Origin of the sequence: Roseicella sp. DB1501 (genome assembly GCF_013112485.1) — a bacterium.
Classification (GTDB): domain Bacteria; phylum Pseudomonadota; class Alphaproteobacteria; order Acetobacterales; family Acetobacteraceae; genus Paracraurococcus.
In genome coordinates this window covers 1-52,351 of sequence record NZ_JABFHG010000023.1, presented here as the reverse complement: position 1 = coordinate 52,351, position 52,351 = coordinate 1, and the positions used below count along the sequence as shown (strand labels likewise).

Genomic DNA, 52,351 nt, shown 5'->3' with positions numbered 1-52,351 from the left:
CGTGCCCTTCCGACCGTCATAAGAACCCGCTCCGAGCGGTTCCGCCACGTCAGCTTCGTCCGTCATGCCCGCTATCTCGGCAGGCAAGCCCGGGCATCTCAAGGCCACTGATGGCTGACGCTTACGGTGCGCCGGCAATGCTCGCACTGGCCGCAGCCCAGGATCGAGACCACGATCACCCGGTCGCCCTTCCGCACCTTGCCGACCTCGCCTCCGACATCCACCACCTCGCCCATGAACTCGTGGCCGATGATGTCGCCGGGTTTCATGGCGGGAATGTAGCCGCCGAGCAGGTGCAGGTCGGAGCCGCAGACCGACGACATCGTCACCCGCACGATGGCGTCATGTGGGCTGATGATCTCCGGGTCCGGCGCGGTCTCCACCCGCAGGTCGTTGACGCCGTTCCAGACAATGGCTCGCATGGTTCCCCTCCTCAGGCGGCGTCGGGCATGGCGGCATCAGCATCCATGCGGCGCATGGCGGGGGTGGGGACCTCACCGGTTTCCAGCACCTGCTTCAGGCGGCGCAGGTCGTCATGCGCCTGCTTGCTCGGCTCCTCACCCCAGAGTTGCGCCACCAGACGGCCCAGCTGTCCGGCGGGCGGCTCATAGGCGATGGTGGCGCGCACCTCCGTGCCGCGGCTGCCAGGGGCCGGACGGAACTCGATCCAGCCGGTGTTGCGCACCGCGGCATCCGGATCGGAGCTCCAGCCGATGCGCTCAGTCGGCCGGTCCTCGGTGATGGTTGCGTCCCATTCGACGGTGCGGCCCAGCGGTGCCCGCACGACCCAGTGGGAACGCGTTTCGTCGATCACCGTCACGCGCTCCACGTGGCGCATGAAGCGGGGCAGGTTCGAGAAGGCGCGGAAGAAGCGGTGTTTCAGCACCTCGCACCCTGCCGTGGCGATGTCGCTGGCTACACGTCCGCTCCCTCGATCACGCGGCCAAAGCGCACCCAGGTGCGCCCGTCCCAGCGCTGGAGTTGCATGTGGCGGACCGGCTTGTAGTTAGTGGGCGACGTACTCACGTGGATGCCCGGCAGCAGTGTCGGAACTTCGAGTGGTGCCAGGTTCGTTGCCTGCCGCATGACGTTCTCGCGTGACAGGTCGTTGCCACACTGCCGCAGCACCTGGATCATGGTGACGCCGAAGCCGTAGGCTAAAGTGTAGTTGTTGTCCGTCAGGTCGGCATCCGGCAGGTACTGGCGCATGAAGCCGCGCCACTCGTTCATGCCCGGATCATCCGCCCAGGCCGGATCGGTCTGGTCCTTGCGGAAGTCGGAAGTGATGACCCCGATGCCTTTCTCGGCTCCGGCCGGCTGCATGACCGCCGCGGCCGAAGAGGCGATATTCGCCATGAAGGTCAGCGGCCGCCATCCGACATCGTGGACCTTGCGGATGGCCATGGCAGCGAACTTGGGTGAGGTGGCGCAGACCAGCACATCGGCGCCGGTGGTCTGGAGGCTGACGACTTGACTGTCGATGGTTGGGTCGGTTGCCTCGTAGCTGGCGCTGCGCACCATTCCGTCGTAGCGGGCGCCGAGAACGTCTCGTAGCCCATTGACGAAGTCCTTGCCGAAGTCGTCGTTCTGATAGAGCAGGGCCACCTTGGCGTCCGGCTTCTGTTCGAGAAGGTACTTCGCGTAGATCTGCGTCTCGACGCGATAGCTGGGCTGCCATCCGATGGTCCAGGGGTACTCCTTCGGGTTGGCCCATTTGTCGGCACCAGTCGCCAGGAACAGGTGTGGCACCTTCCGCTGGTTCACATACCGTTGGATGGCGCTGTTGGTCGGTGTACCGAGCGTGTTGAACAGGAAGGCGACCCGGTCCTGCTCAATCAGCCGCCTTGCCTGCTCCAAAGTTTTAGGTGGCTGGAAGCCGTCATCATAGGTGATGAAAGTGATTTTGCGTCCGTTGATGCCGCCCTGATCGTTCACTCGCTTGAACATAGCCGCATTGCTGCGGGAGATAACAGAGTAGGCCGAGAGCGGACCGCTGAGCGAGTTGATGCTGCCGATGCGGATCTCGGTTGTCGTGACGCCGGGTGTTTCCTGTGCGCGACTGATGCTCGGTGCGGCGAGGATCGCGGTTGAGGCGGCGGCAAGTTGTCGCCGAGTGAGCATGGCTTTTCCTCCCATTAGTCCGGCCAATCATACCTCGCCCCCAGCGGATTGCCGAGCACGGCCCCAGAAGCCCAGCCCGGCGAGGCCGAAGCCGCGGGCAGTCTGCACCAGATCCTCTGGATGCGAGGCGTAGTCGAGCAGGCCGCAGTTGGAGCGAGTAGCGAGCTCGGCCGAGGCGGCCGTGGCTTAGGTGCTATGTCGGCATCCTCGTCCGGTGTTGCCGGGCGCTTGCGTCAGCCGCGCCGTGACCAGCGGCATGTAGCGGCGCGACCCAGTCGGAGCTCGAGGCCGGGAGGCGGAGTGACGAACGCCTCGCCATCCTGCTCGGCCAGTCCAGCGGCACTGTCGGCGGCACGGCAGAGCGCACGCGATAGACCGACCTTGCAGGTGGACTGGTCCTGGTTGTTCAGGATGATAAGCCAGATGAGCGGCAGCGCCCAATGTTGTCCACCGGCAGGTGCAGCGCGAGGCCGGTCCGGGACATCCCGGCCCTGTCCTGCTGGTCCGGGGGGCCTGGCGGCGGACCGACGCGAGGCCGTGGTCGTGCGCCAGGGCCTCAGCCTCGCCGGGTGAGACCACATGCAGGCCGCTGGGTCCGAGTTGGCGCAGCGTGGCAATTGGGTGAGGATAGTCGAAGCAGTGCGGGTGCCTCGCCTTGTTGCCGCGAGAGCCGACGTCATGCTCCGAAAACGCGAAAAGCCCCGTGACCTCGGGATGAGGTCACGGGGCTCTTGTGTGCCCGCCACGCGGGCGGGCTGGTGGCTACGTCGCGTCGCCGCCGGGGCACTGGCGTGCCTGGCGGCGTGCCTCGAGCACCCGGGCCTGGAAGGCCCGGAACTCGGGCGTCCGCGCGAAGCGGGCGAGGTGGCCACCATGGGTCAGCTCGCCATGGCAGGGGGCGCAGACCGGCCAGCCGTACTCGGGCCGGTTCAGGCCACGATGGTAGAAGTGGTCGAACTCGGCGCCGGGCCGTAGCCGGCTGCCCTCGGCGAGCACGCGCTCGCGGCCGCAGCAGGGGCACTGGCCACCGTAGGGCGCGGCCGCCACCACCCGGGCCATGAGGGCCCGGCTCCGCTCCGAGAACTCGCGCCGGCCGCCGAACAGCAGCTCCTGGCCCGAGAGGGCGAGGAACATGAGGTCGGCGGCGTGCCGCTCGAGCGTGTCGAGGCGGCGGTGCAGTTCGCGGAACCGCACGGCGAGGTAGGGGATCCGCGGGTCGGGATCCTCCCTGGCCAGGTCGTCCGGCCGCTCCATGGCGGCGCGGAGGACGGTGCTGGCCCAGAGGTGGAGGGCCGGCGAGAGGGTGCGGGCGTAGAGCAGCGCGAGCTGCCAGTGCGCCCAGGTCCCTCCCGCCTGGCCGCGGTCGGCGAGGAGGCCGTCGGTGTCGAGCGTGGTCCCTGCGAGGACGAGCCAGTCGGCGGGCCGGTGGTTTTCCGGCCGGCCGGCGGCGCGCCACAGGTCGGCGAGGTTCAGCAGGCTGCCGCGCAGGCGGATGCGCCTGCCCTGGTAGCTGAGGGTGCTGATGGGGGTCATGCGATCTCCAGCAGTGTGTTTCGGCCTTGCTCAAGGGTCCGCTGCGGTCGGCTCGGAGCTGCCGAGACCGGCTGGAGGGCGGGATGGGCCGGCGTTCGGCCCGGCGGCCGCGGGTGCGGCTGCCGGGTCGGTGCGGCCCCGGATGGGGCACGCAGCCGGGCGATCCGTAGGAGGAGCCGCCCGGCACGCCGCGGTGCCGGCCCGCACGGGACCGGCGCCGCGCCTGGCGGGCCCGTCAGGGTGATGGGCGCGGTCGTGGCCGCGCCGCTGCCGCGCGCACGCGGCAGGCCGGGCACCATGCCTGACATGATGGGCCAGGGGGTGCCGGCATCCCCGGTCCGTCGCACCTCCGTGCCACCGCTGGCAAGGCAGGGGTTCGCAGAGGGCGGCCGGGCTCAATGCCGGATGCGCGGTGCCGGGCGGCCGCTTGCGCCAGGAGGCGTGGCGGCGGCCCGCCGGGTGCGATGACGGGGAGGGACGAGAGGCTGTGGCCCAGCGCCCTGGGCCCGATCAGGGGCGGCGCGGGCGGGCACCGGGCATCACGGGTGATGCCGGGGGTGCATGCCCATGCCGGCCGGCTCTGGCTCGACCCTGGCGTCGTATGGACTGCGTTGCTGATCAGGGGAGCGAGGGCGCCGGCGGGGCCTTGCCTCTCGTCCAGCATAAATGGGGACGCAGGCCCGACGTTTCAATGCTCATTCAATATAAATAGCTTGCCAGGCAGGCAAACGAATCTCTTGGCATATCGCTGCGGTTGATAGCATTCATCCGGTGACGGAGCGCGGCCGAACGGCCTCGCCGCCGTCGCCCGATGCCGGTCCGCACCGGCATCCCCGCTCGTAGAGCGGCGTCCAGGGACGCCGCACGCTGGACCTGAGCAAGCCAGCCTCCCGGCCGCCCCGGCGGCCGGGCCACCCCGTCTGTCGCCGCTGGGGTGCGGCGCGGCCCGACGCCGTCGGGCGATGCGGAAGCTTGTTCCCATGCCTGAAAGTCTGACCACGCAGCCAGCGGCTGCGCCGTCCTCATCGCTGACCCATTCCAATAGCCCGCCACCCGATCCCACGCCCGACATCGTGCCCAAGCAGATACCGGCGGCGACCTTCGCCAGGCTGGTCGGGCGCGGCCTGCGCACGCTGCGCAACTGGGATGAGGCCGGCCTGACCCGGCCGGAGATGCGCCGCTCGCGTCGTTACTACGGCGTCGATGATCTGGCGGCGGTGCTGGCCTGCGCTGCCGGCCGCCCGGGCCCGCGCGAGGGCAGCCCGATCAAGTACATAGCGGCCGGTTGGGATAGTGGTACCCAAGTAATAACCGGATTTACTCTACTATCTCCTTCCCAAATTGCCGGCTCCGACCCTACCCCCGAGGTATCGCCATGAAAAGCCCCCATCATAGCTTTCCAACAGCCGCCGAGGCCCAGCGCGAGATCATGACCTGGGACGATCTGCCGCTCATGCGGCGGCGCACGCTGGTCTCGTCCCTGAACCTCCTCTGCAGGACCGACGGCAAGAGGTCGCCGGCCACCGTGCTGCTCGACCCGGCCGTCTGCCTGCCCGCCATCGACACCGCCAGCGCGGTCGACCTCGGCATCGCGCCCAAGACCCTGCAGAACCACCGCGCCAACCTGCGCTACGTGATGCGCCGCCGCGGCCTCCTCGCCCCCGTCCGGCGGTACGGGCCGACCAGCGACCCGGCCTGGGCGGTGCTGGAGAAGGCCCTGCCCAAGCGCTTCCACCCGCATCGCCTGCACGCCTTCATGCGAGACTGCGACAAGAACGGCCTGCAGCCAGGGGAGGTCACCAGTGCCACCCTCGACGACTACGCGCGGCGCCTCGCCGCCAGCCAGGGCAGCAAGAACGTCCGGGCGAACGTCCGCGAGGCGGCGCGGCAGTGGAACAAGATGCGCGGGCTGATCCCCGGCTGGCCGGACACCGAGCTCGTCCTGGGCCCGCCGGAGGGCCGGATCCAGACGCCGCCGCTCTCGGCCTATCCCCTGCACCGGGAGGCGGAGGACTACTCCGCCTGGCTCGTCCGGAGCCCGGAGGATGCCGACGAGGACGACGAGGCCCCCGACCCGGCCAGCCCCGAGACCGTCGCCACGCGCCGGAAGGGCCTGCGGCTGCTGCTCTGGGCCATGCTGCAGACCGGCAGCACCCCGGACGAGCTCACGGACCTCGGCGTCCTGCTGCAGTTCGACACTGCCAAGCGGATCATGCGCCTGCATCGGGACCGGCTCGGCACGCCGCATCCGAACAAGGCCAACGAGAGGCTGCCGACGCACGGCACGGCCATGCTCGCCGCCACGCTGCAGTCGCTGGCGATCTTCCGCAAGCTCCCCGGCGAGGCCAATGCCAGGCTGCGCCGCATGCTCAAGGTCTACCGGCCCAAGCGGCAATGCGAGATCGGCGACGACCTGTCCGCCCTGCTCGACCGCCTGGAGGACCCCGAGACCGAGGCCAGGCTGCTGCACCTGCCGGCGCTGCTGCTGCACAAGGCCCGCCGCCTGCGCGACGGCTGGACCAGCAAGGCCGGCGTCAACCATCCGCCCAAGCCGCAGGAGGCCTGCTGGATGGCCGCCCTGGCGGCGGCGCTCGAGATCCTGCTGCACCTGCCGCTGCGCGTCCACGACCTGACGCGGCTGCGCCTCGGGGAGGAGCTGTCGATGCGGCAGGCAGGCGAGCGCGGGCCGGTGGAGGCGCGTCTGAGTGTCACCGCCAACAAGAACGGCCGACTGGTCGAGACCTGGCTGCGCGGCGAGCCGGCCGCGGTCCTGGTCGAGTACCTGCGCGACTTCCGCCCCCTCGGCCCGCATCCGACGACCGCCTGGGTGTTCCCCAACCGCGACGGCGCGGCACTGCCGCGCAACAAGGGCGGCTTCTCGGAGAGGATCGCCCGCGCCATCCACGCACACACCGGGGTGCGCATGACCGTGCACGACTTCCGCGCCTTCGCGGCCGCCCGCATCCTGCAGGACAATCCGCACGCCGTCGAGGACGTCCGCGCCCTGCTCGGCCATGGCGGCTTCGAGATCGCCCTCCGCTACTACCGCCGGACCAACCGCCAGGGGACGGCGCGGCGCGTGAGCGAGGGGATCGGCACCCGCCGGCGCCGCTCCGCCGCCACGGCGATCCCGCCGGGCCTGCCGCTCGACCTGGCACGCCGGCGCCGGGGGATGGCATGACCGCGCAGGGGGACGTCCGTTCCCTCCCTCCCGGGCACTGGCCCCGGGAGGAGCGCCTTGCCCTCGAGCGGGCGCTGGCGCCGGACGACGACGGCTCGGGCGAGTGCGGCGCGGCCGCGGCGCTCCGCCCGGCCACGCTTGCCAGCTACGTCCAGACCTACGGCCAGTTCCTCGACTTCGCCGCCCGCACCGGCGGGCTCGGCGAGGCCGAGGCGCCGGGCAGCCTGGTGACGCCGGCGCGGGTGGCGGCCTGGCGCCGGGAGACCAGGGCACGCGGCCTGGCGCCCACCGCCCGGCGGCAGATGCTGCGCAACCTCAGCGCCATGCTGCGCCTGCTGGCCCCCGACCGCGACCGCAGCTTCATCACCCGGCCCGGCAACCGCCCGCTGCGGCGGGCGATCCCGGGCGGGCCGAAGCCCTTCGCCGTGCACGACGCGGACGAGACGATGCCGCATCTCCGGCGGCTGCACCGCCGGGGCCTCGCCATGGCGGACGGGCCGGGGCGGTGGCGGGCGCTGCGCGACGCGGCGCTGCTGGCGGTGCTGCTGACCCGCGCCCCGCGCCTCCGCAGCCTCGTGGCGATGACCCTGGGCCGGCATCTCGAGCGCCGCTCGGACGGCACCTGGCATCTGCGCTTTCCCGGCGAGCACACCAAGACCGGGCGCCGGCTCGACTACCCGCTCGATGCCGCGGCATCAGGGATGCTGACCGACTATCTCGAGCAGGCCCGGTCGCGCTTTCCGGGCGCCGGGCGCACGGACCAGCTCTGGATGGGCATGCGCGGGCCGATGACCCGCGAGGGCGCCCAGGGGATCGCCGAGCGCCGCACCCGCGCCTGGTTCGGCAAGGCCGATGGGCCGCACGCCTTTCGCAAGTGGCTGCGGGCGAGCGCCGCCCGCCGCAGCCCCGAGCTCGCCATGGATGCCGCCGACATCATGGGCCATTCCGCCGAGGTCTCGGTGCAGCACTACGCCGAGGCCTCCGGCCTGCATGCCGGGCTCCGCCAGGGCGACCGCCTGGCCGAGCGGCGGGCCCGCCATGCCGGCCGCGCCGAGCGGGCCTTTGCCGCCGAGATCGAACGCTGGGAGGAGGGCGAGTGATGGACCCAGGCATGGGCGCGGCAGAACCGAGAAGCGGCGGCCTCTCGGACCTGTCCTCGATCGCCTGAGGGCGGCTGCGAGGCCGCGCTCCGCCGCCGCGCTCGAGAGCACCCTCGATGCCGGGCACCGCCCCACTCCCTCGCAGCCCGGCCACGCCCGGCCGCAGGCACCCCCCTCCCGCTCCCGGTCTCGCCGACGAGCAGGGAAACAGCGGGGCTGCTTCCCGCTGCCACGAAGGGAGAACACCATGACCGACACCATCACCCATGCCACGGCCGAGATCGCGCTTTCCAAGCTGGATCCCTCCCCTGCCAACGCCCGCCGCCCTGGCGCGGAGCTCGGTGTCGAGGCGCTAGCCGCCTATGTGACGCGGCCACGGGCGCAGCTGGGCTTTACGGTGATCGAGGCGGACGGCACCCGCCACGGCTTCCAGTACCATGCCCTGCGCCATCCGAAATGGCACGTGCGCAATGACGAGGAGTTTCTGGGCTTCATGGCGGATGGGATTGCCGTGCCGATGCAGGGCCATGGGCTGGCGATCCTGCATACGCCCTGGTGCGCGGCATTCTGGCCGAGTTGCGTGCTTATGACGGGCAGCAGGCCATCAGCCCCGATGCCTCGACGCGGATCAGCCAGCTCCAGGTAGACGATACCGAGGAGCGGAAGGCGCAGCCGTCCCGGCTGGTGAAGTAGCTGCCGACTTCAGCGGCCAGCATCGATTTGGCAGTGAGAAGGTGTTCAACCCACTGCGCATCCGCGCAGTGTAATGACACAAGATGTGGTGTCTAGGCTTGACTTTTGGAGCTATATGTGCTACACGTCGCAGACGACTTTCCTGCGAGCGGGTCCTACCGCTCGCAGGAAAGTCGTCTGCGAGGGTAAAAAATCAAATAAGCCACTGATCACAAAGCGTTTTTGGCGCTTCGTAAAGATTTCATTTTTATTGCGCATATGGTGCTTTTTGCCGGGCTTCATCGGAAGGCTCCTCGAACAGGTTATCCTGGCGCTGATTATACGCCATTTCATCGGATAACCCTATGAAAACATAAGGCTTTGCTCCTTTGTTGCGCCTGTCCGGGTGGGGTCAGACTACGCCTGCCAAGCAATGGGCATTGGCGGCGCTCTACCTAGGGCTTGGTATCGTCCTGGCCCGGCGTGGCGACTACCTCCTCCTCCAGCTCCTGGCCGGTATTGGCATGATCACGCCGAGATTGTGGATTCTGTGGCGGCAGTACGCGCGATACGAGCCACAGAACGCCGCTCGCCGGTGCTGGGGTGGCTGGGTTAATGCCGTCAGCGGCCTGCTGATTCTTGGCGGCACAGCCTACGGCTTCCACCGCCAAGCTGCCGAGCGGCCCTTGGGTAAGGCCTGGACGCGATGTGGCACGGACTGGCCGAAGCTGCTTCGCCCCGCGTCGAGTGCGGCCAGGACGCACCACCTCGGTAAGGCCTATCTCCGACGCTGATTTCTGGCGCCTCCCGATGCGTCGAGGCACCCCGGCTTCAACTACGTCGAAGCCGGGGTGCTGCTGGACGATCTATGCGCCGAGCCGACCAGCCTCAAGATTTTTTGCAAAACCTCTACCTTTTGCAATGGTAGCAGATCGCATGCTAGAGCATTGAAAACGTTGATTCTCGACTTTTGCAAAACCCCATTGCATAATCTCTGCAATGAAAATCGGTTATGCTCGCATCTCGACGGGGGATCAGTCGCTCGACCTACAGCACGACGCGCTGATCCGCGCCGGTTGCGAACTGCTGTTCGAGGATAGCGGCGTCTCGGGCACAGCCACGAAGCGGCCGGGTCTCGACAAGGCGCTGGCGCGCCTCGGCTCCGGCGATGTGCTGGTGGTGTGGCGGCTCGACCGGCTGGGTCGGTCGCAGCGCCATCTCATCGAGCTGGTGCACCAGCTCGGCGAGCGCCAGGTGGGCTTTATCTCGTTGACCGAGGCCATCGACACGACCTCGCCCGGCGGCAAGCTGGTCTTCCGCCTCATGGGGGCGCTCGCCGAGTACGAGCATTCGATGATCCGCGAGCGGGTCGTGGCCGGGATTGCCGCCGCGAAGCATCGGGGCAAGCATATCGGACGGCCGCGCAAGCTGACGCCGGAGCAGATCGAACACGCCCGTAAGGTGATTGAGGAAGGATTGCAGACCCCCGCCGGTATGGCTGCGCTGCTGGGCGTCGATCACTCGACGCTGTGGCGCGCCCTGCGCGCGGCCAAGCCCCCTGCCCCAGCCGTCCGAGGCCGCCAAGCCGCCGAGCGCCGCCCGATGGTGGCAGGTGTGCGATGACGGCGATCAAGGCGCATGTGAAGCCGGAGCTGCTGCGCTGGGCGCGTGGCCGGGCGAAGGTGAAGCTGGAGGACGCGGCGAAGGCGGCGAACGTCACCGTGGAGCGATTGCAGGCCTGGGAGGCTGGCGAGGATGCGCCGACGCTCGGCCAGCTGCGCAATCTGGCTGCGAAATATCAGTTCCCGCTGGCGGTGTTCTACCTGCCGGAGCCGCCGATGGATTTCGCACCGCTGCGCGACTTCCGGCGACTGCCCGACGTGGACAAGGTGCAGCCGGACGAGACGCTTTCGGCCCACCTCGCCTATCAGATCCGCTCGGCCTACGAGCGGCGCGAGCTGGCGCTGGAGCTGTTCGAGGATCTCAATGGCACGCCGCAGCCCTTCGGCTTGAAGGCGAGCCTGAGAGACGACCCGGAGGCCGTCGGGCGGCGCATCCGCGAGTTTCTTGAGGTCAGCGACGAGGACCAGAAGCAGTGGGCCAGGCAGGACCGCGCCTTTGATTTCTGGCGTCGTCGCCTTGAAGAGCGCGATGTGCTGGTGTTCGTCGTCAGCGGCCCGCACCGCAGCGTCGAGCTGGCCGAGATGCGCGGCTTCGCCATCGCCAAGCCCGAGCTGCCGGTGATCGTCGTCAACGGCAAGGACTACAGCCAGGGCGGCCGGGCCTTCACGCTGCTGCACGAGCTGGTGCATATCCTGCTCGGCGAAAGCGCCATCTCGAACGGGGCCACCGTCGAGCCAAGCCTGAGCGCCGAGGAGCGCCGCATCGAGCGGTTCTGCGATGAGGTCGCGGCTGCGGCCCTGATGCCCCTCAGCCTGCTGTTCAGCTTCGAGGAGGTCGCGCCAAACGGGCTGCGCGCCTGGGATGACGAGGAGCTGCGTACCATCGCCCGCGCAATCGGCGTCAGCCGCGAAGCGCTGCTGATCCGCTTTGTGACCATCGGCCGGGCGAGCTGGGACTACTACCGCCAGCAGCGGCAGCGCTTCCTCGATGAATATCGGCAACGCGCCGAGGACCAGGCGAAGGAGAAGAAGTCGATCCCGATCAAGCGGCCGATCATGCTGATGAGCTGGAACGGCCGCGGCTTCACGCGTCTAGTCCTGCGCAGCTACTACGACCAGCGGATCACACTCAACGACGTGTCAAGCTACTTGGGGGCGAAGGTCAAGCACATCCCCGAGCTGGAGCGCGCTGCGTTTCAGTCGGCAGAGTGAGGGCCTGAATGACGGTTTACTGTGTTGATACAAGCGCCCTCATTGCCGCCTGGCAGGAACGGTATCCGATAGAGAACTTCCCCCGCTTTTGGGAGCGTCTTGACGCCTTTATCGCGGAGGGCTGCCTGGTGTCGCCCGATGAGGTGCTGCGCGAGACGGGGAAGCGCTCGGACGAGTTGCACGCCTGGCTGAAGGTCCGGGGCAGCATGTTCCGCGAGCTGGCCGAGCCGATCCAGATCGAGGCGGCGCAGGTGCTGGCCCGCTTCCCTCGCCTTGTCGGCGAACGGAAGCTACGCACCTCGGCCGATCCCTTCGTGATCGCCCTTGCTAAGGTTGAAGGCCTGCCGATCCTCACCGAGGAAAAGCCAACTGGCAACACCAACCGGCCGAACATCCCGGACGTGTGCAGCGCCCTGGGCGTGCGCACCATGAGCCTGCTGGAGGTAATCCGCGCCGAGCGTTGGGTGGTCGGCTAGGCGGCCTTCTTCGGCGTCATGCTCGTCGTGAAACCCGAGAACAGGCGTAAGCGGCGTGCCGAGGTCCTTGTCGTTTTAGCTTGATGTTCAGCGCGTGGCCGGTGTGGCCCAGCACCAGAGCATGAGCTCGTCGAGGCGGCTGCAGTTCGGCCACTCCTCCGAGCGGCTCTCCCGCGAGGCCGACCAGCTCCAGCTGGCGTTGGAGGAGTTGGAGGCGGACGCGCCTGCTCCGGCAGGGCCGGATATCCCTCCGGCTGGCGAGGACAGCAGCATCAGCGTCACGCCGGGCCGGCGCAGTTCCCGGTGCACCTCGGTCCAGTCAGGTTCCGCCTTACGCCGCTGCCGGACAATGGCACCGGCGCCCTACCACTGCTGCGATACGTCATCCTCAATGATCAGAAGCAGTCCACCTACAAGCTCGGCCTGCTACGCGCACTCTGTCGCACTGCCGACGGCGCCGCTGACCGAGTCGCCCGCCGAGTCGCCAGATGTGATCCTTGCCGACCGTGCGCCGGAGGGCGACTTGTGACCCTTGCCGACCCTCCTGAACGTGGCCGCCGCGTGTGTCCGTTGCCGACCGACGGCGACGATCTCTACGAAAACGATGCGCGATTACAGAGGCTTGCAGAGTTATCCCTGTGTCCGCTGCCGACCACTACAATAACCCAATAGATAATCTCTTTCTTATTGTGCGGTCGGCAGCGGACACATCACCCGGTCGGCAAGAGACACATCGACTCAAAAGGGTCCGCCAGGGCAGGTTCCTTGTGACGGTGCTCGATGGAATCGAAAGCAGGCTTAGGAAGGAAGAAGCAGACGGCAGCTCAGGCTGACCTCTTCTTCAGCATCCACGCTCTGGTCGCTGAGAAGGGCGGCTCCGGCGCCCTGGCTCACGCGCAGTCTGCCGTCCTCTCCCGCGGACCTGAAGACCCCCCGTCCCTACTCGACGCCCTCGCTGGGCGCACCGGGCGCCGCGTGGTGGACGCCGCCTCCTCCGCGATGACCCGTGAGGTCGAGGGGGGCGCCGAGGTCGGCTACAGCTACAGCGCCTGGTGCCTCGCCGGGCTGCCACACCGCGACCGTCCCGCAGGTGAGGACTGGCTCATCAAGACAGACTACGCGCAGCTGCTCGTTCGCCCCGGCGCTCGCATCCGCGACGACGACGCACGGGAGCAGCTCGCGGTGCCCTCCGGCACCCTCGCCCGACTCCTGCTGATCGACTGGCAATCAGAGGCTTATGAGAAGGGCGGCCGGGAAATCGTGCTCGGGAAGAACCCGAACGCGCTCCTTAGCAGGCTTGGCATGAGTCGGGGCGGCCCGGTGGCCCGCAAGCTCGCCGAGCAGCTCGAACGGCTCGCCACCTGCACCATTGACTTCAGGTTCGGCACGGACCGTGCGGCCGTCGTCGTGAATGAGCGACTGGTGGAAGCCTTCGCCTACACGGGCGGCGAGGATCCCCGAACCAAGAGGCACGCCCGCTGGATTGAGCGCGTCGTCCTCTCGGAGGCGTTCTACCACGAGCTCCGGCGTCACCCGGTTCTCGTCGACCGCGCGGCGCTGCGCGACATACAGACGTCGCCCCGCGCCATCGACACCTACCTGTGGCTGGCCTTCCGGCTGCATGCGCTGGAGGACGAGGTGCTGGTGCCCTGGCCAGCGCTCTGGCGGCAGTTCGGGCGCGAATTCAAAAGCCTAAAGTCTTTCAAGGGAGAGTTCCCGGAGCCGCTGGCGCTCGCGCTGGCGGCCTACCGGGCCGCACGGGTCACCGTGACGGACCGCGGGCTTCTCCTTGCCCCGTCTCCCCTGCCCATCGAGAGCTGAGGTCGGCAAGAATCACATTTCACCCCATCCAAGGGTTCGCAAACCGGAGGGGTCACAATTTGCCCTGGCGGCCGGCGGTCGGGAAGGATCACAACTCCTTCTTGAGACCCGCGGTCGGCAAGGGTCGCAAATCTGGCGCCTCGGACGGCTAGAATCCCTTCGAAGAAAGGTACGCGTCAAGCGCCGCCTCTACAGCGTCTTGCTGGCTCTCGCGCGAGACGAACATGTACGTGCGCAGCCTCTCGGCGAGGCCGACCCGCACCCGGGCGCCGATCTGCCGCCGGGGCTCCTCGACCGGGCGCGGCATCGGCTGCGGCACCTGCACCGCGGCCGGAAGGGCTGGCGGCGGGGCCGGAACGGGGATAGGCGCCTCGGCCTGCACAGCCGGCCGCGAGGCCTCTGGCTCCGCGGCGGGAGGGACGGCCGCCGGTGCGGTCGGCATCTGCACCTGCCCGCGGACTTCAGCGGCGTGCTGCAAGAAGGCGGGCTTGGCGGGTTCCCCACCGTCCTGCTTTGCGGCGCTCCCGCTAGCAGGCTTGACGGTCTGCTCGCGCGGGATCTCAAAATCCGCCAAGCGAGTGGGTTGCTTCGTCATCCAGCCTTCCCCCGAGCGCGCCCACCGACGACCTTGAGTTCTGGCGATCCTGTTATCTTGTTAACTGGCTCGCGTGCTAGCACTCCTGCCCGCTTGGCGACGTAATGCCAGAGCGCGGCGACCTCGTGGGCGGGAGCGCCACGCGGGTCAGCCTCCTGAACGGTCAAGCCATCCAAGGCACTGGCGGCGTAGGCGTCTGAGCGGTGAAGGATCGCAGGCGCGACGGTTCCGTGTTGCGAGAGCGCGATTGCGGCGTCGCCCGTGAGGCGTGCTTTCTTGGTGGCGCTGTTGACTACGAAAACCATGGGGCACCCCGCGGCGGTCACGAGATCTGCGGTTTCCCCCACCGCGTCCAGGTCGTCTGGGCTCGGACGCACGGGCACCAGCACAAGATCGGCCGCCGCGACGGCGAGCCTCACAATTTGGTCCGCCGCCGGCGGCGTGTCGACGATCAGCAGGCCGAACCCCTGCGCTCGCAGCGCCGGGACGGCGCGCTCCAGCGCCTCAGCGGCGGCGAGTGCCACGGCTTGGCGATCCTCATGTGTGGTCGACGGAAGGTTCGGCGGTGCGAGCTGCACCAGTTCCAGCCCATCCTCTGGCCGCCGCTGCCACCAGCGAGTAAGGCCCCGCATGGGATCAAGGTCTACTGCGGCGACCCGGCCAACCCCACCCTTCAATGCGGCAACGGCGAGATGGCGGGCCGACACTGTCTTTCCCGAGCCGCCTTTGCGGCTCGCACACACTATGACCTTCATAAAGGCATGCTTTCCCCAAAGCCAAACCCACGGCAAGGCTACACGAACGCCGATTAATCATCAACCTATGTGTTTTGTTAACATGATAACTAACAAGCTATGATGCATACACCCTTGAGAGGATGGCGCCATGAGCGGGAGAAGGACAGCGGCGAGTTTCTCGCCTGAGGTTCGGGAACGGGCGGTTCGCCTGATGCTGGAGTACCAGGGCGAGCACCCCCTCGCAGTGGGGGGCGATGGTCTCGGTTGCGGCCAAGATCGGCTGCACGGCGGAGACGCTGCGGAAGTGGGTCCGGCAATCTGAGCGCGACGGGGGTCAACGATCTGGCGCCACGACGGAGGAGCGTGCGCGGATCAGAGGCACCAGTAAGCTTGAGCGAGGCTGGCATCACGCTGCACCCTTCCCGCCCGGCCATCGTCAAGCTCTAGCGCCACCAGCGTCCAAGCGTGCATCAGACTGCTCGGCCTGTCGGGTGCTGGAACAGGCTCCATCACCATCCTTCCTTAACAGCACGGCGCGATCGGTCTGCCGCGTCTAACACGCGTTCTTGGCCTTTCCCGCGTGTTAGCAGGATACGCCATAATCCTTGCCCGGCCGCCGGCAAGCTGCTGGAATCCGGCCGTGCCCGATGCTCCTGCTGTCCCACCCGCGTTGACCTCACCGCAGCCGGTCGCGCGCCCCGCCGAGGCCTATGCCCGGGCCTCGCTGGCGCCGGCGACGCTGCGCGCCTACCAGAGCGGCTGGCAGGCCTTCCGTGACTGGTGCGCCCTCGCCGGCCGCCAGGCGCTGCCCGCCACACCGGCGACGGTCGCCGACCACCTCGCCAGCCTCGCCACCACCCACAGCCGCGCCAGCCTCGCCAAGCGCCTCTCCGCCATCGGCCAGTACCACCGCCTGGCCGGGCATGCCTTCTCGGCCGGCCACCCGGTGATCCACCACACGCTGCGCGGCATCCACCGCCAGCACGGCCGCCCGGCCCGCCGCGCCGCGGCGCTGACCACAGCCGAGATCAAGGCGCTCGTCGCCACCTGCCGCAACAGCGGCCTCGCCGACCTGCGCGACCGCGCCCTGCTGCTGCTCGGCTATGCCGGGGCGCTGCGCCGGGCCGAGCTGGTGGCGATCGACCGCGAGCACCTGACCGTCACCGCGGACGGCCTGCGGCTGCTGATCCCGCGCAGCAAGACCGACGCGGCGGGGCAGGGGGCGGAGATCGGCATCCCGCGCGGCCGCAAGCCCGAGACCTGCCCGGTGCGCGCCCTCGAGGCCTGGCTGCAGGCGAGCGGCTGCCAGTACGGCCCGGTGTTCCGCAAGGTAAGCCGCTGGGGCGAGGTCGAGGCCGCCGGGCTGCACCCCGACGCGGTGCGCCAGATCCTGCTGCGCCGCGCCAGCATGGCCGGCCTCGCCGTCTCCGGCCAGGAGCGGCTGTCGCCGCACGGGCTCAGGGCGGGCTTTATCACCGAGGCCTACCGGCAGGGAGCGCGGGATGAGGAGATCATGGACCACACCCGCCACCGCGACCTGCGGACCATGCGCGGCTATGTGCGGCGTGCCAGGCTGCTGAGCGAGAGCCCGGTCACCAAGCTCGGGCTGTGAGCGGCGCGGCCGGTATCCCGCAGGGCGGGGCAGGGGAGGGCGACACGCCCGCCCCCGATGCCGAGGTGCTGGCGCTGCCGCATCCCGACTGGCTGTACCACCACCTGCGGGTCACCGGCGATCCGGCCGCGGTCGCGGGTTTCCGGGCGGCGGCGGCCGGCCCCGGGCTGATCCCCTGGGCGGACAGCGCCGGCAGCACGGCCGAGGACTGGTTCCACCGGCTGGCCGCGCCGCCCGCGCCGCAGCGGCGCAGCCTCAGCCTGGAGGGCTGCCGGATCCTCGCCGGGCAGCTGCGCGACGCCGCCGAGGCGCGGGCGCGGCGGGTGGCCGAGCGGGCCGCGACCAGCCGGGCCTGTCCGCTCTGCCTGCATCGGCTGCTGCCCGTACCGCCGGCGCTGCTGCGGCTCGGGCCGGCAGCGCCGGGGAGCCGCGCCTGGCTCTGGCGGCACTGGGGCACCACGGCGGCGCTGCGCGGCGTGGTGGAACTGCCGGTGCTGGGCCGGGGCAGGCCACGGCCGCCCGATCCCGGGCTGCTCCGGCTCGGCTTCTGGTCGGCGGACTGGACGCCCTGGCCGGCGATCCGGGCGCTGCGGCAGCGCTGGCCCGGCCTCTCCATCGCGGTCCGGCCCCTCTACGATGACCCCTGAGGTTAGGGCGTCGCGCGCGGCGGTCGGCAACAGCGGCACACCGGTGCTGCGGCTCGCGGCCTGGGAGGGCCCGCTCGACCTGCTGCTCGAGCTTGCCCGGGCGCAGCGGGTCGACCTGGCGCGGCTCTCGGTCATCGACCTCGTCGGGCAGTTCGCCGCGGTGCTGGAGGAGGCCATCGTGCGCCGGGCGGTGCCGCTGTCGCGGCTGGCCGAGTGGAGCGTCATGGCGGCCTGGCTGCTGGCGCTGCGCGCGCGCCTGCTGCTGCCAGCCGGCACCGACGGGAGCGCCGAGGCCGAGCGGGAGGCCGTCGAGCTACGCCACCAGTTGGCGAAGCGCGAGGCGGCGCGGCGCCTGGCCGACTGGCTGGAGCGGCGGCCGCAGTTTGGGCGGGAGGTGTTCGCGCGCGGGGCACCTGAACAAGAGGCGACAGCCGAGCCGGCGGCGGACGTGACCGCGCTGCTGCGGGCCTGCCTCAGGCTGCTCGAGGTGCCGGTGCAGGAGCGGGTCTACCGGCCGCGGCCACCGACCCTCTGGCGCGTGCCGGACGCGATGGCGCACCTCCGGGCGATGCTGGCCGAGCTGCCCGCGGACGGCGCCCGGCTGGACGCCGTGCTGCCACCTGCGCCGGCCGGGGAGACCACCACGCTCTGGCGGCGCAGCGCCCTTGCCAGCACCCTGCTCGCCAGCCTCGAGCTCAGCCGCGACGGTGCGGTCATGCTCGAGCAGGAGGCAGCGTTCGGAGCGATCCGGGTGAGCCAGGGCACCGTGGCGAACCTCGCCGCGCAATCCCTTGAGGCCGTGTAAAGGTCATCAATCGCGCTTGGCGTGCGATCGGGAGATCCTCCGCGTCCTGCCGGAATGCACGGCCTGTCCGATGGCCAGCCATCGGGCCAAGGAAGGAAGCGGAAGGTGCGGCGAGGCCCGTGTACGCGTACCTTGACCACCGGGGGCGGGCTGCCAGGCTTACTGGCAAAGGCCCGGGATGCGGGGTGCAACGGAGGAACCCATGGCTCAGCGCTTCGACGTGGCAGCGTTGCGCGACCTAGTCGGCGATGCTGTCTTCCGTCGGGGCGAGGATTACGCCCGCGCCGGCAAGGTCGAGCTGCTGTCGGATGACGGCGCCTGCCTGCGGGCCCGCATCGCCGGGACGGAGGTCTATCGCGCCAAGCTGCGCGGCGCTGGTGGCCGGTTCACGGGCGAGTGCTCCTGCCCAGCCTTTATCGACCATGGCTTCTGCAAGCATCTCGTGGCCGCCGCCCTGGCCGCCAATGCGGTGGCGGAGGGGGGCGCGGCGGTGCCGGACCGGATCGGCGCCATCCGCACCTATCTCCGCGGCCTGGGGGCGGAGCGGCTGGCCGAGATGCTGCTCGACCTGGCCGAGCGGGACCCGGCCCTGCTCGATCGTCTCCACCTTGCGGCGAGCGCCGCCTCCGGCGACCCGGACGAGGTCGCCGAGCGCTGCCGGACGGCGCTGAAGCGGGCGCTGCGCACCGGCCGCTTCGTCGAGTATGGCGAGGCCGGCGCCTGGACCCAGGGCGTGCTCGATCTGCTCGACCAACTCGAAGACCAGATCGGGTGCGGCCAGGCGAAGCTGGTCCTGGAGGTGGTGGACGACGTCTTCAAGGGCCTTCCCCGGGCGCTGGAGAATGTGGATGACTCCGATGGTGGCGGGTCGGAGATTGCCGAGCGGGCCACCGACCTCCACCTTGCCGCCTGCGAGGCTGCGCGCCCCGACCCGGTGGCCCTGGCCCACGAGCTCTTCCGGCTGGAGACCAGCGAGGACTTCGGCACCTTCGCGGGCGCCAGCGAGCGCTATGCCCATCTCCTCGGCGCCGCCGGTCTGGAGGAGTACCGCCGCCTCGCCCAGGCCGCTTGGGACCGGCTGCCGCAAGCCCAGCAGGGCCGCGGCGGGACGGTCATGCCGCAAGAGGACGGGCTCGCCCGTTACCGGCTCTTCCCGATCCTGGACTGCTTCGCGGACCAGGCGGGCGATGTCGACCGCCGCATCGCCCTGCGCGAGGCCCAGCTCGAGCATGCGCACGACTACCTCCGCCTGGTCGAGTTCTGCCTGCAGCAGGGGCGTGAGGCGGAGGCAGTCCGCCGCGCCGAGGAGGGGGCCTGGCTGTTCGACGACCTGTCCGGCGAACCGCTGCTGCTCTTCCTCGCCGAGCGGCACCGCACCGCGGGGCAGGCTGCAAAGGCCGAAGCGGTGCTCTGGCCGGGCTTCGAGCGGCGGCCTTCGATGCGCCTCTACGAGGCGATGGTGAAGGGCAAGAAGGCCAGCTCCGCTGCCCGCGCCGCGCTCGCCGATCGAGCGGTCGCCCTCCTTGAGGAGAAGCTCGGCAAGGCGGAGAGGGACCGTTGGCGGGGCGGCGACCTCGCGGGGTTGCTGGTCGAGATCCTGCTACGGGAGCGCCGCCTGCCGGCGGCCTGGGCCGCGGCGCGCCGGCATGGCTGTTCCGACGGGATCTGGCGCGTGCTGGCCGAGGCGAGCGAGAGCGACATGCCCGGCGAGGCGCTTACGGCCTACGAGCGGCTGGTCGAGCAACAGGTGGGGCTCACCAACAAGCACGGCTACACCCAGGCTTGCCACCTCGTGGCCCGGATGGCGCCGCTGCGTGTCGCTCGTGGGGAAGCGGTCCTGCACCGGACCTATATCGCATCCCTGCTGGCGCGGCACCGGGCAAAGCGGAACTTCGTCGCCATGCTGCGCGGCATGGCTTCAGTCTGACTGATCCGGTGAACACCATGTGGCACCGCCCGGGGAAGGCAGAATAGGCTGGCTTGCATCCTCGTACGACAAGCTTGGGGCTGATCATTCGAATCCCCATCGCCGCTCCATTCTTCTCTCTCACAACCTGTCTCTCCTGGTCAGGGCACCGCGCTGAGGCGCAGGGTTGGCCGGAGTTTGCGGGCGGACCTTGATGGTTCGAAGGCGGAACCAGTGCCGAATTTCGGCCGGAGAGAGCGGAGAGTCTCCAAACCTTGAGGGTAGGCCGATTTTACCCTCAAGCTTAAACCATTGAAATGCGGCCTTGTTTTCCGAGTGCCGCTTCCGAAATTCAGTAATCGGATTGCTCAGCAATCTTTCATTGCCGCGTATCGTTGATCGCCCCCCCAAGGTGCCCTGCGGCGCCGAGGTGCCGCCTCACCTCGCAATACTGGACGTCCATGGACGACAAGGATCGCGTCCTCGCCCGCTTCAAAGATGACCAGTCGGAGGCCGCTGACCGGCGGGAACTGCTGACCATCCCACGCCGCACAGGCGCTTCCGGAACCAGGATCGTCGAGACCGTGCACCGTCGGGCGGCGCGATGAAGGACAGGCCATTGCGGGTTGTGGCGCATGTTCAGGCAGCATCCTCGGATGGCGGCTTCCCGGCGAACGGGCAGTCATCGCGCCGACTCTCGTGGAACCCGTCGCAGTCGAGGCGGCGATGCCCACCGCGCATGTCATGTCAGCGTGGGAACCGCCTGCCGCCGCGAAGACACCCACACGGCCTCCGGTTCCGCTGCCTGAAGTCCAAGTGGTACAGGGCCAAGGCCGTGCGTTGGCGGAGAATCGCCACTGACTGATCGTCCATGCGCTCGCCACCCGCGCCTCTGGCCATGCCGAGCGGCTGGCCGCGTTCCACCTGGTTGAACTACACGCCGATCGTCCGCGGAGACCCAACTCAGGCGGTGACAAGGGCCTCGATGCGCAGCGGCCAACCTTGCCACCACCCTGGCAGCGTGCCGATGATAGTGCGCATGAAGCTCAACCAGATCGAGTACTTCGTTGTTCTCGCGGAGGAGCTGCACTTCGGGCGTGCCGCGGAGCGGCTACATCGATCCCAACCTCCGCTCAGTCGCCAGATCCAGTTGCTCGAGGCGGAGTTGGGCGTCGATCTGTTCATCCGCAACGCGCAGCGCGTCAGACTAACCGATGCCGGCCGCGCCTTTTTGCATGAGGTCCGGCCGGTGCTCCTCCGGCTGCGGCAGGCGGCGGACGCGGCGCGGCGTGCCGCCGCCGGCGAGACTGGGCACCTCGCCGTGGGCGCCACCGGCTCGGCGATCTTCGGCATCCTGCCGCACATCCTGCGCGCATTCCGGGCCCGCCATCCCGGCGTCACCGTGGAGCTGCAGCAGGCGCCCAAGGGCGCGCAGATCCAGGCGCTGAAGGATCGCCGCATCGCCATCGCCTTCGTCCGTTCGCTTACGGAGGACCAGGAACTGGCCCACGACCTGGTGCTGGAGGAACAGTTTCTGGTGGCGCTGGCGCGGGAAAACCCTCTGGCCGGGCGCCCAGCCATCGCCCTGGCCGATCTCGCCGCCGAGGGCTTCATCCTTTATCGCGGCCAGTCCTGGCCCAGCATCGCTGATCAGATCGTTCATCACTGCCAGCAGGCCGGCTTCAGCCCGAGGGTCGTGCAGGAGGCGGACGACATGCAATCCGCCGCCGCGCTCGCCGCACTCGGCATCGGCGTCACGCTGGTGGCTGCCTCGCTCAGCCAGATGCAGCTCCGCGACCTCGTCTACAGGCCCCTCGCCGGGGAGGGGACGCAGCCCACCACCCGGCTCTATGCCGCCTATCGGCGAGATGACCCATCCGCTGCCCTCGCCGCCTTCCGGCGCATCTGCGCAGCGGAGGCTGCTACTGAAGCTGGTCCCCGATCTGGCTGACGATGCGCGTCCAGTTCTCGCGATCGCGCGCGATCTGGCTGGCCAGGCTGTCGGCGTTGCCTTCCATTGGCTCGCAACGAATGGCGGCGAAGCGCGCGCGCAAATCGGGCTGGCGCAACGCATCCTGCACCGCCTGGTCCACCTTGCTAAGCCCGTCCACCGGCACGCCAGCAGGTGCGAGCAGCCCATACCACCAGTCGATGGCGCAATCGGCCACGCCCGCCTCGGCCATGGTGGGCAGATCCGGCTGCAGCCGGCTGCGCACCGAGGCGACCGTTGCCAACGCGCGCAACTTGCCGGCGACGAGATGCGGCGCCACGGAGGTGGCGCTGTCGAACATCGCATCGAGCCGCCCCGCCACGAGGTCCGTCACAGCGGGGCCAGAGCCGCGGTAAGGCACATGGGTCATCTCCACGCCGCTGCGGGCGCAAAACAGTGCGGCGCAGAGATGAAGCGAGGTGCCGTTGCCGGCCGATCCGTAAGTGAGCTGGCGCGGGTTGGAGCGAGCCGCGCTGACCAAGTCCTGCACGCTGCGATGCGGTGAACCGCTCGGCACCACCAGGATGTTCGCCACCGTCCCCACGGGGGTAACGGCGGTGAAATCATTCCACGGATCATAGGGCAGGCGCTGGTTCAGCGCCGCCAGGACAACATGGGTGAGTGCGGTCATCAGCAGGGTATGCCCGTCCCGCGCTTGTGCCGCGGCCTCCGTGCCCACCAAACCGCCGGCACCGGACCGGTTCTCGACCACCACGGGCTGAGCCAATGCCCGCTCGAGCGACGGCGCGATCAGTCGGCTCATGGCGTCGATCGCGCCACCCGGCGGGAAGGGCACGATGATGCGCACGGTGCGCTCGGGCCAGGTTCTGGCACGGGCGAGGCGCGGCGCCACCAGCAGTCCAGCCGCCGCGAACATGGCGCGGCGCGATGAGGTGAGGGTCATGGACATTCTTCTTCCTCCCGAATTCTCAACGCCCGCGCACCACCAGCGCATCCACGGCGATGCCGCCGTCGGGGCTTAGGATCACCGGGTTCACATCGATCTCCGCGACCTCCTCGCCGAGATCAGCGACGAGGCGTGAAACGCCGGCGACCAGGTCGCAATAAGCGTCGATATCGCAGGGCGGGTTGCCGCGCACGCCATCCAGCACCTTCCGCATGCGCAAGCCCTGAAGCGCCAGCCGCACCTCGGCGGGCGATACGGGGGCGATGCGCACCGCCACGTCGCTCATCACCTCCACCAGCGTGCCGCCAAAGCCGAAGATCACGAGCGGGCCGAATTGCGGGTCCCGCCGCGCGCCGACCAGCATCTCCACCCCACCCTTCACCATGGGCTGGATGGTGACGCCCGCGACGCCGGGCTCGCCTGCCGTGGCCTGGCGGATCGCCGCATAGGCCGCGGCGACCGCGTCCTCGTCGCGGAGATCTAGCTTGACCCCGCCGATATCGGATTTGTGGTGGATCGCCGCGGCCTCCACCTTGGCGACGACGGGAAAGCCGATCTCCCGCGCAGCGGCAACCGCCTCCTCGGCCGAGGTGCAGAGCCGGTCCGCCGCCACGGGAATGCCGTAGAGCGCCAGCAGGGATTTGGAATCCCGCTCGGTCAGCGCGGCACCACGTGCATGGGCGGCGAGCAGGCGCCGAGCCTCCGGCAATGCGGGATCCGGCGCATGGACCGGCCGCGCCTCCAGTACGCTGCGCAGCCGGTCATGGTGGAACCACAGCCGGTAGGCATTCATGCAGCGGTCGAGGGATCGGAAAACCGAGAGCGTCTGACTCGCATCGTAGATCGCGGAGCCGATGCCCTCGTACCACTCGTTCATCCAGACCAGGGTGAGCGGCCGGTCCAGCTTTCCGGCAAGCGCGCTCAGGCCTTCGGCGCGGGTGATCGCGGACGGGCCATGGGCGGAGGGCATCAGCACCGCCACGCTGGCGAAACCAGGATCGCGCGCGAAGATCTCCACGCATTCGCCGTAGAGCGCCTCGTCGCGGATCGATTCCGCGGTGATGTCGGCTGGGTTGGCGATGGTGGCGAAGCCCGGCAAGCGCTGGCGCAATGCCGTCTGGGTAGTCTCGCCCGGCTGCGGCATGGGAATGCCATGTTTCTCGGCCTTGTCCGCCGCCATGACGACGGAACCGCCGGAGCCCGAGAGGATGCCAACGCCCTGCGCCTGCGGCCGCCCAGCGCGGGAGAAGAACACCGCCGTCTCCAGCAGCCCCTCGAAGGCATCCACTTGGATGACGCCGGTGCGCTCGAACACCGCATTGTAGGTGGCGGCATCGCCCGCCAGCATCCCGGAGTGTGAGAGGGCGGCGCGCCCGCCCGCCTGGGTCACGCCGATCTTGCAGGCGATCACCGGCTTGCCGGCGTGGAACGCCTTCTCCAGCGCCGCCAGCAGCCGCGGCCCGGAAGGCACGCTCTCGAACAGGCAGGCGATCGCGGACGTCTCGGGGTCCTCCACCAGGAAGGAGATGAGGTCCGCAATATCCACGTCGCAGGAATTGCCGGTGGAGATCAGGCGCGAGAATCCGACGCCACGATGCATCGCCTGGAAAACCACATAGCCGAGCGCGCCGGACTGACCCAGCAGCGCGATGCCACCCGGCACGAGGGGCAGATGCTTCACGCTGGGCAGGATGTTGCACGCGGCGCCCGAATGCGTGGTGACGATGCCGGTGCAATTGGGGCCCATGATCCGCAGCCCCGTCTCCGCAGCCAGGGCCGTCAGCCGCGCCTGCATGGAGGCGCCCTCCGGCGTACCGGTCTCTGTGAAGCCCGAGGAGAAGATGATGGCACCCGGCACGCCGAGCGCTGCCGCTTCGCGCAGCACGGGCTCCACCTGCGGTGCGGGCACGGCGATCCCGAGGCAATCCGGAAGCCGAGGCAGGTCGCTCACCGATGCGTAACAAGGCAGGCCGGCGACCTCGCCGTAATTCGGATTGATGGGCAGGATGCCGCCATTGTAGTGCCGCACCAGGTTGGCCAGCACGTTGCCGCCGAAGGAGCCGGGTCGCGGCGAGGCACCGACGATCGCGATGGAGCCGGGGTCGAGCAGCGGCCGCAGCGCGGCCGCGGGGTAGAGACCGCGCTGGGCGGCGGGGGCGATGTGTCCGTCCACCGGTTCAGGTCCAGGAACGCTTGAGGGCACGGCCGCCATCGACCACCATGTCGCAGCCGGTGACGAAGTCTCCGGCCGGGGAGGCTAGGAAGGCGCAGGCCATCGCGATGTCGTCTGTCTCGCCGAAATGGCCGATTGCCATGCGGCCGAGTTCCTTCTCCGCCTCGCCGCGCGCCTCGTAGAGCTTGCGTAGCCCCTCGGTGCCCTCGATTGGGCCTGGCAGCACGTTGTTCACGCGGATGCCGTGCCCCCCCCATTCCACGGCGAGGGAACGGGTCAGTGCGGTAACGCCGGCCTTGGCGGAGGCGGCGTGCGCGGCGCCGGGCCAGCCGGAGTTCACCTGGGCGAGGGAGATGTTGATGATGCGCCCGCCGAAGCGGGAGGCCTTCAACGCCTGGAAGGCGTTGTGGCAGAAATTGAAGGTGCCGTTGAGGTCGATATCGACCACGGCGCGCCAGCCATTGGGCGTCATGTCCTCGAAGGGGCAGTTGAAATTACCGGCGGCGTTGTTCACCAGCACGTCGAGCGCGCCGAATTCCTCCACCACGCGCTCGATCACGGCACGCGTCGCGGCGTAGTCGCGCACATCGGCGGCGACGGCGAGCAGGCGCGCGCCGCTGGCGGCAAGGCGGCTCTCGGCCTCCGCCAGCTTCTCGGGCTGTCGTCCGGTAATAACGATGGTGGCGCCGAGCTCCGCGAAGGCTTCCGCGATACCGAGGCCGATGCCGCTGCTGCCGCCGGTGATCAGGGCGACGCGGCCGACCAGGGCATCGGGGCTGAAGACAGCGCGCTTCGGGTGGGCGAGGCGCGGCGGCGCCTCGGTGCTGGCACTCATTCTCGGTTTCCTCTCGAACACGCTGGGTCGCGGCTGCGTGGGGAGAAGTCCTACCGAGGTCGGGCAGCCCGGGGCCAATCCATTTGCGCTATGGGTTGATACGCAAATTGTCCGGAGGGCGTCGAGCGCGCCGCTCTGTCGCCGCGATCCGGCGTTTGATTGACCGCCTCCGGTAACCGCGAAGGCCACCGGATACGACCGCAACGGGCGCAAAGTGGACAACCCTCGTGCCGCCTTCACTGCGTTCTTTGGGGTCTATTCTGGTCCTTCCAGATTGCCGAAAACGGCTGGAGCAGTTCGGGCAGCGTCGCGGCACAGCTCGCTTTTCCGTCCATCAGCTGCTCCACCAGGTCCGGCGCCAACAGTGTCAGCCGCAGTAGGCTGCCCAGATATGCACGCTCGATCTTCTCTGCCGCTGCCATCTCGGAGATCGACGCATAGCGCCCTGCGTCCAGCAGCTTCTGATATCGGAATGCCCGAGCCAGCGCCTTTACCAGCGCCGGGTCAGCGCGGGTGGAGACAGTGGCCTCGTCGGCGTCCTGGATCGGCGTCACCACCGTCTTCCGCCCCGGCCGCCGCCGGATCTTCAGCGGCACCCGAACCGTGATGCTGGTGGCGGCCGTCATGCCGCGGCGCTCAGCGCGCTGGGCGCGATGGCGCCGAGATCCCGAACCAGGCCGGCCAGCCCCTCGACGCGCAGCCGGATGTCGGCGCCGGCCGGCCCGAGCACCACCCGCTCCACCAGCGCCCGCACGATCCGTGTCTGCTCCACCGGGAATAGCTCATCCCACAGCGGGTCGAGCCTATGCAGCGCATCCCGCGCCTCACGCTCGGTGAGGTCGGGCGCCTCACGTCGCGCCGCCAGCCACGTGCCGACCACGATCTCCGGCTGGCGCAGCAGGGCACGGACCTGGCTGATCACGACGCCTTCGATCTGCGCGGCCGATACGCGCCGCACGATGCCGTCATCCACGACCGTGTCGGCCTTCAGCACGCGCTGCGCGACGTAGTAGCAATAGCGCCGGCCGTTCTTCACCGCGTGCGTCGGCGATAGCGCCCTTCCGTCCACTCCAAAGATCAGCCCCTTCAAAAGCGCTGGCGCGTGCTGCCGGTTCAGCGCGGCGCGGCTGCGCGGGCTGACCTGCAGGATGGCGTGCGCCCGGTCCCACAGGTCGCGCGGCACGATGGCATCGTGTTCGCCGCGATAGATGTTGCCCTTGTGCGTGACCTCCCCGATATAGGTCCGCAGGTTCAGCGCCTTGTAGACGTCGCCTTTGCCCAGAAGTTTGCCGGACTTGCTGGCGACGCCCTCGGCTTGCAGGCGGCGGACCGCCTCCACGCCCGAGCCGGTTTCGACGAACAGTTCGAACACGCGCCGTACGCGCGGCGCCTCCGCGGCGTTGACGACCAGTTTCCGGTCGGCAACGTCGTAGCCAAGCGGCACCTTCCCGCCCATCCACATGCCGCGCGCCTTCGACGCGGCCACTTTGTCGCGGATGCGCTCGCCGATGATCTCCCTTTCATACTGCGCGAAGCTGAGCAGGATGTTCAGCGTCAGCCGGCCCATGCTGGTCGTCGTATTGAAGCTCTGCGTCACCGAGACGAAGGTCACGCCGTGCGCCTCCATGGCCTCCACCAGCTTCGCGAAATCCATCAGCGAGCGCGACAGGCGATCGATCTTATAGACCACGATGACGTCAACGAGGTCTCGCTCGATGTCCGCCAGGAGGCGCTTCAGTGCGGGGCGTTCCAGCGTGCCGCCGGAGAACCCGCCATCGTCATAACGGTCCCTGACCAGGATCCACCCTTCAGCACGCTGGCTGGTGATGTAGGCCTCGCAGGCCTCGCGCTGCGCATCAAGCGTGTTGAACTCCTTGTCGAGGCCCTCGTCGGTGCTCTTTCGCGTGTAGACTGCGCAGCGCAGCTTCTTCACGGAGGCCGGCATCGCCTCGCTGGTCGGTGCCTTCCGCCTCATGCGCCCGCCCTCCCCTTCAGCCCGAAGAAGGTCCAGCCATTCCAGCGTGTACCGGTGATGTGGCGCGCGACGGCGGAGAGCGATCGATACGGCCGGCCCTCATACTCGAAGTCATCGGCGCGCACGGTGACGACATGCTGCACGCCATCATGTTCACGGATCAGCCGCGTCCCCGTCAGCGGCCGACTGCCGGCGCGTATCCGGCGCAGCACCACCTTGTTGCACGGATCGCTTGGGCCTGCCGGGGCGGGGTAGGGTAAAGCGTCCAGCCTCCCACCGCTGCCCGAGGAAGCTACCTTGCCGTTCAAGGCCAACGCCGACCGTCGTCACCACATCCCGAAGCAGCGGCATCGGGTGACGAACCCGGCCGCCTACGACGCGGCGCTGCGCCAGCGGGGCAGCCTGACGGTGTGGTTCACCGAGGAGGCGATCGCGGCCTGGAAGGCCGAGCCTCGGACCACGCGAGGCGGACAGCCCCGCTACTCGGCTCTGGCGATCGCGACGGCGCTGACGTTGCGCGCCGTGTTCCGGCTGGCGCTACGCCAGACCGAAGGCCTGATCGGCTCCATCATCGCCCTGCTCGGGCTTGACCTGGCCGTGCCGGACCACACCACCCTGAGCCGCCGGGCCGAGACGCTGCAGGTGCCGCGGGCAAGGCCGCACCGTCGTGGCAGGCCTTTGCACCTTCTGGTGGACAGCACGGGGCTGAAGCTGTGCGGGGCGGGCGAGTGGCTGCTGGAGAAGCACGGCACCAAGACGCGCCGGGCCTGGCGCACCTTGCACATCGGCACGGACGCCGACACCGGCCACATCGTCGCGGCCACGCTGACCAGCAGCGACACCAGCGACGCGTCCCAGGTCGGCCCCTTGCTCGACCAGGTTGACGGCCCGGTCGCCTTGTTCACGGCTGATGGTGCTTACGATTGGGATAGCGGCTACGACGACGTCGCCGTGCGTCACCCCGAAGCTGTTGTGATCGTGCCGCCACGCGCCAATGCCGTGCCGAGCAGCACGGCAGACACCGCGCCGACGCAACGCGACCGCCATCTACAATCGATTGAGGAACGGGGCCGCATGGGCTGGCAGGCCGCCTCGGGCTACAACTGGCGCGCGCTGGTCGAGGCCGACGTCAGCCGGTTCAAGCGCGTGATTGGCGATGCTCTTCGTTCCCGCACAGACCGGCGTCGCGCGACCGAGGTGGCCATTGCCGTCGGTGCGCTGAACCGCATGCTGGACCTGGGACGCCCGGAGTACGTCCGGACCGCGTGAGACCAAGACAGGGAAGGGCATCGTCCGTCCGGCCCGCTGATCCGTGCAACAAGGTCGCGCCGAGGCAAACCCGTGCGGATCGGGCACCATCGCGGCCAGGGCTGTCGCGCCGATCGCCCCAATGCCAGGGATGCTGGCCAGTCGCCGAGCTGTCTCGTCCTCACGCGCATGGCGGACTATGCGGCTGTCGAGCCGCTCGATGCGTCCTTCCAAGGCCTCGATCTGCGCCACCAAATCGCCCAGAGCCTCGCGGGCCAGGTCAGGCAGCCGCGTATCATCACCGTCGCGGACCACCGCGATCAGCTCGGCGAGCTTGCACCCCTGCGCGGTCACGATGCCGTATTCGGTGAGGTGGGAGCGCAGTGCGTTGATGGTCTGGGTGCGCTGGCGCACTAGCATGTCGCGGACCTTCAGCTCCATTAGGCTGGCCTGCTGCGCCTCGGCTTTTTTCCGGCACAAAGCGCATGGTCGGGCGCGTCACAGCCTCACAGATCGCCTCGGTGTCCGCCGCATCGGTCTTGCCCCGCTTAACGTAGGGCTTCACGTAGGCCGGCGGCATAAGCCGGACCGTGTGACCGAGCCGGGTGAGCTCGCGCGCCCAATGGTGCGCTCTGCCGCAGGCCTCCATGCCGACCAGCGTGGGCGACAGGGCTGCGAAAAAGTCCAGCAGCGCTGACCGGCGCAGCTTGCGCCGCACCACTACCCCACCGGCCGCATTGACCCCATGCACCTGGAAAACGCTCTTGGCCAGGTCGAGGCCGATCGTCGTAATCTTCTCCACGGATGCCTCCTCTCCCTCGTGGTCAGGCTCAGCACCAACCACGCTATGGCACCTCGATGCCGCGGAGCAGGGGGCATCCACCCCACCATGCGACCCAGAGCTTGCCGCAGTCGCGGAAACCGCCAGATTCCAGACCGTTCACGCCGCCGACCTATGCAACACGACGATCCGCCTTGCCAGAATGGCATATTTCAGAAGACCCGCGCGTTGGGTTACCAGCGTTGGAGAAAGGGCTTAGGTACTTTCACGCACGATAAGCGTATAGCCGAGGTCATGCATTCGGGATGGCATGGCGGCAAGGTCGACCCGGATGCTCTGGCTGGCGCGCTCGAGCAGCATCTCCGCGGCTCGTGTCCCCATTTCCTCCGCCCTCATGTCAATGGTTGTGAGTGCGGGATACATCGAGCGGGCGATCTCAGCGTCATCGAAGCCAGCGACTGCAAGATCACGCGGAACGGAGAGGCCGCGCCGATGTGCCTCGAAAACCACACCGGCAGCGAGAATGTCGCTGGCGACACAGATGGCGTCGAGTTGTGGTCGCCGCTCCAACAAACGCGCCAGGGCAGCAGCTCCGCCCTCCATTAAAAAGTGCGTGGCCTCTTCGCAGGCTGCGGGATCATGTGGCAGCCCGGCTTCGGCCAACCCATCCAGATAGCCGCTAATCCGAGCCTGTGCCCGGATATTGTGCCTAGTCGATCCACCGATAAAGCCGATACGCCGGCGTCCGCGCGCGAGGAGATGGCGGACAACGTCTTGCGCGCCTTGCCGCTGCGGCACACAAACCGCATCGACGATGAACTCAGTCGCCGATTCAGCCCACATCTCGACGAGCGGAACGGCAGCCTGTTCCAGCATTGCGATCGTCTGAGGCGTGTGCCCGCCTGCGAACAACGCGATCCCATCCACGCGCCGGGACAGGAAGGCGCGCACTAAGGCTTCCTCCTGCAATGGGTCGTAGTGGCTGACGCCGAGCACGAACTGATACGACGCCCGGCGCAGGACATCCGACATGCTCTGCAGCGTCGGCGCGAAAGGCTGGCTGATAAGCGGAATGACCGCGGCGACGACCTGGGTACGAGATGAAGCCAGCCCACTCGCCACCAGGTTGGGCAGGTACCCCGTTTCCTCTAATGCAGCACGGACCTTGGCAAGGGTGGATGCGGCGACGGCCGGGGGAGTGCGGAGCGCGCGAGACACCGTCATGACCGAGACGCCGGCAAGGCGCGCGACATCCTCCATACGCAACACAGGCACACCGTTTGGCTTGGATGCCACAGTGTCCTCGATCCCTCCTTTCTGAGGCTTCCTGCGCCTTCGTTGTCTCAGCATAGAATTCATTCCGCCCTGCCTGATGGCCGGCCTAGTTTACCATAGACACCCGACCCGCCACCCCGGTTGCGAGATAAGGGTTGCACAGCTTTTGGTGATAGCGCTAACCTGATGCCGTTAGCGCTATCACTGCGGCCGGCTCAGGAGCAGTACCCAGCCGCCAACGTTGAGAAAGGGGCCAAAGAGCCCGAGGAAGCGCCGATGCAAGCAGATCCACAATGCACTGGCTCGGTAGATCTGCCCGGATCCAACGCCTATGTAGCCGCAGAGCATGGCGTGATCAGCCTGACGAGGGCGGCGGCCATCGACCATGCCGCCACCGGCATCCGCGTGAACGCGGATCGCCCAGACGCCAATAGTCGCCGAAGCGATGACTATACGATGATGGAAGTGCGGCAGGACGTCCGCGACCACTTTAACCACCGTCTCGGTGAGAAGGCCCAGAGAATGGTCTGGGCGCATCCTGACCTGACAAGTGGGGACGAGAACGACCGCATTCGCATCATGGTCTCCTCGGCCGGCAGCCTGCCTATTAGTTGGGATCGCCTCAAATAACGGGAGTGAAGTAATGGAGGTCAGGAACACTGCGCGCCGGACACTGCTCGGCACGGCCGCGCTCGCGGGTGCGGCGGCGGTCCTGCGGGAACGTCCTGCGCAGGCGCAGTCGATTGATGCGGCGAAGCCGAAGCTGCGCCTCGGCATCATCACTGACCTCTCCGGCCCCTATGCGGATCTGAGCCGTCCTGCGGAGGCCTGCGCGCGTCAGGCCTTGGAGGATTTCGGCGTTTCGGGGCGTGGGTGGGACGTCGATATCCTGGTCGCCGACCATCAGAACAAGACAGATATCGCCGCCGCCACGGCGCGCCGCTGGTTTGATCAGGAAGGCGTCGACGCACTGGTTGACGTTTCAACTTCGGCAACAGCCCTCGCGGTTAACGGGTTGGCACGTGAGAAGAACAAGGTCTTCCTGGCGACCGAGCCAGGAACCAGCGAGCTGACCGGCGCGTCCTGCAGCCCGAATACAATCCATTGGGTCTGGGACACCGCGATGCTCGCGCGGTCACTGGGCTCGACAGTGCTGGCACAAGGCGGCGACAGTTGGTTCTTCCTCGGCGCCGACTACGCCTTCGGGCACCAGATGGTGCGGGACACCACGGCGGTGGTGCAGGCTCGCGGCGGCAAAATCGCCGGCAGTGTGTTCCATCCATTCCCGGGCACTTCGGATTTCTCGGCCTTTCTGCTGCGCGCCCAATCTTCGCGTGCCAAGGTCCTGAGCCTCTGCAATTCGGGCGCGGACCTCATCAACACCGTGAAGCAGGCACGCGAGTTCGGCGTGAATCGCAGCATGAGGATCGTGGGCATGATCACCTACGATACCGTTATCCACTCGCTCGGGCTGGAAACGGCGCAAGGCATGCAGATCGCCGCTACCTACTATTGGGACCTGAATGACCGGACACGTGCCTGGCAAGCGCGCGTGCAGCCCAAGACGCCCACATTGTACCCCAACATGGGCACTGCTGGCATCTACTCCGCCGTGACGCATTACCTCAAGACCGCAGCAGACATGGGCATCGCAGAGGCGAAGCGGGACGGCCGGGCGACTATTGCACGTATGAAGTCAATGCCGACCGATGATGACTGCTTTGGCATGGGCACCATACGTGAAGATGGCCGCAAGATGCATCCGGTCTACATCCTGGAAGCGAAGAAGCCGTTCGAGAGCAAGCATTCCTGGGACCTGCTGAAGACCGTCGCTACAGTCTCGCCGGAGGACGCTTTCCGTCCGCTGAACGAAGGTGGCTGCCCGCTGCTGCGCGGATAACAAAAAAATAGGAGGAGAATGCCCATGGATTTCAGCGGCAAGGTCGCACTGGTGACCGGCGGAGCCGGCGGCATAGGACGGGCTGCCTCCCTGGGTTTCGCGCAGGGCGGTGCACGTGTGGCCGTGGTCGACCGTGATGCAGTCGGCGGCGAGGAGACCGCACGGCTCGTGCGTGCAGCCGGGAGCGAGGCCTGCTTCGTGCAGGCCGACGTCACCAAATCCGCCGATGTCCAGGGCTATGTGAAGGCGACGCTGGACGCGTATGGCACCATCGACTGCTTTTTCAACAATGCCGGCATCGAGGGCAAGATCGCGCTGACTGGCGACTATGAGGAAGATGTTTTCGACGCGGTCATCGCGGTCAACCTGAAGGGTGTTTTCCTGGGCCTTCGGCACGTAATTCCAGTCATGCTCCGGCAGCAGGGCGGCGCCATCGTGAACACCGCCTCAACGGCCGGGATTGCCGGGTCGCCGGGTCTTTCCGGCTACGTCGCTTCGAAGCATGGCGTGATTGGGTTGACCCGAACCGCCGCCAGTGAATACGGCCGCAACGGCATCCGGGTAAATGCCGTGTGTCCTGGACCGACGGACACGCGAATGATCCATTCGCTGGAGGCGCAGACCAGCACCGAGGGAAGCAACAGCGTGCGAGAACGGTATCAGTCCACGATTCCCATCGGCCGCTACTCCACGCCCGAGGAGATAGCAAACTTGGTGCTATTCCTCAGCTCCGAGCTCGCCGGCAGCATCACCGGCGGGCAGTACCTCATTGATGGTGGGCGTGGCGCCAGTCCGAGCGCTTTGCGCACCATTGCCGCCGGATAGCATCCGGCACAGCCAAGGACACGCGTTGCGGAGGCTGCTCACAGAGGCGGCCCTCACAGGGGGAAAATATTCGATCATGTATGACCATGTGATCGCACGGCGACGCGTGCTGCTGGCCGGCGCTGCGGCCAGCGTTGCGCTCGCGGCGCCCGCCCTAGCGCAACCAGCCTGGCCAAACCGACCAATCCGGATGATGGTTGGCTTCGCGCCGGGCGGACCGACCGACGTGCTATCCCGCATGCTAGCGCCGGGCATGGCCGAAATACTTGGCGTTCCCGTTGTGGTTGACAATCGGCCCGGCGCGAATGGCAATCTCGCCATGGATTTCGTTGCTCGCTCGACCGACAGCCATACCCTGACGCTGGTCAATGTCGGGCAGGTCGCCATCAACCCGCATACCTACACAACCATGCCGGTCGACCCGCTCAAGGATCTGGTGCCAGTCGCCACCGCCATCACCGGCGATTTGCTACTGGTTGCACATCCGAAGCTCGGCGTGACCACCCTGACCGAGCTGATTGCTTTGCTAAAGGCGAATCCTGGCAAGTTCAGTTATGCCAGCACAGGTTCGGGCGGCATCACCCATGTCGTGATGGAGTTGTTTAAGAATGCGACCGGCATCGAGATCGAGGCGGTGCATTATCGCGGCGCTGGGCCAGCGAGCCAGGACATGCTGGCTGGGACCACCCATCTTATCATCGATGCACTTTCGATGTACGAGCAGACTGTGCGCGACGGGCGACTCAAAGGCATTGCGGTACTGTCGGCGCAGCGGTCACCGATTCTTCCCGACGTGCCGACGATGGTAGAGTCCGGCTTCGGCGACTTCGTCTATCCGAACTGGTTTGGCTTGCTGGTGCCGCGGGGGACGCCGCCAGCGGTGATCGAGCGCCTCGCCGACGCCAATCGCCGGGCACAGCAGAGCCCGCAGCTGCGTGAGCGCTTGCAGGATATTGGGTGGGTCGCGGCGGCGGATACGCCGGAGCATTTCACCTCCCGCATCATGCACGACTACCGTGTCTACCGCGAAATCGTGCGAGCGAAGAATATCCGAGCCGATTGACCCCGTCCGGCCGTCCGGAAACGGGCGGCTGCCATTGCCTGACACCGGGAGGCAGCACAAATGGTCCCCTCTACGACACGCCGTGCCATTGTTGCCGTTATGGCTGGCCTCTCCACGTCGCCAGTGGTGCCCAGCAGTGCCCAGGCGCCAACGGTGATCCGGCTCGGCGTTCTCTCGGACTTCTCAGGGCCTTATCGCGACTGGTCGGGCCCCACCACGCTCGCCTGCGTGCAACAGGCGGTGGAGGAGATGCGTGTGCTGCGGCCAGAACTGCGCGTCGAGGTCCTCCAGGCCGACCACCAGAACAAGCCAGATGTGGGCGTTAACACCGCACGGGAATGGTTTGATCGGCGTGGCGTGGATGCCATTGTAGATGTAAACAACTCCGCCGTTGGTCTAGCCGTGAGCAGTGGGGCGCGAGAGAAGAACAAAGTCTTCCTGGCATCCGTCGCCTCGACCGCCGCCCTCACTGGGGCGCAGTGCTCGCCTAACACGGTGCATTGGACCTACGACACCTACATGCTTGCCAAGTCTACCAGCCAAGCCATGGTGCGGAATGGCGGCGACAGCTGGTTTTTCATCACCGCTGATTACGCGTTCGGGCACCAAATCGAACGTGACGCCACGCAATTCGTTCGGCAGGCTGGCGGCCGGGTGCTGGGTGCGGTGCGCTATCCTTTCCCGCAGACGACGGATTTCTCCTCGCAGATGCTGCAGGCCCAGGCCAGCGGCGCCAAGGTTCTAGCCCTGGCGAATGCTGGCAGCGACACGGTGAACTGCGTGAAGCAAGCGCAGGAATTCGGCCTGGGCCGGCGCGGCATCCGCGTTGCGTTGATGCTGGCCTATCTAACCGACATCCACACCATGGGGCTGCAGACCGCTCAGGGCCTCGTGCTGGCGGAAAGCTTCTACTGGGACCTGAACGATCGCACCCGCGCCTTCATGGATCGGGTGCGTGGCAGGCTGGCCGGCAACAGCCTCAACCAAATGAACGCCGGCGGCTACGCCGCCACGCTGCATTACCTGAAAGCGGTCGCCGACATGGACGCGGTCCGGGCCAAGGCCAGCGGCCTGGAGACGGTGCTGCGGATGAAGGCGATGCCGACCGATGACGACTGCTTCGGCCCCGGCAGCATCCGCGCCGATGGCCGTAAGCTGCATCCGGCTTATCTGTTTGAGGTGAAAAAGCCCGAGGAATCCAAGGCACCCTTTGACTACTACAAACTTGTCGGCACCACCCCGGCCGAGGAGGCCTTCCGGCCCATGGCCGAAGGCGGCTGTCCGCTGGTTTGATCATCGTCCCGAGGAGAACTGTCCCGCCATGCCCGACGTGAACCCCGCTCCTGCCGCCCGCGAGTACGACGCCCTCGTCATAGGCGCCGGTTTTTCTGGCCTCTACCAGCTACTGTGCCTGCGTGACCGGCTTGGGCTGAATGTACAGGTGCTGGAAGCCGGCGATGGCGTGGGCGGCACCTGGTACTGGAACCGCTACCCCGGCGCCCGCTGCGACTCCGAAAGCCATGCTTATAACTACACATTTTCGAAGGAGCTCTTTGAGGAGTGGGAATGGACCGAGCGCTATCCGGACCATGCGGAAATCCGTCGCTACCTGAACCATGTGGCCGACCGGTTCGACCTGAAGAAGGACATCCGCTTCGGCACCCGCGTGGTCGGCGCCCGCTACGACGAGGCAGCCAATCGCTGGGCGGTGACCACCGAGGCGGGAGAGACGCTGGCAGCGCAGTTTCTGATTACCGCGGTTGGCTGCCTTTCCACCGCCAATGTGCCGAAGTTTCCAGGCCTCGAGGAATTCGGTGGCGATTGGTACCACACCGGGCAATGGCCGCATGAAGGCGTAGATTTCACCGGCAAGCGCGTTGGCCTGATCGGCACCGGCTCCACCGGCATCCAGGCGACACCAGTCATCGCTGAAACGGCAGCGCACCTCACCGTGTTCCAGCGAACCGCCAACTACAGCGTGCCGGCTCATAACGCGCCGCTGACGCCGGAATTCAAGGCCTGGGTGAAAGAGAACCATGCCGAGATACGCCGAATCATGCACAGCAACACCAATGGCCAAGCCTTCTTTATCGAGGATCGCTCGGCCTGGGACGTGACGCCGGAGCAGCGCCAAGCGTTGTACGAAGCCGCTTGGGCCAAGGGCGGGCTGCAGTTCCGCGCCGTCTTCCGCGATATGTTGTTGGACAAGGCGGCGAACGAGACCGCGGCCGAGTTCCTGAAAAACAAGATCCGCTCCATCGTGAAGGACCCGGCGACTGCTGCGCTGCTGGCTGATATCGACCATCCCTATGCCGCCAAGCGGCCGCCGATCGACACCGACTATTTCGCCACCTTCAACCGCGACAACGTCACCCTGGTCGATGTCCGCCGGGCTCCAATCGAGGCGATCACGCCGACTGGACTCCGCACCCGCGACGCGGAATATCCACTCGACATCATCGTCTTTGCCACCGGCTACGATGCGATGACCGGCCCGCTGCTGAAGCTGAACATCGAAGGTCGCAGTGGCCTGCCGCTGGCCAAGGCTTGGGAGGCCGGCCCGCGCAGCTACCTCGGCTTGCAGGTGGCGGGCTTTCCCAACCTCTTCACCATTACCGGGCCGGGCAGCCCTTCGGTGCTGTGCAACATGCCCGTAGCCATCGAGCAGCATGTTGAGTGGATTACTGACTGCATTGCGCACATGCGCAAGCGCGGACTTGCACGTATTGAGGCGCAGACCGACGCCGCAGAAAAATGGGTTGAGCAGGTCAATGACGCCGCCAATGCGACCTTGCTGCCGCAGGCGGCGAGTTCTTGGTATCTTGGAGCGAACGTACCGGGAAAGCCGCGGATCTTCATGCCGTACGCCGGTGGCATGGCGCGCTATCGCGAGATCTGCACCAATGTCGCGGCGAGGAACTACGACGGTTTCGCTCTGAGTGACTGAGCCTCCGTTTAATGCGCCCTGCCGCAAGAGGCGCCTGAAAGCTCGAGGGATGACGATGGTAGCCACACACCATACTCGCCGAGCCCTGTTGGGTTCGGCGGTCACTGCCGGTACCCTAACAAACTTACGCTCTGACCAGACGGCGTCAACCAGCGCGCCCGTTGGTAGCGCACCACCTCAGGCGTAAGGGTCAGCTCGCGCACCAGGATGTCCTGGTAGCCCCTTAACCGTGAGCCCGCGGGCGGCGCGACCTTCACCACCGCCTCGGCGGTCACCGTCTCGCGGTCGCGCTTGGCACCCCAGTGCCGGCGTGGCCGTTTGCCACCCTTGATCGACCCGGCGCCGCCGGTCGCCTGCTCCATCCCGGATGGCCGGGTCGGTGGCCGCGGCGGCAAGCTATCGCAAGGCCGCAAAAAGATGAAGACTTACGAGACCACGTGCTTCGCTGAGCCTGCCTCGCGGGTTGGCAGGGCCCAGCCAATTGCCTCGTTTCCGCTACGGGATCGGCCGGCAATCAAATGGCAGCCACCCTCGGCCAGGGGCCGGAAGGCCTCCTCAGTCCCGGTCGTAGCCATCAATTCGTAGTAGTCCCAAGGACCGCGGCTGGCTTCCGGTGTCTTGACGCGAAACAGATAGACCGGGTGGAGCTTGCGGCCATCCTGACGGATCCGGAGGGGGCCAAAGACATCGTCATCGGTTGGCATCGCCTGCATGCGGGCGACGGTCGCAGCGCCGTTGCGCTTTGCCTCGGCCACGCCCATATCCGCCGCGGCCTTCAGGTAATGCAGCGTGACTGAATAGCAGCCGGCTTGGCTCATGTTGGGCCGCTGCCCACCGGTCTTTGGCAGGACCCGCTGGGTGAAGCTGCGGGTGCGCTCGTTTAGGTCCCAGTAGAAGCTCTCCGTCAGCATCAGGCCCCGGGCGGTGGGCAGGCCGATAGCGTGAACGTCGTTGATGTAGAGCAGCAGCGCCGCGAGTCGCTGCCCACTGCGTACGATGTCGAACTCCGCCGCCTGCTTGATGGTGTTGACCGCATCCTCGCCGGCATGAGCCAGGCCGATTACCTTGGCCCGGCTCGCCTGTGCCTGCAGCAGGTAGGAGGAGTAATCCGTGGTGCCCGGTGCCGGATGTGCAGCGCGGCTCAGCACCCGGCCACCGGCCTTGCGCACCGCATTTGCCGTGTCTCGCTCCAGCGCATGGCCGAAGGCGAAGTTAGCGACGATGAAGAACCAGCTATCGCCGCCGGTGCGGACCACGGCATTGCCGGTGCAATTTGCAAGCATCCAGGTGTCATAGGTCCAGTGTATGCCGTTCGGCGAGCAGACCCGGCCAGTGAGGTCCGCTGTGGCGGCGGAGGAGTTGACTTCCACCGCCACGCCGCGGGACGTGGCACCGAATTCCTCGATCGCCTGGCGGACACAGGCGATCGAAGTGGCGCCGGTGCCACCGCTGTATGGGCCTGACTGGTCGCGTAACACGCCGATGCGAAGCGGTGGCGTGCTGCCGAACTGGGCGCGAGCTCCGGCCAAAGGCAGGACCGTGGTCGCACCGACGGTACCGAGCAACTGACGACGCAACAAATTCATGGCGTTTCCTCCTGTAAATAGGTGCTGGATCAGGACCCCTGTCGGAAGCGGCCACAAGAAGCTGAACTGAATGCTGAACTGGGCGAGTGGGTAGGGTCCCAATTGGCGCTGATTGGAAGCTCACCTTACGCTGCTTTTCTCGAGTTTCATCAAAGCTGTAAGCTGAATCCCGCAGGGGTCCCAGTTCGACGCTTATTCACCCACGCCACCGACCGGCTCAGCCGGATGGGGATGGTTCTCGGCGCCATCATGCTGCTGCTCGTAAGCGAGTACGGCATGGTGCAGGTGCTGCGAAGGTTGATATGCTTATCTCAGCCAACGGAGGAAATGCCGATGACCCGGAACGGGCGCGTGGTGTTCAGCCAGATGGGGGAGGTGGTATTCGGCCGGCCTGCGGCTCAGGCAGTAGCTGAACAGGCTGCGCGCCTGGGCGCCACGCGCGTCCTGGTAATGGCAAGCGCCACCCTCGCGCGGGACACCGACCATGTTGCGCGCATCCGTGATGCACTCGGTCACCGGTTCGCGGCGCAATACCAGGGCATGCCGGCGCACTCGCCCCGCGGCGCCGTGCTGGACGCCACCCGCATGGCGCGCGAGGCGACCGCCGATCTGGTCGTCACGGTTGGGGGCGGCTCCCTCACCGATGCGGCGAAGGCGGTGCAGCTCTGTCTCGCCAATGACATCGACAGCACCGAGGCGATGGACCGGCTGCGCCCTGGCGGCCCGCTGCCGCAGGCACCGAGGCTGCGCCAAGTGGCGGTGCCCACCACCCTTTCGGCCGGCGAGTTTAGTGCCTTTGCTGGCGTCACGGATGAGCGCAGCCGGGTGAAGGAAGTGTTCCATAACCCCGGGACCATCCCCGCCGCCGTAGTGCTCGACCCGGCGATGACACTGGCGACGCCGGAATGGCTTTTCCTCTCCACCGGCATCCGCGCAGTGGATCATTGCGTCGAGGGGATCTGCTCCGCAGAGGCGCAGCCCTATGCCGATGCGCAGGCGCTGCACGGTCTGGGACTGCTCGCCTCCGGCCTGCCGCGGGTGAAGGCGGACCCGAGTGACCTCGACGCAAGGATGGATTGCCAGCTGGGTTCCTGGCTGTCCATGGCGCCGCTAGCTACCGGCGTGCCGATGGGCGCCAGCCATGGTATCGGTTACGTCCTGGGCGCCGCTTTCGACATCCCGCATGGGCACACCTCCTGCATCATGCTGCCAGCGGTAATGCGCTGGAACCGTGCGGCCAATGCGGAACGCCAGGCGAGGGTGGCTGCCGCCATGGGCCACCCGGGCGGCGAAGCGTCGGAGGCGCTGCACGCCCTGATCGCCGGGCTTGGCATGCCGCGCAGCCTGGACGCGGTCGGCATTGGGCGGGACGCCTTCCCCCGCATCGCCGAGCGCGCCATGGCCACACCCTGGGTGCCGCGCAACCCGCGCCCCATCGAAGGGCCGGCGCAGGTCATGGAAATCCTGGAGCTCGCGGCGTGAGCCGACTTGAGACTTACCGCGACAAGTTCTCGTGCCTCAGGATGCGGCGCGAGGATGGCATCCTGGAGATGCGCCTTCACACCGACGACGGCCCGCTGCGCTGGGGCTTGGTGCCGCATGGCGAGCTACCCGACGCCTTCGCCGAGGTGGGGCGTGACCGCGACAATCGCGTGGTGATCCTGACCGGCACGGGCGAGGAGTTCTCCGGCCTCCGCACCACGGCCGCGACGCGCTCGTTAGCCCAAGGCATCACCGCTGCGGCCTATGACCGAGTCCACTGGGAAGGCCGCGCGCTGCTGATGAACCTGCTGAACATCGAGGTACCGGTGATCGCCGCCATCAACGGTCCGGCTTGGCGGCATTGCGAGATCCCGCTGCTGTCGGATATCGTTCTGGCCTCCGAGACAGCGCAGTTTCAGGACTCGGCGCATTTCATGTCGGGCATGCTGCCGGGGGACGGCATGCACATCCTCATGCCACTGCTGATGGGGATGAACCGTGGCCGCTACTTCCTGCTGACCGGTCAGACGCTGAGCGCCCAGGAGGCGCTTGCCCTCGGCCTGGTGAACGAGGTGTTGCCTCAGGCACAGGTCCTGGACCGGGCATGGGAACACGCCCGCCTGCTGACGCAGAAGCCAACGCTGCTGCTACGCTACACAAGGCTGATGTTCACCGAGCATCTGCGGAAGCGCATGCAGGATCTGCTGGGCTACGGCCTGGCCATGGAGGGCTTGGCGCTGATGGATCAGCCGGAATAGCCCCGCCGGGGGCGGCGCGTCACCTGCCGCCGCCGGTCGGGTGCGGTCCTTTACAGGTAACTGGCGGCCAGCGTGGTGCCGTCCCGGCCGCGTAGCAGTTCCTCGCCAGCGCCGGCCAGCACCACCCGGCCGCGCCGCAGCACCATCCCCTGGCGCGAGACCTTCAGCGCCAGTGCCGCCATCTGCTCGGCGATGACGACGACGATGCCGCTCTTTGCAGCGTAGTCAGTGATGAAGCCGTAGATCTGCTGGACGATGATCGGCGCTAGGCCGAGCGAAGGCTCATCCAGCAGCAGGAAGCGCGGGTTGCGAATGGTGGTACAGGACAGGATCAACATCTGCTGCTGCCCGCCCGAAAGCAGCCCGGCGGCGGTGCGCGCCTTGGTCTCCAGGATAGGGAAGCGGGCATAGACCTCGGCCAGGGATGCAGCCAGCTTCTCGCGGCGGGCACCGAAGCTCCAGGCCAGCCTTAGGTTGTCCTCCACTGTGAGCTGGCGGAACAGCCGGCGGCCCTCCATGGCGTGCGCCACGCCGAGCCGCGCCCGTGCCGGCGGTGGCAGGGCGGTGATGTCCTGGCCATCCAGCAGCACCTGGCCGGCGACCACGGGTGCGATGCCGGAGACCGCCCGCATCAATGACGACTTGCCTGCGCCATTGGCACCGAGAATGGCGGTGATGCCACCCGGTGCGGCCTGGAGCGAGACGCCTTCCAGAGCCCGCACCGCGCCGTAGTGCACCGAGAGATCGCGCAACTCAAGCATGGGCGGCCTCGTCGCCGAGATAGGCGGCTATCACCTGCGCGTCGCTGCGCATGCCGACGATGTCACCGTGGTAGATCATCCGGCCGCTGTCCAGCACCACCACCTCGTCCACCAGCTCCGCCAGGAAATCCATGTGATGGTCGATGAGCAGGATGGCGATGCCCATCGCCCTCATGTCGCGGATCAACTGCGCGAGCCGGTCCATCTCCGTCTCGGACAGCCCCGCCGCGGGTTCGTCGAGCAGGATGACACGTGGGCGGGCGAGCAGGGCGCGGCCCACCTCGGCCATGCGGCGGGTTCCATACGGCAGGGTGTCGATCGGCCGGTCTGCCACCTCGGTGAGGTCCGACAGCGCCAGCACGGCCTCCACCAGCGCCAGTTGCGCGGCTTCCTCAGCGATGGCGCCGGGCAGGGCCAGCGTGGCGGCGAGGCCGCTGTGGCGCAGCTGGCGGTGCGCGCCGAGCAGCAGGTTCTCCCGCACCGTGAAATGCGGCACCAGGCGCGGGTCTTGGAAAGTGCGCACCACGCCGGCCGTGGCCACCTGGTGATCGGGCAGGCCGGTGATGTCGCGGCCGCCGAAGCTCACCTGCCCTGCGGCCGGCCGGTAGATGCCGGTGACGACGTTGACGAACGTGCTCTTGCCCGAGCCGTTGGGGCCGATCAGTGCGGTGATCCGCCCCGGCTCCAGCCGCAGCGAGACGTCATCCACTGCCACCAATCCGCCGAAGCGCATGGTGATGCCCTTGGCTTCCAGCGCGGTGCCGCCAACGTCCGGGCGCAGCGCCGTCGCATCGGCGCGCAGCCTAGCGGCGCGGGTCAGGGCGCGCGCCTTGATAAAGCGCGGTGCGTCGAACAGCAGGCCGCCGATGCCACGCGGCAGCACCAATAGGGAGAAGGTGAGGATCAGCCCATAGGCGATGAATTGCCATTCGGCGAAGACCTGCAGCCGTTCGGGCAGGAAGGTGAACAGCACAGCACTCAGCACCTGCCCCGCGATGGAGCCGAGGCCCCCGACGATGGCAATGACCAGCACCTCGATAGAGCGCGGCAGGGCGAAGCTCTCCGGGCCGAGATAGCCGACCAGATGGGCATAGAGCGCCCCCGCCAGCCCCGCCAGTGCGCCCGAGAGCGCATAGGCCAGCTGCTTGGTGCGGCCGGCCGGGATGCCGATGCTGCCGGCTGCGACCTCACTGACCTGGATGGCGTAGAAGGCACGGCCGATGCGCGATTGCGTCAGGTTGCGCACCAGCAGAATGACCCCGGCGGTTACGAGTAGGACAAGCTGGAAGTAGCGAAGCCCATCAACCTTAACGCCCAGAATCGTGAGCGTGCGCAGCGCCGCCGAAGGCACGCCGGGCAGGCCCATGGTGCCGCCGGTCAGCTCATTCCATTCTCGAACTACTTCGAAGAACACCATGCCGAAGCCGAGCGTCATCATCGCCAAGTAGACGTCGCGCACCCGGTTTGCGGGAAAGGACAGCAGCCAGCCAGTCAACCCCGCCAGCAGCACCGCCGCCGGCACGCCGAGCGTGACGTCTAGCTCATGAGTCTTCACCAGGATGCCGGTGCAATAGGCGCCGATGCCGAAGAAGCCAGCATGGCCGAGCGAGATCTGTCCGGCGAGGCCGGTGAGCAGGTTGATGCTCTGGGCGAAGATTGCGGCCACCAACACGAAGCTGGCGATCTGCAAGGTGCCGGGGGAGAGCAGCGGCGCCGCCAGCAGCAGCGCCAGCACCAGCGCCACCTGCACACGCCAGTCTGCGACGACTGCGCTCAGCCGCGATCGCAGAGCATTCATGCCTTGCTGACCTCCGGCCGACCAAACAATCCTTGTGGCCGTACGGCCAGCGCCAGCATCAATAACGCAAAGGCGATGCCGTGTTCCGCCGCGGTGGAAACGTAGCCGCCCACCAGCTTGCTGATCACCCCCACCAGCAGCCCGCCAGCCAGCGCGCCGAGCGAGCTACCCATGCCGCCCAGCACCGCGGCGACGAAGCCGAGCAGCACCAGGTCGAAGCCAAAGGCGGGGTCTACCGTACCGCCGATCTGGGCGATCAGCACCCCAGCCACCCCCGCCAGGATCGAGGAGAGCATAAAGGAGCCGAGGATCAGGCGCCGCACCGGAATGCCCTGCACCAGCGCCAGCTCCGGGTCGAGCGAGACGGCGTGCACTGCCTGGCCCCAGACGGTGCGGCGGATGAAGAGCTCAAAGGCCAGGATCAGCGCGACGGCGACCGCCAGCACCACCAGGTACTGCAGGGAGATGTACTGCCCGAACAGGGTGACGAAATCCTGCGCGTTGAACACCACGTCGGGGAAGGCCACCGCCTGGGAGCCGAAACACTTCGCCGCCATGCCTTGCAGAAAGATGCCAAAGCCGAGGGTCGAGACCACCCAGCCCATGCTGCCGCCGCTGGACTGCAGTGAGGGGCGCACCGTCCAGCGCTCGATGAACATGCCGAGCGCCGCGACGACGGCGAGGCTGCCCACCACCGCCAGTGTGATGGCAACGCCCTGGCTGGAGATGAAAACGGTGAGCATGGCGCAAAGCATCATCAGCGAGCCCTGGCCGAAATTCAGTGTCTTCGTCGTCCAGAAGGTGAGGTTCAGGCCGAGCGCGATGAGCGCATAGACCGCGCCCACGCTGATCCCGGCCAGCAGCAGCGAGAAGAAGAAGTCATCCATCTCTAGTCACGGAGCTCCAGCACCACACGGTCGCCGCGCTTCAGCATTTCGTAGGTGCCGAGATCCTCCAGCTTCAGCGCCACGTGGTTCTGCGGGGAGAAGCTGATGCGGCTGATCGTGGCGCCTTCATAATCCTTGGTCTGGTCCAGGGCACGGACCACGTCGGCGGCGGCGGTGGAGCTGATACGACGGATCGCGTCGATCAGCAGGTTGATGCAGTCATAGCCGCTGCCCACGGTGCCGGCGAGTGAGATGAGCGGATTAGCGGCGTCGGGACCGTACCAGCGATCGGTGCCAAACTTCGCACGGTAGAGATCGGCGAATTTTTGCGCCGCGCCATGCATCGGGCGGCGCCCAAAGGCGGCATGGTTCACCGCACGGGTACCCGCCACCAAGTCGCCGGCACCTTCAATATACGGCACTGTCACCGCGCCGGCGGCGCCGAACAGCGCGAGATTGATGTTTAGCCGGCTCATGTTACGGCGGATCACCGCGAAGTCGGCGCCCAGCCCGATGACCAGCATCGCCTCGGCATTGGCGCGCTGCACGCGGACCAGCTGGGCGGTCATGTCCTGGGCGCGCTGGTTGTAGCTTTCCACAGTCACCCGCGCGGCCGGCTTGCGCCGCATAATCTCCCGCCGCACTAGGTCGGCGCCGGTCACGCCGTAACCGGTGCTCTCATGCAAGATGCCGATGCGGGTAAACTCCGACAGGGCCGCCGCCAGTTTCTCGGACTCCACCAAATTGCCGATAGAGATGGAAAACAGGTTGGGCCGCGGCGGCTTGTCCGGACCATTAGGGTAAATGATGGTGGGCGTCTGCGCCTGCGGGTTGATGATTGGCCGGCCGTCGGCCTGGATCATGTCGGCGGTTGCCAAGGTGGGACCAGAGCCCGAGGGGCACATCAACCCGACGATCTCCCGGTTGTCGAGGATGCGGCGCAGGTTCTGCACCGCGCGATCCGGCACCAGCTGGTCGTCCAGTACCTCGGCCAGTTCCACCATGCGGCCATTAATGCCGCCAGCCTTGTTGCATTCCTCCACCGCGATCTGTGCGCCGCGATTGATGCCCTCGCCGAATTCGTTGAACGGGCCGGTGAGCGCGGCGGTGAAGCCGAATTTGATGGTGCCGGACTGCGCCCGGACCAGGCCGGGCAGCGTCAACCCGGCGGCACCCAGAGCCAGGCTCCTGCGGTTGATCTTCATGCTTGGTTTCCCCCTACGCTTCGCCGTCAGGATTTGCCAGTCGCCTGCAACTCCTCCAGCAGGATCGGCACGCCATGCGTGGTGCTGTGGATGCCGAGCACGCTGGTGAGCTCCAGCACCTCCATGATCTCCTGCCGCGTCGCGCCGAGGCGGATGGCATTGCGGATGTGCACGCGTGTGCCGGGCGCGTAGAGGTGCGTCGTTGCGGCATCGATGGCGATGTAGATGAACTCCTTTACCTTCGGCTCCAGCATGCCATGGCGCCAGGGTACCGAGGAGAAGTGCATGTAGGCTTCGAAGAAGTCAGGCGAGAGCGCGAGGACATGGTCCCACAGCTCACTCCAGTAGCCGCGCCTGGCGGTGAACTCCGCCCTCAGCCGCGCCTCGCGCTCGCCGCCCGCACCGGGCTGTGGCAGCTCCGCGCCGCGCCCGGCGGCAGCCATCTCCTCCACCAGGATGGGCACACCCTCCGTCACGCTGTGGATGCCGAGCACGGAGATGAGTTGGAGCACCTCCATGATCTCCTGGCGGGTGGCGCCGAGGCGCAGCGCGTTGCGCATGTGCGTGCGGGTGCCCGCGGCGTGCAGATGAGTCGTCGAAGCGTCGATAGCGATGTAGATGAACTCGCGGACCTTCGGCTCCAGCACGCCATTCCGCCAGGGCACAGCGGAGAAATTCAGATAGACTTCAAAAAAGTCGGGATCGAGGGCGAGCACCTGGTCCCAGACCGGGCTCCAGTAGCTGCGTGCCTCGGTGAACGCCTCCTTCAGCGCACGCTGGCGTGGCGAGAGCTCGCTCATGGCCGGTCGTTCCCCCCCTCTGAGCCCTGGACACGTATGCCGCGCCTCGACCGGCCGGAAGCATGCGGCATTGCACTGGGATTGAAAAGCGTCGTCGCGCCACATGGCGATGGCGCTGGGCGCAGCGGGCCCCGCACCCTGCGCCGGCGAGAAAGCGCCGGGTGGGTGCTTCGCCAACAAAGGTTCTGTTGCATGTTTGTGGTCTGGCGGGATCGCGGCCAAGCTAGGGCATGGCAAAAGGGCGGCTGGCAAAAGTTCGGGCGGATCTGAGCTTCAAGGGCCGGCAGTTACCGCCGAGGTGATCCTTTGGGCGGTCCGCTGGTACCTGATGTTCCCGATCAGCTACCGCGATCTCGAGCTCATGCTGCAAGACCGCGGCGTCAACATCGCGCACACCACGATCTTCCGCTGGATCCAGGCCTATGCACCGGAGCTGGAGAAGCGGATCCGGCCCCACCTGTATCCAAGCGATGGCTCGTGGCGGGTCGACGAAACCTATGTGAAGGTTAAGGGCCGCTGGACCTACCTGTACCGCGCGGTGGACAGCCGTGGTCAAACCATCGACTTCATGCTTTCGGCCAGGCGGGACACCGCAGCGGCGAAGCGCTTCTTCGGAAAGGCGCTGGGGCAGCCGCACACGGTAAACTCGCGCACTGTCACGGTGGATAAGAATCCGGCCTACCCACGCGCGGTGGCGGAGATGAAGGCAGGCGGTGAGTTGTGGCGACGCTCCCGGCTACGCCAGATCAAGTACCTCAATAACATAGTGGAGCAGGACCATCGGCGCATAAAGCGCCTGACCAGACCGGAGCTCGGCTTCGGCAGCTTCTGGACGGCGCGACGAACTCTGACAGGCTACGAGGTGATGGCGATGATGAGGAAGGGGCAGGTGCGGAGGGTTGGCGGACGCGATATCCGAGCCCAAGCGACCTTTGTCGTCGAGCTGTTTGACGTCGCTGCCTGATTTGCATGCCGCCAGGACCAGTCCCAGCCCACCACAGACTTTGCAACAGAACCAGTTTGGCCATTCCGGGGTGAGGCGGCGGAGCGGGTAAGCGAATAAGCTGGTGGCGTCTTGGCCAGAGGACCGCCCCCATGCTGACCCTGCCGGCCCGCTTCGCCGCGGTGATCCTATGCTTCGCACCGCTCTTTTTTCAACGGAGCTGGCAGCACGCTGAGGTGTTGCTGGTCGGAGCGATCCTGGCGCCGGGCCGGCGCACGGTGAGCAGCATTCTTCGGATTGCCGGGCTCAGCCGGGAGCGGCGGTTCGTCAACTACCATCGCGTACTGAACCGCGCTGCCTGGAGTGGGAGAGCGGCGGCGATGGTGTTGCTTGGCTTGCTGCTGAACGCCTTCGTGCCGGCAGGTCCGGTCCTCCTCGGTCTTGACGACACGATCGAGCGTCGCCGCGGCAAGCGGATCAGCGCCAAGGGGATCTATCGGGATCCAGTCCGCTCCAGCCACGGGCATTTCGTCAAGGCGAGCGGCCTGCGCTGGCTCAGCCTCATGCTGTTGGTCTCCATTCCTTGGGTCGGGCGGGTCTGGGCCTTGCCTTTCCTGACGGCGCTTGCCCCCTCGGAGCGTTACTGCCGCGAACGCGGGCGGCACCACAAGAAGCTCACCGACTGGGGCCGACAACTGGTTCTCCAGGCCCGTCGCTGGATGCCGGAGCGGCAGCTGGTGCTGGTCACCGACAGCGGCTTCTCCGCCCTCGAATTCCTGGCCGCGCTGTTCCGCCAGGAGGTCACCTGTGTCACCCGACTGCGTCTTGACGCTGCCCTGTACCAGCCGGCGCCACCACGCCGGCCCGGTGCTGTCGGGCGGCCACCGACCAAGGGCGCACGCCTGCCAACCCTGGCCGAGGTGCTGGTCGACCAGACCACCGGGTGGCAGCGCGTCACCGTGCCCGGCTGGTATGGCGAGGGCGACCGCGTGGTGGAGATCTGCTCCGACACCGCCGTCTGGCGCCATGCCGGCATGCCAGTGGTGCCGATCCGCTGGGTGCTGCTGCGCGACCCCTGCCGGCGCTTCAATCCGCAGGCCCTGCTCTGCACCGATCTGGCACAGGAGCCGCTGCAGATCATCCGCTGGTTCGTCCAGCGCTGGCAGCTCGAGGTCACCTTCCGTGAGGTGCGCGACCACCTCGGCGTCGAGACCCAGCGGCAGTGGTCGGACAAGGCCATCGCCCGCACGACACCATGCCTGCTCGGCCTGTTCTCGATCGTCACCCTGCTGGCGTCGCGCCTCGACAGCCGTACCCGGATCCAGGTCTCGGCCAGCGCCTGGTACCACAAGCAACGACCAACCTTTGCCGACAGCCTTGCCGCCGTACGGCGGGAGATCTGGAGCGAACAGGGTTTCGTCGTGTCCCGGCAATCCGTCGATGCGGCAAAACTCCCGCCAGCCCTCCGCGAAGGCATCGCCTACGCCCTCTGCCATGCTGCCTAAATGGCCAAACTCGAGCTAAGAGCGTTTTCCCATCAGTCTGGGTCATACCCGGCTGCGGCGAAGTAGTTGGTGCACTCGGCTGGGGTGAAGCTTGGGATAAAGCGGCCGATGGTGTCCCAAAGTCCTTCGACGGTGCGCTCAGCGGCTTTGCGGAGCAGCGCCTTGAGCTTGGAGAAGGCGTTCTCGATGGGATTGAAATCGGGGCTGTAGGGCGGGAGGTAGAGCAGGCTCGTGCCTGCGGCCTCGATGGAAGCCCTGACGCCCGCGCCCTTGTGGCTGCCGAGGTTGTCCATGATGACGACGTCGCAGGGCCGCAGCTCGGGCACGAGGACCTGGTCGACATAGGCCTGGAAGGCGCGGCCGTTGATCGGGCCGTCGAGGACCATGGGGGCGACCATGCCGGTGTTGCGCAAGCCGGCAACGAAGGTGGTGGTCTTCCAGTGCCCGTGCGGGATGCCGGCCCGCAGGCGCTCGCCCCGGGGTGCCCGGCCGCGGGTACGGGCCATGTTCGTCGAGGCCCAGGTCTCGTCGATAAAGACCAGCTTGGCGGGATCGAGGTCGATCTGGTCGTCGAACCACGCCCAGCGCCGCCTCAGGATGTCCGGCCGGTCCTGCTCCGCGGCATGGGCCGTCTTTTTTTCCACGTCATCCGGCGCCGGTCGAAGAAGCGCCACAGCGTGCCGATCCCGGCCGACACGCCCGCCTTGGCCAGTTCGGCCTGGATCTCCTTCAGCGTGATGTCGGAAGTCCGCTCGACCAAGCCCAGGATCAGCGGGGCATGCCCCTCGATCCGTGCCGTCCGGCGGTCTCCGCCCAGTGGCCCTGGTGCGACCGAGCCCGCCTCCCGCGCCAGCGTTGCCCAGCGGATCGCGCTCGACGCGCTCACCCCGAAGCGGGTCGCCGCCGCCCGGCAGGACGCACCGGCCGCGATCGCTGACACCACCCGCTCCCGCAAATCCACCGACAACGCCTTCGACATGCCCGGCCTCCCTCGCCAGGGATACTGAATCACCTCCCCACGTCCCCGTGGATCACAAGCGATTCAGTCAGACCGGAAACCGCTCTAGCGCTCGTCCGTTGGTCAGCGAACCGCCGCGCGTCGCGTCCGGTGAACGGGAGCGGCAGATGCGGAAGCGCAATATTCTGATCGGGCTGAGTGTCCTCACGACAGCGCTGACGGGCGCCGCCTACGCCCAGAGTGGACGCAGCGCCGCACTGACCCAGGTGGCGCGGTTCGACCACCAGGTCACCGGCGTCGCCGTCACTGCCGACGGGCGCCGCTTCGTCAACTTCCCACGCTGGACCGACGACGCGCCCATATCGGTTGCCGAGGTGATGGCCGACGGCGCGCTCCGGCCCTACCCCGACGTCAAGTGGAACAGCTGGCGCAACGCCAGGGCGAACGAGATGCCGGTCGGCGAGTTTTTCGTCTGCGTCCAGTCGATCGTGCCGGACGGCCACGGCAACTTGTGGGTGCTCGATCCCGGCGCGCCCGGCAACGAGAAGATCCTGGAGGGCGCGCCGAAGCTCGTCCGCATCGACCTGAAGACGAATAAGGTGACCAAGGTCATCGCGGTGCCCGGCGACGTTGCGCTGCAGGGCACCTACCTCAACGATATCCGGTTCTCGCCCGATGGCCGGACCGGCTACATCACCGACAGCGGCACGCGCGGCGCAATCATCGTCGTCGACTTGGAGGACGGAAAGAGCTTCCGAGCGCTTGATGGACATCCGTCGACTCAAATCGACAAGAGCGTCACCGTCGCCATCGAGGGCAAGCCGCTTGTCCGCCCCGATGGGCGGCAGCCTACGTTCGCGTCCGACGGCATTGCGATCTCGAATGACGGGAAGACGCTCTACTGGCAGGCGCTGACCGGGAAGACGCTCTATTCGATCGCCACCGACAAGCTGCGCCCCGACGTCAGCGAGCGAGAGCGCAGTGGCGCGGTGCAGACCGTTGCCACCACCGCTGTCGCGGATGGGCTGTGGATGAGCAAGGCTGGGACGCTCTACATTACCTCGCCGACCGATTATTCGATCAGGCGGCTCGCCGGGTCCGGGACGGAGATCGTCTTGACGGATAAGCGGCTACGCTGGCCCGATACGTTCGCCGAAGGTCCCGACGGGACGATCTACGTCACCGCGAGCCACATCCAGGACACGCAGTGGTTCACGCCGGGTGCCCCGCCGTCGATCCGCACCGAGCTGTTCTCGTTCGCTCCTACCCGTTGAGGATCGCCATGACCTACCTGCGCTACCGCGACGACATCGAGACGCTCGAACCAGACGAGCAGGCGACGATCGATGGCATCATCCAGGGGATGACCCAGCAGAGCGAGGTGGTCGAGAAGCGTGAGCAGCATGCCGTGCGCGCCAGCCATGCCAAGAGTTCGGCCTGCGTTGTCGGCACGCTGACGATCGCCGACGACCTTCCGCCGGAGCTGGCGCAGGGGTTGTTCGCCGAGCCGGGCACCTACGAAGTCGCGATCCGCTTTGCGCAGGGGCCGGGCGAGACGCTGGGCGATCGCGTGTCGACACACTGGCCTGCCCCCGTAGAAGTGGTCCGCCGGTGATGTAGCCTGGCGACTGCGGGGGGAGGTTCGGGGATGGCGAGGAAGAAGGCCCACACGCCCGAGGAGATTGTGGCGAAGCTGCGCCAGGTTGAGG

48 protein-coding genes and 3 pseudogenes are annotated in these 52,351 nt (G+C 67.4%); 29 read left to right on the top strand and 22 right to left on the bottom strand.

Translation table 11 applies throughout. The annotated features are described in order from the left end of the window. Positions 1-98 precede the first annotated feature (98 nt). The 4 genes from HJG45_RS27090 to HJG45_RS27075 all read right to left on the bottom strand — a co-directional run bounded on the left by HJG45_RS27090 (position 99) and on the right by HJG45_RS27075 (position 3,654). Positions 99-422 (bottom strand): alcohol dehydrogenase catalytic domain-containing protein, encoded by a 324-nt coding sequence (locus HJG45_RS27090; RefSeq protein WP_171617000.1) that lies wholly within the window; start codon positions 420-422, stop codon positions 99-101. 11 nt (positions 423-433) lie between these two features. Continuing rightward, positions 434-886 (bottom strand): SRPBCC family protein, encoded by a 453-nt coding sequence (locus tag HJG45_RS27085; RefSeq protein ID WP_217363057.1) that lies wholly within the window; start codon positions 884-886, stop codon positions 434-436. Between the two features lie 29 nt (positions 887-915). Further along, a complete protein-coding gene (locus HJG45_RS27080; RefSeq protein ID WP_171616998.1) occupies positions 916-2,121 on the bottom strand; it encodes an ABC transporter substrate-binding protein in 1,206 nt (401 codons plus the stop codon). 762 nt (positions 2,122-2,883) lie between these two features. Further along, positions 2,884-3,654 (bottom strand): KilA-N domain-containing protein, encoded by a 771-nt coding sequence (locus HJG45_RS27075; RefSeq protein WP_171616996.1) that lies wholly within the window; start codon positions 3,652-3,654, stop codon positions 2,884-2,886. Positions 3,655-4,634: 980 nt separating this feature from the next. Here HJG45_RS27075 and HJG45_RS27070 point away from each other — a divergent pair. From HJG45_RS27070 to HJG45_RS27030, 9 genes are all read left to right on the top strand, one after another. Then, positions 4,635-5,033, top strand: coding sequence for a hypothetical protein (locus HJG45_RS27070; protein WP_171616994.1), 399 nt, complete (start codon positions 4,635-4,637; stop codon positions 5,031-5,033). Then, complete coding sequence (locus tag HJG45_RS27065) at positions 5,030-6,835, top strand: site-specific integrase (RefSeq protein WP_171616992.1); 1,806 nt, start codon at positions 5,030-5,032, stop codon at positions 6,833-6,835. The genes HJG45_RS27070 and HJG45_RS27065 overlap by 4 nt, the downstream gene beginning before the upstream one ends. Next, positions 6,832-7,935 carry a hypothetical protein gene (locus HJG45_RS27060; protein WP_171616990.1) on the top strand — a complete coding sequence of 368 codons (1,104 nt, stop codon included), beginning with the start codon at positions 6,832-6,834 and terminating at the stop codon, positions 7,933-7,935. The genes HJG45_RS27065 and HJG45_RS27060 overlap by 4 nt, the downstream gene beginning before the upstream one ends. A 247-nt stretch (positions 7,936-8,182) precedes the next feature. Next, complete coding sequence (locus tag HJG45_RS27055; RefSeq protein WP_171616988.1) at positions 8,183-8,581, top strand: hypothetical protein; 399 nt, start codon at positions 8,183-8,185, stop codon at positions 8,579-8,581. A 1,025-nt stretch (positions 8,582-9,606) separates the two neighbouring features. After that, a complete protein-coding gene (locus HJG45_RS27050) occupies positions 9,607-10,230 on the top strand; it encodes a recombinase family protein (protein ID WP_171616986.1) in 624 nt (207 codons plus the stop codon). Then, complete coding sequence (locus HJG45_RS27045) at positions 10,227-11,441, top strand: XRE family transcriptional regulator (protein WP_171616984.1); 1,215 nt, start codon at positions 10,227-10,229, stop codon at positions 11,439-11,441. The genes HJG45_RS27050 and HJG45_RS27045 overlap by 4 nt, the downstream gene beginning before the upstream one ends. An 8-nt stretch (positions 11,442-11,449) precedes the next feature. Then, a complete protein-coding gene (locus tag HJG45_RS27040) occupies positions 11,450-11,917 on the top strand; it encodes a DUF4411 family protein (protein WP_171616982.1) in 468 nt (155 codons plus the stop codon). 121 nt (positions 11,918-12,038) lie between these two features. Continuing rightward, positions 12,039-12,446 carry a transposase gene (locus HJG45_RS29645; protein ID WP_408902041.1) on the top strand — a complete coding sequence of 136 codons (408 nt, stop codon included), beginning with the start codon at positions 12,039-12,041 and terminating at the stop codon, positions 12,444-12,446. Between the two features lie 251 nt (positions 12,447-12,697). Then, positions 12,698-13,738 (top strand): replication protein RepA, encoded by a 1,041-nt coding sequence (locus HJG45_RS27030; protein ID WP_171616978.1) that lies wholly within the window; start codon positions 12,698-12,700, stop codon positions 13,736-13,738. Positions 13,739-13,886: 148 nt separating this feature from the next. Here HJG45_RS27030 and HJG45_RS27025 read toward each other — a convergent pair whose 3' ends face one another. After that, positions 13,887-14,333 carry a hypothetical protein gene (locus tag HJG45_RS27025; RefSeq protein WP_171616976.1) on the bottom strand — a complete coding sequence of 149 codons (447 nt, stop codon included), beginning with the start codon at positions 14,331-14,333 and terminating at the stop codon, positions 13,887-13,889. After that, on the bottom strand, positions 14,330-15,088 hold the full coding sequence (locus HJG45_RS27020; RefSeq protein ID WP_171616974.1) for a ParA family protein: 759 nt from the start codon (positions 15,086-15,088) through the stop codon (positions 14,330-14,332). The genes HJG45_RS27025 and HJG45_RS27020 overlap by 4 nt, the downstream gene beginning before the upstream one ends. A 130-nt stretch (positions 15,089-15,218) precedes the next feature. Between HJG45_RS27020 and HJG45_RS29050 the strand changes: the two are divergent. The 7 genes and pseudogenes from HJG45_RS29050 to HJG45_RS26990 all read left to right on the top strand — a co-directional run. Next, positions 15,219-15,468 (top strand): annotated as a pseudogene (locus HJG45_RS29050) (transposase); the annotation flags it as partial. A 272-nt stretch (positions 15,469-15,740) separates the two neighbouring features. Then, a complete protein-coding gene (locus HJG45_RS27015; protein WP_171616972.1) occupies positions 15,741-16,682 on the top strand; it encodes a site-specific integrase in 942 nt (313 codons plus the stop codon). Next, complete coding sequence (locus HJG45_RS27010) at positions 16,679-17,329, top strand: hypothetical protein (RefSeq protein ID WP_171616970.1); 651 nt, start codon at positions 16,679-16,681, stop codon at positions 17,327-17,329. Before HJG45_RS27015 ends, HJG45_RS27010 begins: the two co-directional genes overlap by 4 nt. Then, positions 17,319-18,134, top strand: coding sequence for a ScpA family protein (locus HJG45_RS27005; RefSeq protein WP_171616967.1), 816 nt, complete (start codon positions 17,319-17,321; stop codon positions 18,132-18,134). The genes HJG45_RS27010 and HJG45_RS27005 overlap by 11 nt, the downstream gene beginning before the upstream one ends. A gap of 202 nt (positions 18,135-18,336) precedes the next feature. After that, positions 18,337-20,061 (top strand): SWIM zinc finger domain-containing protein, encoded by a 1,725-nt coding sequence (locus tag HJG45_RS27000; RefSeq protein WP_171616965.1) that lies wholly within the window; start codon positions 18,337-18,339, stop codon positions 20,059-20,061. Between the two features lie 440 nt (positions 20,062-20,501). Beyond that, positions 20,502-20,648: a hypothetical protein gene (locus HJG45_RS26995; protein ID WP_171616963.1), complete on the top strand. Its 147-nt coding sequence runs from the start codon at positions 20,502-20,504 to the stop codon at positions 20,646-20,648. A 431-nt stretch (positions 20,649-21,079) separates the two neighbouring features. Continuing rightward, positions 21,080-21,991: a LysR substrate-binding domain-containing protein gene (locus HJG45_RS26990; protein WP_171616961.1), complete on the top strand. Its 912-nt coding sequence runs from the start codon at positions 21,080-21,082 to the stop codon at positions 21,989-21,991. On the opposite strand, the gene HJG45_RS26985 is transcribed toward HJG45_RS26990, so the two are convergent. From HJG45_RS26985 to HJG45_RS26960, 6 genes and pseudogenes are all read right to left on the bottom strand, one after another. After that, complete coding sequence (locus HJG45_RS26985; RefSeq protein WP_171616959.1) at positions 21,963-22,940, bottom strand: tripartite tricarboxylate transporter substrate binding protein; 978 nt, start codon at positions 22,938-22,940, stop codon at positions 21,963-21,965. The two genes, HJG45_RS26990 and HJG45_RS26985, sit on opposite strands and share 29 nt — an antisense overlap. Positions 22,941-22,959: 19 nt before the next feature. Then, entirely contained in the window at positions 22,960-25,110 is a 2,151-nt protein-coding gene (locus HJG45_RS26980) for an acetate--CoA ligase family protein (protein ID WP_171616957.1), read from the bottom strand. Positions 25,111-25,114: 4 nt separating this feature from the next. Beyond that, positions 25,115-25,945, bottom strand: coding sequence for an SDR family oxidoreductase (locus HJG45_RS26975; protein ID WP_171616955.1), 831 nt, complete (start codon positions 25,943-25,945; stop codon positions 25,115-25,117). 236 nt (positions 25,946-26,181) lie between these two features. Then, positions 26,182-26,571, bottom strand: coding sequence for a hypothetical protein (locus HJG45_RS26970; protein WP_171616953.1), 390 nt, complete (start codon positions 26,569-26,571; stop codon positions 26,182-26,184). Beyond that, positions 26,568-27,920 (bottom strand): recombinase family protein, encoded by a 1,353-nt coding sequence (locus HJG45_RS26965; protein ID WP_171616951.1) that lies wholly within the window; start codon positions 27,918-27,920, stop codon positions 26,568-26,570. The genes HJG45_RS26970 and HJG45_RS26965 overlap by 4 nt, the downstream gene beginning before the upstream one ends. Next, positions 27,917-28,105: pseudogene (locus tag HJG45_RS26960) on the bottom strand (DUF2924 domain-containing protein); the annotation flags it as partial. The gene HJG45_RS26965 and the pseudogene HJG45_RS26960, both read right to left, overlap by 4 nt. A 112-nt stretch (positions 28,106-28,217) precedes the next feature. Here HJG45_RS26960 and HJG45_RS26955 point away from each other — a divergent pair. Beyond that, the gene (locus tag HJG45_RS26955) at positions 28,218-29,189 is read left to right on the top strand and encodes an IS5 family transposase (protein ID WP_171616949.1); all 972 of its coding nucleotides are present in this window, start codon (positions 28,218-28,220) and stop codon (positions 29,187-29,189) included. Between the two features lie 54 nt (positions 29,190-29,243). On the opposite strand, the pseudogene HJG45_RS26945 reads toward HJG45_RS26955, so the two are convergent. Together HJG45_RS26945 and HJG45_RS26940 are read right to left on the bottom strand one after the other, a co-directional pair. Beyond that, a pseudogene (locus tag HJG45_RS26945) lies at positions 29,244-29,970 on the bottom strand (IS110 family transposase); the annotation flags it as partial. A gap of 234 nt (positions 29,971-30,204) precedes the next feature. After that, positions 30,205-31,209, bottom strand: a complete 1,005-nt coding sequence (locus HJG45_RS26940) for a LacI family DNA-binding transcriptional regulator (protein ID WP_171616946.1) — start codon at positions 31,207-31,209, stop codon at positions 30,205-30,207. A 291-nt stretch (positions 31,210-31,500) separates the two neighbouring features. Between HJG45_RS26940 and HJG45_RS26935 the strand changes: the two genes are divergently transcribed. The 6 genes from HJG45_RS26935 to HJG45_RS26910 all read left to right on the top strand — a co-directional run bounded on the left by HJG45_RS26935 (position 31,501) and on the right by HJG45_RS26910 (position 37,959). Next, entirely contained in the window at positions 31,501-31,854 is a 354-nt protein-coding gene (locus tag HJG45_RS26935) for an SDR family oxidoreductase (RefSeq protein WP_254452830.1), read from the top strand. Between the two features lie 13 nt (positions 31,855-31,867). Next, the gene (locus HJG45_RS26930) at positions 31,868-33,124 is read left to right on the top strand and encodes an ABC transporter substrate-binding protein (protein ID WP_171616942.1); all 1,257 of its coding nucleotides are present in this window, start codon (positions 31,868-31,870) and stop codon (positions 33,122-33,124) included. A gap of 24 nt (positions 33,125-33,148) precedes the next feature. Beyond that, complete coding sequence (locus tag HJG45_RS26925; RefSeq protein WP_217363056.1) at positions 33,149-33,949, top strand: glucose 1-dehydrogenase; 801 nt, start codon at positions 33,149-33,151, stop codon at positions 33,947-33,949. Positions 33,950-34,025: 76 nt separating this feature from the next. Next, a complete protein-coding gene (locus tag HJG45_RS26920; protein ID WP_171616938.1) occupies positions 34,026-35,012 on the top strand; it encodes a tripartite tricarboxylate transporter substrate binding protein in 987 nt (328 codons plus the stop codon). 153 nt (positions 35,013-35,165) lie between these two features. Next, positions 35,166-36,305, top strand: coding sequence for an ABC transporter substrate-binding protein (locus HJG45_RS26915; protein ID WP_368040686.1), 1,140 nt, complete (start codon positions 35,166-35,168; stop codon positions 36,303-36,305). Between the two features lie 28 nt (positions 36,306-36,333). Further along, positions 36,334-37,959 carry an NAD(P)/FAD-dependent oxidoreductase gene (locus HJG45_RS26910; RefSeq protein WP_171616934.1) on the top strand — a complete coding sequence of 542 codons (1,626 nt, stop codon included), beginning with the start codon at positions 36,334-36,336 and terminating at the stop codon, positions 37,957-37,959. Between the two features lie 101 nt (positions 37,960-38,060). Here the strand turns inward: HJG45_RS26910 and HJG45_RS26905 are convergent, their stop codons facing one another. Continuing rightward, on the bottom strand, positions 38,061-38,321 hold the full coding sequence (locus HJG45_RS26905; protein WP_171616932.1) for a hypothetical protein: 261 nt from the start codon (positions 38,319-38,321) through the stop codon (positions 38,061-38,063). Between the two features lie 63 nt (positions 38,322-38,384). Beyond that, entirely contained in the window at positions 38,385-39,545 is a 1,161-nt protein-coding gene (locus HJG45_RS26900; protein ID WP_171616930.1) for an ABC transporter substrate-binding protein, read from the bottom strand. A 231-nt stretch (positions 39,546-39,776) separates the two neighbouring features. On the opposite strand from HJG45_RS26900, the gene HJG45_RS26895 reads away from it, so the two are divergent. Together HJG45_RS26895 and HJG45_RS26890 are read left to right on the top strand one after the other, a co-directional pair. Continuing rightward, positions 39,777-41,027: an iron-containing alcohol dehydrogenase gene (locus HJG45_RS26895; RefSeq protein ID WP_254452829.1), complete on the top strand. Its 1,251-nt coding sequence runs from the start codon at positions 39,777-39,779 to the stop codon at positions 41,025-41,027. Then, the gene (locus HJG45_RS26890; protein ID WP_217363055.1) at positions 41,024-41,785 is read left to right on the top strand and encodes an enoyl-CoA hydratase/isomerase family protein; all 762 of its coding nucleotides are present in this window, start codon (positions 41,024-41,026) and stop codon (positions 41,783-41,785) included. The genes HJG45_RS26895 and HJG45_RS26890 overlap by 4 nt, the downstream gene beginning before the upstream one ends. 50 nt (positions 41,786-41,835) lie before the next feature. On the opposite strand, the gene HJG45_RS26885 is transcribed toward HJG45_RS26890, so the two are convergent. The 5 genes from HJG45_RS26885 to HJG45_RS26865 are packed head-to-tail and all read right to left on the bottom strand — an operon-like array spanning position 41,836 to position 47,236. After that, positions 41,836-42,546: an ABC transporter ATP-binding protein gene (locus tag HJG45_RS26885; protein WP_171616928.1), complete on the bottom strand. Its 711-nt coding sequence runs from the start codon at positions 42,544-42,546 to the stop codon at positions 41,836-41,838. Further along, positions 42,539-44,281: an ABC transporter permease subunit gene (locus HJG45_RS26880; RefSeq protein ID WP_368040685.1), complete on the bottom strand. Its 1,743-nt coding sequence runs from the start codon at positions 44,279-44,281 to the stop codon at positions 42,539-42,541. Before HJG45_RS26880 ends, HJG45_RS26885 begins: the two co-directional genes overlap by 8 nt. A 59-nt stretch (positions 44,282-44,340) precedes the next feature. Continuing rightward, positions 44,341-45,231 (bottom strand): branched-chain amino acid ABC transporter permease, encoded by an 891-nt coding sequence (locus tag HJG45_RS26875; RefSeq protein WP_171616924.1) that lies wholly within the window; start codon positions 45,229-45,231, stop codon positions 44,341-44,343. 2 nt (positions 45,232-45,233) lie between these two features. Then, complete coding sequence (locus HJG45_RS26870; RefSeq protein WP_171616922.1) at positions 45,234-46,436, bottom strand: ABC transporter substrate-binding protein; 1,203 nt, start codon at positions 46,434-46,436, stop codon at positions 45,234-45,236. Positions 46,437-46,462: 26 nt separating this feature from the next. After that, entirely contained in the window at positions 46,463-47,236 is a 774-nt protein-coding gene (locus HJG45_RS26865) for a carboxymuconolactone decarboxylase family protein (protein WP_171616920.1), read from the bottom strand. Between the two features lie 211 nt (positions 47,237-47,447). Here HJG45_RS26865 and HJG45_RS26860 point away from each other — a divergent pair, with 211 nt between their 5' ends. Next, a complete protein-coding gene (locus HJG45_RS26860) occupies positions 47,448-48,200 on the top strand; it encodes an IS6 family transposase (protein ID WP_408902040.1) in 753 nt (250 codons plus the stop codon). 131 nt (positions 48,201-48,331) lie between these two features. After that, on the top strand, positions 48,332-49,684 hold the full coding sequence (locus HJG45_RS26855) for a transposase (protein ID WP_171616918.1): 1,353 nt from the start codon (positions 48,332-48,334) through the stop codon (positions 49,682-49,684). A 32-nt stretch (positions 49,685-49,716) separates the two neighbouring features. On the opposite strand, the gene HJG45_RS26850 is transcribed toward HJG45_RS26855, so the two are convergent. After that, positions 49,717-50,663, bottom strand: a protein-coding gene (locus HJG45_RS26850) for an IS630 family transposase (RefSeq protein WP_111472909.1) whose coding sequence is annotated in 2 segments (ribosomal slippage) — positions 49,717-50,324 and positions 50,324-50,663 — 948 coding nt in all. Because the reading frame shifts where the segments join, the coding sequence is not laid out codon by codon here. Positions 50,664-50,809: 146 nt separating this feature from the next. Here HJG45_RS26850 and HJG45_RS26845 point away from each other — a divergent pair. Continuing rightward, the gene (locus tag HJG45_RS26845) at positions 50,810-51,916 is read left to right on the top strand and encodes an L-dopachrome tautomerase-related protein (protein WP_171616916.1); all 1,107 of its coding nucleotides are present in this window, start codon (positions 50,810-50,812) and stop codon (positions 51,914-51,916) included. Between the two features lie 8 nt (positions 51,917-51,924). Beyond that, the gene (locus HJG45_RS26840) at positions 51,925-52,257 is read left to right on the top strand and encodes a hypothetical protein (protein WP_207803088.1); all 333 of its coding nucleotides are present in this window, start codon (positions 51,925-51,927) and stop codon (positions 52,255-52,257) included. Positions 52,258-52,351 lie beyond the last annotated feature (94 nt).

Coding starts and splice junctions, on each gene's coding strand:
- HJG45_RS27090 (WP_171617000.1), bottom strand. CDS start 422: ATGCGAGCCATTGTCTGGAACGGCGTCAACGACCTGCGGGTGGAGACC.
- HJG45_RS27080 (WP_171616998.1), bottom strand. CDS start 2,121: ATGCTCACTCGGCGACAACTTGCCGCCGCCTCAACCGCGATCCTCGCC.
- HJG45_RS27075 (WP_171616996.1), bottom strand. CDS start 3,654: ATGACCCCCATCAGCACCCTCAGCTACCAGGGCAGGCGCATCCGCCTG.
- HJG45_RS27070 (WP_171616994.1), top strand. CDS start 4,635: ATGCCTGAAAGTCTGACCACGCAGCCAGCGGCTGCGCCGTCCTCATCG.
- HJG45_RS27065 (WP_171616992.1), top strand. CDS start 5,030: ATGAAAAGCCCCCATCATAGCTTTCCAACAGCCGCCGAGGCCCAGCGC.
- HJG45_RS27060 (WP_171616990.1), top strand. CDS start 6,832: ATGACCGCGCAGGGGGACGTCCGTTCCCTCCCTCCCGGGCACTGGCCC.
- HJG45_RS27055 (WP_171616988.1), top strand. CDS start 8,183: ATGACCGACACCATCACCCATGCCACGGCCGAGATCGCGCTTTCCAAG.
- HJG45_RS27050 (WP_171616986.1), top strand. CDS start 9,607: ATGAAAATCGGTTATGCTCGCATCTCGACGGGGGATCAGTCGCTCGAC.
- HJG45_RS27045 (WP_171616984.1), top strand. CDS start 10,227: ATGACGGCGATCAAGGCGCATGTGAAGCCGGAGCTGCTGCGCTGGGCG.
- HJG45_RS27040 (WP_171616982.1), top strand. CDS start 11,450: ATGACGGTTTACTGTGTTGATACAAGCGCCCTCATTGCCGCCTGGCAG.
- HJG45_RS29645 (WP_408902041.1), top strand. CDS start 12,039: ATGAGCTCGTCGAGGCGGCTGCAGTTCGGCCACTCCTCCGAGCGGCTC.
- HJG45_RS27030 (WP_171616978.1), top strand. CDS start 12,698: ATGGAATCGAAAGCAGGCTTAGGAAGGAAGAAGCAGACGGCAGCTCAG.
- HJG45_RS27025 (WP_171616976.1), bottom strand. CDS start 14,333: ATGACGAAGCAACCCACTCGCTTGGCGGATTTTGAGATCCCGCGCGAG.
- HJG45_RS27020 (WP_171616974.1), bottom strand. CDS start 15,088: ATGAAGGTCATAGTGTGTGCGAGCCGCAAAGGCGGCTCGGGAAAGACA.
- HJG45_RS27005 (WP_171616967.1), top strand. CDS start 17,319: ATGACCCCTGAGGTTAGGGCGTCGCGCGCGGCGGTCGGCAACAGCGGC.
- HJG45_RS27000 (WP_171616965.1), top strand. CDS start 18,337: ATGGCTCAGCGCTTCGACGTGGCAGCGTTGCGCGACCTAGTCGGCGAT.
- HJG45_RS26995 (WP_171616963.1), top strand. CDS start 20,502: ATGGACGACAAGGATCGCGTCCTCGCCCGCTTCAAAGATGACCAGTCG.
- HJG45_RS26990 (WP_171616961.1), top strand. CDS start 21,080: ATGAAGCTCAACCAGATCGAGTACTTCGTTGTTCTCGCGGAGGAGCTG.
- HJG45_RS26985 (WP_171616959.1), bottom strand. CDS start 22,940: ATGTCCATGACCCTCACCTCATCGCGCCGCGCCATGTTCGCGGCGGCT.
- HJG45_RS26975 (WP_171616955.1), bottom strand. CDS start 25,945: ATGAGTGCCAGCACCGAGGCGCCGCCGCGCCTCGCCCACCCGAAGCGC.
- HJG45_RS26970 (WP_171616953.1), bottom strand. CDS start 26,571: ATGACGGCCGCCACCAGCATCACGGTTCGGGTGCCGCTGAAGATCCGG.
- HJG45_RS26965 (WP_171616951.1), bottom strand. CDS start 27,920: ATGAGGCGGAAGGCACCGACCAGCGAGGCGATGCCGGCCTCCGTGAAG.
- HJG45_RS26940 (WP_171616946.1), bottom strand. CDS start 31,209: ATGGAGGATGTCGCGCGCCTTGCCGGCGTCTCGGTCATGACGGTGTCT.
- HJG45_RS26935 (WP_254452830.1), top strand. CDS start 31,501: ATGCAAGCAGATCCACAATGCACTGGCTCGGTAGATCTGCCCGGATCC.
- HJG45_RS26930 (WP_171616942.1), top strand. CDS start 31,868: ATGGAGGTCAGGAACACTGCGCGCCGGACACTGCTCGGCACGGCCGCG.
- HJG45_RS26925 (WP_217363056.1), top strand. CDS start 33,149: ATGGATTTCAGCGGCAAGGTCGCACTGGTGACCGGCGGAGCCGGCGGC.
- HJG45_RS26920 (WP_171616938.1), top strand. CDS start 34,026: ATGTATGACCATGTGATCGCACGGCGACGCGTGCTGCTGGCCGGCGCT.
- HJG45_RS26910 (WP_171616934.1), top strand. CDS start 36,334: ATGCCCGACGTGAACCCCGCTCCTGCCGCCCGCGAGTACGACGCCCTC.
- HJG45_RS26905 (WP_171616932.1), bottom strand. CDS start 38,321: ATGGAGCAGGCGACCGGCGGCGCCGGGTCGATCAAGGGTGGCAAACGG.
- HJG45_RS26900 (WP_171616930.1), bottom strand. CDS start 39,545: ATGAATTTGTTGCGTCGTCAGTTGCTCGGTACCGTCGGTGCGACCACG.
- HJG45_RS26895 (WP_254452829.1), top strand. CDS start 39,777: ATGGTTCTCGGCGCCATCATGCTGCTGCTCGTAAGCGAGTACGGCATG.
- HJG45_RS26885 (WP_171616928.1), bottom strand. CDS start 42,546: ATGCTTGAGTTGCGCGATCTCTCGGTGCACTACGGCGCGGTGCGGGCT.
- HJG45_RS26875 (WP_171616924.1), bottom strand. CDS start 45,231: ATGGATGACTTCTTCTTCTCGCTGCTGCTGGCCGGGATCAGCGTGGGC.
- HJG45_RS26870 (WP_171616922.1), bottom strand. CDS start 46,436: ATGAAGATCAACCGCAGGAGCCTGGCTCTGGGTGCCGCCGGGTTGACG.
- HJG45_RS26865 (WP_171616920.1), bottom strand. CDS start 47,236: ATGAGCGAGCTCTCGCCACGCCAGCGTGCGCTGAAGGAGGCGTTCACC.
- HJG45_RS26855 (WP_171616918.1), top strand. CDS start 48,332: ATGCTGACCCTGCCGGCCCGCTTCGCCGCGGTGATCCTATGCTTCGCA.
- HJG45_RS26845 (WP_171616916.1), top strand. CDS start 50,810: ATGCGGAAGCGCAATATTCTGATCGGGCTGAGTGTCCTCACGACAGCG.
- HJG45_RS26840 (WP_207803088.1), top strand. CDS start 51,925: ATGACCTACCTGCGCTACCGCGACGACATCGAGACGCTCGAACCAGAC.